Origin of the sequence: Bradyrhizobium sp. CCGUVB1N3 (genome assembly GCF_024199925.1) — a bacterium.
Taxonomy (GTDB): Bacteria; Pseudomonadota; Alphaproteobacteria; order Rhizobiales; family Xanthobacteraceae; genus Bradyrhizobium.
In genome coordinates, this window is sequence record NZ_JANADR010000001.1 from 5114937 (window position 1) to 5172607 (window position 57671).

Sequence of the window (57671 nt, forward strand, 5' to 3'; positions counted from 1 at the left end):
TGCCGCGTGCAGCGTTTCCGCCAGATCCTCCAGGAAGGCCGAGACGTCGGCGCCGGCTGCGGCGAAAGCGCTGACGTCCCCGCCCCCGCAAAAAAGCTTGCCGCGCCCGGTCAGAACAACGCACCGGATGTCATCGTCCTCGTCGCAACGTTTGGCGGCCTCCAGAAGAGCTCGAGCCAGAGCGGGATCGATCGTGTTACCGTGGTCCGGGCGCGACAGGGTCACGGTCGCGATCTGCTCGGTGCAGGAGAACTCGATAGGGGCGCTCATGGGAGGTTCTCCAGCGCGCGAACAGCCAACGCAGCCAGTTCTGGAAAGGTCTTGCCGCGCTCGATAGCCTGCGTCGAGGAGGCCGTGCCGCGCAGCGCGCGACCAGCAATGCCATGCATGATCGCCGCGAGCCGGAAGAAATTGAAAGCAACGTAGAAGTGCCAGTCCGGAATCGTTTCGCGTCCGGTCGCTCGGCAATACCTCTTGATATATTCCGCTTCGCTCGGAATGTTGAGGGCCGCCAGATCGGCTCCGCCAAGACCGGCGACGATATGAGGAGGCATCCGATACATCATCGCGTGATAGGCGAAGTCCGCCAGCGGATGTCCGATGGTCGAAAGCTCCCAATCGAGTACGGCGATAATTCGCGGCTCTCGGGGATGAAAGATGAGATTGTCGCAGCGAAAGTCGCCATGGACGATTGCGACCTCCTCACCTTGGGGAATGCGTTCCGGGAGCGCTTTGACGAGGCGGTCCATGTTGGCGTCGCGCCCGGCCTCAGGATCTTCCTGATACTGCCGTGACCAGCGACCCAGCTGCCGCGCGAAGTAGCTGCCCGGCCTTCCGTAGTCGCCCAGACCAATCGAAACCGGCTTAATGGAGTGCAGCTGCGCGATGACGTCGCACATGGCATAGAAGTAGGAAGGACGATCTTCGCGGCTCACCTCGGGAAAAGTTGCATCCCAGAAGATGCGGCCTTCGACGAGCTGCATCACATAGAATTCGCTCCCGATGACAGACTTGTCGGCGCAATATCCGTAAATGCGCGCCACCGGAAACCCAACTTGCGACAGCGCGCTTTGTACGCGAGCCTCGCGATCGACTGCGTGCGCGCCGGATACCAGCAAACCCGGCGGTTTCCGCCGCAGGACGTAGACACCGTCCGCTGACTGAAGACGGTAGGTCGGGTTCGACTGACCTCCCCTGAATTTCGAGGCGTTGAGAGGTCCTCTAAATCCATCGACGTTGGCCGTCATCCATCGCGACAAGGCGTCCTCGTCGAGACGATAACCCTCGGAGGGCTCAGTCAGTCCGGAATTCGCCGCTTCGTCGAGAGCGCTCACGGGTTTGCCTTCTGCCAGTCGCGCTTGATCTTCTTTGCAAGCGACCATTTGTGCACCTCGGTGGGGCCGTCATAGATTCGAAATGCGCGAACCTCACGGAAGACCTGCTCGACGATGGTTTCGTTGGTGACGCCAGATCCACCCATCACCTGCACGCAGCGATCGGCCACCCGCATGAGCGCCTCGCTGACCGCGACTTTCGCCATCGAGCTCTCGTTCGTACCGAGCGATCCCATATCGAGAACGCTCGCACACCAGGCGATCATCAACTCGGCCTGTTTGAGATCGATGAGGTTGTCGGCAAGCATGAAGCCAACTCCCTCGTGATCAATCAGCGTCTTCCCGAAGGCTTGTCGGCGGTTCGCGTATCTTGTCGCGATTTCGTTGGCGCGAATGCAAGCGCCCAGCCAGCGCATGCAGTGCGACAACCTGGCCGGCGACAGGCGGATCTGTGCATACTTAAAGCCCTCGCCCGGGTGTCCGAGCATCTGATCGGCGGGGACGCGCAAATTTCGGATGGTCACGACAGCATGGCCACCCGGCATCGAGCTGTCGATCGTGTTCGGTACATGATCGATGGTGATCGCCGGATCGGGCAGATCGACGAGGAACATGCATGCGCCCTCCTCGGCCTTTGCCATCACGATGCCGACCTTGGCTCCGCGTGCCCCCGTGATGAAGGCCTTGCGTCCATTCACGACCCACTGGTTGCCGTCCGGACGACAGGTCGTCGTCATCATGGATGGGTCTGATCCCGCTCCCCCCTCCTCAGCTGGCTCGGTCATGAAGAATGCAGACCGCGCGCGCCCCTCGACGAGCGGTTTTAGAAACCGCTCCTTGATCTCGGGCGAGCCGATTTTGCCCAGAAGGTACATATTGCCTTCATCGGGGGCCGCCGTGTTGCATGCGAGCGGTCCAAGCGGCGATAGGCCTGTCTTGGCCAGGACTATCGCCGTCTCGCTCTGCGAGAGATGTGAACCGTCGGGCAGTATGTGCGGCGTCAATACGCCTGCCGCCCGCGCCAGTTCACGCAACTCCGTGACCAGTTCGTCCTTTGGGCAATCATGATGATCACGGCGAGGATCGCGCTCGTACGGAACCACGATATCCCGAACGAAGCGCTCGACGCGATCGGCGATCTCCTGAGTACGCTGCGCGCCGATCCCGCTCATTTCGGTGCCATCCGGATTGCGCCGTCGAGGCGGATCGTTTCGCCGTTGAGCATTGGATTGGCGATGATGGACTCGACCATTTGAGCAAATTCGGAGGGATGACCGAGCCGGCTCGGAAATGGAACCTGCTTGCCGAGCGACTTCTGCGCCTCTTCAGGCAGCGACATCAGCAGCGGGGTCAGGAAGATGCCGGGCGCGATCGTCATGACCCGGATGCCGTAGCGCGCGAATTCACGCGCAAGAGGCAGGGTCATGCCGACGATGCCGCCCTTGGATGCCGAATAGGCGGCTTGGCCGATCTGGCCATCGAATGCGGCAACGCTGGCGGTGTTGATGATGACGCCTCGTTCCTCGTCGGCAAGCTCAGCCGCATGAAGACGCGCGGCGAACTTCGACAGGACATTGAAGCTGCCGATCAGATTGATGTTGATCGTTCTGGCGAAGTCACGCAGCGGCAGCGCCTTGCCGTCTCGGCCGATAGCCTTGCCGGGCGGGCCGAGGCCGGCGCAGTTGACCAGGATGCGCGCTTTGCCGTCCAAGCGCTCCGCGGATTCGAGCGCCTGCTCGACGCCATCCTCATCGGTCACGTCGACTTTAACGAAGTGCCCACCGATAGCCTTGGCGTGCGCCTCTCCCAACTCGGAGTTGAGATCCAAGATCGTCACTTTGGCGCCGGCCGCCGCTAAACGCTCGGCCGCGGCGCCCCCGAGACCGGATGCGCCGCCGGTGACGATCGCGGCTGTTCCCTTGATGTGCATGCTTATCTTTCCTGTCTTCGAGGTTCAAACTTCGATTGCCATCGCGGTCGCTTCGCCGCCGCCGATGCAAAGGCTGGCCACGCCTCGCTTGAGACCGCGCGCCTTGAGCGCAGCGAGCAAGGTGACAATGATGCGCGCGCCGCTCGCGCCGATGGGATGGCCGAGGGCGGTCGCACCGCCATTGACGTTGAGTTTCTCAGCCGGAATATCGAGTTCGCGTGCGGCGATCATCGCTACCACGGCAAACGCCTCATTGATCTCGTAGAGATCGACGTCGGCGGCCGACCACCCGGCCTTGGCGAGCACCTTCTGGATTGCGGGCACCGGGGCGGTCGTGAACAGAGCCGGCGCGTGGGCGTGAGCAGCGTGCCCCCGGATCGTCGCGGCGATCGGGAGCCCCAATCTCTCGGCGATGCTTCGGCGGGTCATTACCAGGGCGGCAGCTCCATCGGAAATGGACGACGCGTTGGCAGGAGTGATCGTGCCGTCAGGAGCAAACGCCGGCTTCAGGAAAGGAATCTTCTCCGGCTTCGCCTTTCCGGGCTGCTCGTCGGTATCAGCGACCGATCCAGTTTTGGCTGCCGCCGGCAGGGCCACTATCTCATCAGCGAATGCTCCGCCTGAAATTGCGGCCTTGGCCCGGTCCAGGGACCGGAGCGCATATTCGTCCTGCGCAACGCGACTGAACTGAAACTCGCGCGCAGCATCTTCCGCGAAGACGCCCATGGCCTTGCCTGGAGTGTACGCATCCTCCAGTCCGTCCATCATCATCGTGTCGATGATACGGTCATGCCCGATGCGCGCGCCGCCGCGATGCTTGGGTAGCGCATACGGCGCGTTCGTCATGCTCTCCATGCCGCCCGCGACGACAACGTTCGCGGAGCCCACCGCAATCGCGTCGTGAGCCAGGATCGCGGCTTGCATCCCGGAACCGCACATTTTGTTGACGGTCGTTGCCTGAGCGCTGAGAGGCAACCCCGCCCCGAGCGCAACTTGTCGAGCGGGAGCCTGACCAAGAGCGGCCGGCAATACGCAGCCCATGACCACTTGGTCTACGTTTTCCGTCGCGACGACGGCCCGTTCGACCGCCGCCTTCACTGCTGCAGCACCCAGCTCGGTGGCCTTGAAGCGAGCGAGCGACCCCTGGAACGACCCGATGGGCGTACGTGCGTAGCTCGCGATGACAACTGGATCGGACATAGACGCTCCTCGATGCATTTCGTTGCCGGTCACGTTGCTGCCGCGGTTTTCGCAAGATCGCGCGCAATGACCATTCGCTGAATGTCTGATGTGCCTTCGTAGATCTGGCAAACGCGCACATCGCGGTAGATCTTGGCGACCGCATAATCTTCCAGATAGCCGTAGCCGCCGAATGTCTGTAGCGCGCCGGAAACCACCTCCTCGGCTGTTTCGGAGGCTACGAGCTTGGCCATCGACGCTTCCTTGAGACAGGGTAGAGCGGCGTCCTTCATCGCGGCCGCATGCAGCACGAGCTGATGAGCGGCCTCAAGTCTTGCGGCAAGGTCCGCAAGACGAAATCCGACGGCCTGATGCGAGATGATTGGGGCTCCAAAACTCTTGCGCTCGCCCGAGTACCTCACCGCCGCGTCAAGAGCGGCGCGCGCCATTCCCACACATTGAGCCGCAATGCCGATGCGGCCGACTTCAAGATTGGAGAGCGCTATGGAGTAGCCCGCGCCCTCCGGCCCGAGCCGCAACCCTTCTTCGACGAAAACGTCATCGAACCGAAGGGCACAAGTGTCGGACGCCGCCTGCCCCAACTTGCGTTCGACCCTCTCGACGCTGTACCCGGGACTATCAGTAGGGACCAGAAAGGCCGAGATCCCGCGTTTGCCCGCTGCAGGATTGGTTACAGCGAATACGATCGCGAGGCCGGCAGTTCGTCCCGACGAAATGAACTGCTTCGCTCCGTTTAGCTTGTAGCCATCGCCCGCGCGAACGGCGCGCGTCCTCAACGCGGAAGCATCCGAGCCCGCCTCCGCCTCTGTTAGTGCGAATGCGCCGATCATTCGCCCAGAGATCAGCAAGGGTAGAAATTTCGCTTGCTGCGTCGGCGTACCGTCCTTCAACAAGCCTGATACGATCAGACTGTTCTGAATGCTCAATATCGTAGACAGCGCGCCATCAGCCGCTGCGATCTCGATGAGTGAGGCCGCATAGGCCACGTAGTCCGCACCAGCTCCGCCGACAGCATCGGGAGCCGTCATTCCCATCAGACCAAGACTCGCGAGCTCTTCAAATAGCTCCGGCGGGTACCCATTGGCTTCTTCGTACTCGCGGGCGCGGGGAGCAATCCGCTCCTGAGCAAACTTGCGCACCTCGTCGCGGATGGCGGCTTGAGTTTCGTTCAGGATCATGACGAAGCTCCCGCCGAATATCCGCCAATGACGGGTAGACGGCGAACGAGTGCGACCGCGCCATGAACGAGGGAGCGAAGCAACGAAATAGCTGATTTCATTGAGTTTTGCGCCGATTTAATCGGCTCCTCCCCTGTCGAAATCCCGCGCTTCTGCATCGGCGGATAAAAGTGATATTGACGTCATATTACCGATCATCCGTCCCGTCAAGGCTTCGCGCGGATGCTGCGAGCCAAACGCGTGGCACTTTGGGATGATGACCGCTCGATCGCGCGCTTATGGCCCTGGGCGGCATTCACGACGATGCGCAACGCACCTGCTTGGCCGCCGCACGCAGTCGCATCGATGGCCGATCGCGGCCCAACCGAATAGTCGATGCGGCAATTTAAGACGGCATGATGCTAGAGCGAGCAAGCAAGACAGACCAATTGAACCCACGCACAGCAGCGAGCTGGCGACTGGATCAATCGATGGCGATAGGCTGCCGGCTGCGGATACAATCCGAAATTTCGGTGAGGCCGCCTCAATCGCGCATGGCTCTCGTGCACGGTTCGATTGTCAGGCGGTAGGCAACTAACTTGCTACCGTCGAAAACTTCCAGGGAGGAATCGCAGACCGGACAGCGGTACTCGCCTATTTCGCCCGGCCGTGACGATAATTCGAGACGTCGAAAACCAGCGCCGCACTCAGGACAAACGACGTCGCTCTTTTTCATGTCACACCGGCCTCATGCTGCGAGATGATATTTCTCTAACCGCCGATGCAGCCAAGCGGAGCGACTTCCGCCTTGCTACCGGAAACCAGCGTTCGTGGACGCACGCCCTAGTTTGGAGCAGGCGAATCTTCTTTGACCGCGCCAAACACACCTCGGTACCAGATCTTCGCGCAGTGCGATCCTATGTGCTCGACCTCGGCGTCACTTGGATCTTCCGAGGCGAGATCAAGCTTCATATAGGAAACCTGCTCCATCGTAGCGCCGAGCACTTCGGCAGCCATTTCAGGATCGAGTTCGCGACCTAGTTCGCCTAGCCCTTGAAGCCGTGTCAGCCAGGTGGAGGTACGCCTAACGAAGCGGCTACGTTCCGTGACATAGAGAGACAGAAATGTCGCCTTCTCGCCGCGAGCGGCCGCCTCCCGCATGACACGCAATAACTTACGATGCCGGGCATAGATCTTGAGATAAGCGATGGTATTCTCAACGAACTCTGCTTCGGTTGCCTTCAACGAGCGGCCAATCCTGCGTTTGCTTGCGACGTAGATCTCGTCGACCAGCGGCTTCAACACGGCCAGCAGAATTTCGTCCTTGTTTCGAAAGTGCCGATAGAAGTTGCCGTAAGACGTGCGGGCAATCTTGACAATGTCCTCGACCCGGGTGGCCTCATACCCCTTGCGCGCGAATACACGCGCCGAGGCGTTGAGCAGCCGCTCACGCATCGCGGCCCCCTTCGCTGTCGCGGGGGCCAGCGGCTCTAAAGCAGAATCATCGGTCTCCAGCATTTGCCATCCATAGCATCGCGATCCCTTGACCACTAGCCCGCAATCAGTAATGTGACATCAATATCAGTTCTTGTTCAAGCTCAAACTTCAAGCAAATCAAGGGTAGGAAGAGCAAAAGGCGCTGCCTGACTTGCCGCCGTAGCCAGTGAAACGCCTTGCAAGCGCAGGCCGACCATAGGCGGTCAGCATCACGAACCCGCCAGCAAATTCCGCTCGATATCAACTCCGCGTCTTCCTCGGAAGGGCGGCATCCAGGGAGTGATCATGTATCCGGGGACCCATGCACTTACAAATCCGGACCGCCCTGCCCTCATCATGACAGCGACCGGTGAGGTCGTGACCTATGCCGAATTGGAGAACCGGTCACGGCGAGTTGCAAATTGGCTCTTCGACGCGGGCCTGCGGCCTGGCGATGTGGTCGGCGTACTCTCCGACAATAGCTCTTGGATTTTCGACATCTATTGGGCCACTCAGCGTTCGGGTCTGTATCTGATGCCGATAAACTATCGGTTGAGCTCTGATGAAGTCGACTACATGCTCGCCAACTCCGGCGCTGCCGCGTTGTTCGTGGGTCGCGGTGGTGTCGAGACGGCCTCAAGACTTGGTACGCACAGCCAGCTCAAGCGTCGCATCAGTCTCGAAGGGGATCTGCCTGGTTACGAGCCATACCAGCATCTACTGAAAACCGCGCGCGCCACCATGCCATCCTTCCAACCTCGTGGCGCCGACATGCTGTATTCCTCCGGCACAACCGGCAGACCCAAAGGCGTAAAGCATGCGCTGCCGGAGCGGCAGGTTTCCGATCCAGGCGATACGATGGTGCAGATGTTCTCGTCGAACTTCGGTTTCGACGAGAGGACCATCTACTTGTCTCCTGCGCCGCTCTATCATGCCGCGCCGCTGCGAACCTGCGCGACCGTCCAAGCGCTCGGGGGCACTGCGTTGGTCATGGACAAGTTCGACGCCGAAGCGGCTTTGGCCATCATCCAACGCTACAAGGTGACCCACAGTCAGTGGGTCCCGACCATGTTCGTCAGGATGCTCAAACTGCCCGAGTCAGTGCGGGGTCGGTATGACATCAGCAGTTTGCAGGTTGCCATTCACGCCGCCGCTCCGTGTCCCGTTGAAGTCAAGCGAGAGATGATGACGTGGTGGGGTCCGGTATTGTGGGAGTACTACTCCGCCACCGAAATGAACGGGATGACCGTGATTGGGCCCGAGGAGTGGCTCAGAAAGCCCGGCTCCGTCGGTCGCGCCGTACTGGGGAAAATTCATATCTGCGACGAGGAAGGCAACGAAGTCCCAATGGGTCAGACGGGTGCCATCTATTTCGAACGCGACGGGATGCCGTTTGTCTACCACGACGAGCCCGAGAAGACACAAGCCGCGCAACATCCTGCACATCCGTATTGGACGACGGTCGGCGATATCGGACACGTCGATGCCGACGGCTATCTGTTCTTGACCGACCGCAAGGCATTCATGATCATCTCCGGTGGGGTCAACATCTACCCTCAAGAGATCGAGAACGTCCTCGTCATTCATCCTGCGATCGCGGACGTAGCCGTTATCGGTATTCCCGATCCTGAAATGGGCGAACAGGTCAAAGCAATAGTGCAACTCATGCCCGGCATCGAAGGCAACGACGACTTGGCGCAAGAAGTCATCGCCTTCGTGAAGGCACGGGTTGCCAGCTACAAGGCGCCCAAGAGCGTCGACTTCGTGCCCGAAGTCCCGCGATCGCAGACGGGCAAGCTCATGAAGCAGGAGCTGCGCAAGAGGTATTGGCCCGAGAAATCCGCCTAGCGACCGCAGTCAAACAATAAGAATGACGATGTCTAAGCGGGAGCCGAGCGTCAGAGTCGTAAGCGGCACGCGACAGCCGACAGACAATTCAGACGCATCAATTCATAGGCAGCACCGATATGATCAGCGAGTACATGCAAGATGGCATCCTGATAGCGACCATCGACATGCCTGGTCGCTCGATGAATGTCTCCTCGAACGCGTTGATGTATGAATTCGAGGTCGTAATCGACCGGGCGAATAGGGATCGCGACGTCCGGGGACTTATAGTGACGTCCGGCAAGAGTTCCTTCCTCGCTGGTGCCGATCTGGAGATGGCTCGCGCGTACACGAAATTGGGCCTCACCGCGGATCGTGACGAGCTTCAGGCCGTTTGCGGCCGGTTGGGCCGACTATTTCTGCGCCTAGAGACTTTGCCTAAACCCACGATCGCCGCTCTGAATGGCCTCGCTCTCGGTGGTGGCCTTGAGGTTGCAATGGCCTGCCGTTGGCGGATCGTAGCCGACGACCCCCGGGTGCAACTTGGGCTGCCGGAAATAAAGTTGGGCTTGATGCCGGGCGGAGGCGGAACGCAACGCCTCCCCCGCCTAATCGGTATCGAACGTGGTTTAGAGTTGCTCTTGAATGGAAGCTCCGTCGGGCCTGACGAGGCAAAGCTGTTAGGGCTGGTCGATCAAATCGTCGCCAAGGATAATCTGATCGATATCGCCGTCGCTTTCACAGAACAAGCGTCTCGACGGCAGCTGCCATCCAAGTTTGCTCCGAGACTGCAGCCCGGACCGTTCAATCTGGAGGATGCTGATATCGTTCGCCAAATCACGCGGCATTACGGCCACGGCGACGACGTCACTGCAGACTATCCAGCCTATGACGCTATTGTGCGGAGTGTTGTGGAGGCGCGCGATCTGACGGTGGAAGAAGGAACGCGCGTCGAATTGAGCCATGTTGTCGAACTCATCCAAGACCCAGTGGCCGGCAACATGGTCTCGACCTTGTTTCTGTCACGTCAACGTGCGAGCAAATTGCTGGCAGGTGCTGCGACGATCACCCGCTTCGCCGTCGAGGGGACTGACGCCGGTGCGCAAGCGCTTTGCGCGGATCTTCGCGCCTCGGGAGCCTCCGTTGTCGACCTTTGTCAATCTCAGCCGTCAGACGTACGCATCGTGTCTGGCTCCTATCGCACGGAGAACGAGGCCGATCTCAAAATCCTGAACGCAGCGCAAGATCGGCGCGAACATTTCATTGGCGTCCACTCCGCGAGTTCGTCCGAGTACGGGCGCGCCCTTGAGATCATAGCAACGCCCGGAGATGATCGCATCGGCAAGGCGCTTGCTCTGGCTAAACAATTGCGAGCGACGCCCTATATCCATGACGGCGAGCGCTCGCTGTTGGCGATCCTCGCCCTGATAAAGGATCGGGGCATCACGGAAAACTTCCCGCGCTTACTCATCCTAGCTGCGCAGGCGCTTGCAGCGAACCGACGAGAGGCGCGCAACGAGGTCGGGGATGCCTCTTTGGCAGATGTTGCCTGTGTGGTGGGCGGCGTGTTCCCCGCCTATTCCGGAGGGCCATTGACTTGGTGGTCGTCGGAGGGGCCTCTTGCTCCAGATATCTTGCGTTCAGTGGATGGGTTCTTGAGCGGCGGATGGCTCCCTGAAGAGTGAACGGCTCCTCAGCTCCTGATCTAGTGGCCTGTCGTCGTATAGCGTCGCCCCCCGTCGTCGGGCATCTAGGCCCTAGCTGCTATGATCGACGTCTCGCTCGCTCAGATGCTCGACGTACGGGCGGCAGGTCGCGCGTTCCGTGGCTTGGCATGCGATCGGCCTCGTCCGTCTCAGTATCTTCGGTGGCCGACTCTGCCCTTCGCAGGATTAGGTCTGGCTTTTGCCAACGCGTTGCGTTGGAGACACAATTCTTCGATTTTCGTCAGCATTCTTTCCACAATTGCCTCCGCCGCGTCGACGCGTATCCCAGCGAGTCGGAGACGGGCGATCTCTCTGCGATGACGCCCAACCTGAAGGCGCGTGCGATCTATCTCGTGACGTATCGATTCAAGAGTCGGCATGATGAGTATTTCTTATGCTCAGAACCAATAGATCGAAGCGCAACCTCAATGTAGTGGCGGTTTTGGAGCCAGGCCGCTATGCTGCCTCGCTATGCCCCAGGCGCGCATTGAGCTTGCGGATCAGTTCCTCGGCCGCGTCCGCGATCACGGTACCCGGCGGGAAGATCGCTTCGGCGCCCGCCGCATAAAGCGCGTCATAGTCTTGCGGCGGCACCACGCCGCCGACGATGATCATGATGTCGTCGCGGCCCTGCTTCTTCAACGCGGCCTTCAGCTCCGGCACCGCGGTGAGATGGGCGGCAGCGAGCGAGGAGACGCCGAGAATGTGAACGTCGTTCTCGACGGCCTGTCGTGCGGCTTCGTCGGCGGTCGCAAACAGCGGCCCGATATCGACGTCGAAGCCGATATCGGCAAACGCGGACGCAATTACTTTCTGGCCGCGGTCGTGGCCATCCTGGCCGATCTTGGCGATGAGGATGCGCGGGCGGCGGCCTTCGGCCTCCTCGAACGCGTCGATCAGCGCCTGAACCTTCTCGACCTGGTTGCCCATGCTGGATGCTTCCCGCTTGTAGACGCCGGTGATGGATTTGATCTCGGCGCGGTGCCGGCCGAACACCTTTTCCATCGCGTCCGAAATTTCGCCGACGGTGGCCTTCGCGCGCGCCGCGTCGATCGCGAGCGCGAGCAGATTGCCATTGCCTTCGCCGGCCGAACGCGTCAGTGCGGCGAGTGCGGCATCGACCTCCGTCTGGTTGCGCTCGGACTTCAGCCGCGTCAGCTTGTCGATCTGAAGCCGGCGGACATTGGTGTTGTCGACCTTGAGGATGTCGATGGCGGCTTCATCCGTCGGCTTGTACTTGTTGACGCCGATCACCGCCTGCTTGCCGGCATCGATGCGCGCCTGGGTCTTGGCCGAGGCCTCCTCAATGCGCAGCTTGGGCACGCCGGCTTCGATCGCCTTGGCCATGCCGCCGAGCTCCTCGACCTCCTGGATGTGGCTCCAGGCCTTCGCGGCGAGATCGCGCGTGAGCCGCTCGACATAATACGAGCCGCCCCAGGGGTCGATGATGCGGGTGGTGCCGCTCTCCTGCTGCAGGAAGAGCTGGGTGTTGCGGGCAATGCGCGCCGAGAAATCGGTCGGCAGTGCCAGCGCCTCGTCGAGCGCGTTGGTGTGCAGCGACTGGGTATGGCCTTGCGTCGCGGCCATCGCCTCCACCGTCGTGCGCATCACATTGTTGAACACGTCCTGCGCGGTCAGCGACCAGCCGGAAGTCTGGCTATGCGTGCGAAGCGACAGCGAGCGCGGGTCTTTCGGGTTGAACGGCTTCAAGAGCTCCGCCCAGAGCAGCCGCGCGGCGCGCAGCTTGGCGACTTCCATGAAGAAGTTCATGCCGATCGCCCAGAAGAACGACAGGCGCGGCGCGAAGCGGTCGACATCCAGGCCTGCGGCGAGACCGGCGCGAAGATATTCGACGCCGTCGGCGAGCGTATAGGCCAGCTCGAGGTCCTGCGTCGCGCCGGCCTCCTGCATGTGATAGCCGGAGATCGAGATCGAGTTGTATTTCGGCATTTTTTGCGAGGTGTACGCAAAAATGTCCGAGATGATCCGCATCGAGGGCGCAGGCGGATAGATGTAGGTGTTGCGCACCATGAACTCTTTCAGAATGTCGTTCTGAATGGTGCCCGACAGCTTTTCCGGCGGAACGCCCTGTTCCTCGGCGGCCGCGACGTACAGTGCGAGGATCGGCAGCACGGCGCCGTTCATGGTCATGGACACGCTCATCTGGTCGAGCGGAATCCCTGCAAACAGCGTGCGCATGTCGTAGATGGAATCGATGGCCACGCCGGCCATGCCGACATCGCCGCCGACGCGCGGATGATCCGAGTCATAGCCACGATGGGTGGCGAGGTCGAAGGCGACCGAGAGGCCCTTCTGTCCGGCCGCGAGATTGCGGCGGTAGAACGCGTTGGAATCCTCCGCCGTGGAGAAGCCGGCATATTGCCTGACCGTCCAGGGCTGGTTGACATACATGGTCGGATAGGGGCCGCGCAGGAACGGTGCGATGCCCGGATAGGTGTCGAGGAAATCGAGCCCTGCAAGATCGGCTTCGCTGTAAGCACTCTTCACCGGAATGCCCTCGGGCGTTAGCCACGGCTCGGCGCGACCCGCGGATGCGGGGCTTGCGACCTTCTCGAACGCAACATCACCGAAATTGGGAATACGGGTCATCGTTTCGTCCATATCGCCGTTGAGCGCACGAGGCGCAGAATCTTGCCTTATACCTGTTCTGTCCGCTGATAGACGCCCTGCAGTGTTGCGAGCGCATCAGTGCCGGCAAAGATGAAGCCGGCGACGCCGGCCGCACGCAGTGCCGTCTCCGCTTCGGCTGGGCGGCCTGCCAGATAGGTGTGTCGGCTGCCGGCCACTTGTAACGCCTTAGCTGCGGCTTCCGCCTGGTCGGCATAGACCTTGTCACTGGAACAGAGGCAGGCAATCGTGGCGCCCGACACCTTGAACGCAGCCGCAAGCTCAGCCGGATCGGTAAAGCCGTTACTGTCGACAGCCATAATGCCGCCGGCCTCGAAGAAGCTCTTGGCAAAGGTGGCGCGCGCCGTGAAATCGGCGGGCGTGCCGAGATTGGCGAGGAACACGCTCGGCCGTGCGCCGTGCGCTTTGAGGGCCGCATCCGATTTGTCGCGCAGCGCCTCAAACGGTTGCGCGAGCCGGATCGGCGGCAGTGCATCGAACTTGTATTTCTGCTCGCCGTAAGGCGGAAGCGCGACCGGCGTTGCCTTCAGCACCGCCGTTTCGCTCTCATGCAGGTTCGGAAACTCGCTGGCGCCGGTCAGCACGTCACGACGCTTGGCGATGTTGGCGTCGCGCGCCTTTCGCGCAGCCGCCACCTTGCTCTGGAACAGGCCCTGCTGAAGCGCGGCGAAGGCGCCGCCGGCTTTCTCGCTCTCCTGGAACAGCGCCCAGGCTGCGTCGCAGAGCTGCGCCGTCAGTGTCTCGATGCCGCCTGCGCCGGCCGCGGGATCGCTGACCCTGGCGAGATTGCTTTCTTCCAGCAGCAGGAGTTGCGTGTTACGCGCCACGCGCCGCGCGAACGGATCGGGCAGGCCGAGCGCCAGCGTATGCGGCAGCACGGTGATCGCGTTGGCACCGGCAAGTCCCGCCGCGAAGGTCGCGATGGTCGCGCGCAGCATGTTCACGTAAGGGTCGCGCTGCGTCAGCATACGCCAGGCCGTATCGGCGGCGATGAACAGCGGCTTCGGCGTCAGCCCGCACGCCGTTTCGATGCGCGCCCAGAGCAGCCGCAGTGCGCGGAATTTCGCCATGGTCAGGAATTGGTCGGCGTCGGCGGAAAGCCGCGCATAGACCATGCCCTGCGCAGCTTCCAGCGGAACGCCGGAGCTTTCGATCGCGCGCAGATAAGCGACGCCGCAGGCCAGCACGAAGGCAAGCTCCTGCACCTCGGAGCCGCCGGCATCGTGGATCACGCGTCCGTCGGCGGATGCGAACGGCCCCTTGAAGCCGAGCGCCGCGAGGCCCTTGATGGCGCCAGTGACGGCGGGAACGATCTCGTCCCATGTGAAGGGGCTGTGGCCCCACACGGCACCGGCCGCGAGCGGATCGAGCCCGAAGCGGATGTTGCAGGCCGCAGGTGAGAGGCCGTTGCTCTTCACATATTCCGCGACATGGGTCGCGGCCATCCGCGATTGCGGTCCGATCTGAAGTTCGATGCCGATGCCAGCATCGAGATGGACGTCCTTCAAGACCTTGGCAACGGCTTCAGCCGAAGGTTCCAGACCAAAGCCGTGGGCACCGGCGCCGCCGGCGAACACCAGCGCGAGCCCCGTCGCGCCGTTCTCCAGATCCTGCAAGGCCTGCGCATTTGCGGCCGCCGCGTCGGGATGGTCGATCCGTTGCATGATCTGCCACGGCGCCGCCGCGGCCCGTCCGACCACGGGCGAAACGCCCTTGGCGCGCGGATAAAGCGGTTCGATCTTGAGGCCGTCATAGGTCTTGCCGACCAGCTTCTCGAACGGCGCGCCCTTCAGCACGCCGTCGACCAGCTTGCGCCAGTCCTCGACGGTCGCCTTGGGAAAATCCGCCGCCAGCGGCAGGTCATCCGGCGTCACGGTCTGGGCCCCCTTTCACATCGGCGCAAAATTCCGGCTCGGGTCTGCACGGCATAGACAATCCCCCTACGAAAATTGACCTACTGGCAATTCTTCCAGGAGCCCATGATCGCCGCGAGCGACAGTTCTTCTGGGTCGCGGGCCATTGAGGGTGTCCTCGAGAACCGCGGCGCCGGAGCAGGCTGTAGAATTCCATGGCGCAAAAGAAAGACCTCCCGCGAAACCATGTGCTCGTGGCGCGAGGCTTCCGTCATCGTCAAGACCGGAGCGAAGCAAATGTCGGTCCCTTCCATGATCTTGCACCACTCCTCGCGCGTCTTGCTCTTGAAAACTGCCGCAAGTCTTTGCTTCAGCTTTGGCCAGGCTGCGGCATCCATCTGAGCATCGAAGTCAGGATCAAGCAGGCCTGCATGCTGTCGCAACAGCGCGTAGAATTGCGGCTCGATGGATCCAATCGAAACAAAATTGCCGCAAGCGCATTCGAAGACACCATAGAAATGCGCCCCTCCGTCCAGCATGTTTTGCTCGCGGCCTTCCACCCAGTCCCCAGTAGCGCTCATGTCGAAGAACATGGTCATCAACGAGGCTGCTCCGTCGCACATTGCGGCGTCCACGACTTGTCCCCGCCCCGACGTCTTCGCTTCCATCAGCGCCGCAAGAACTCCGACGATGAGATAGAGGGCACCTCCGCCGAAATCACCGACCAGATTGAGTGGCGGGATCGGCCTTTCGCGTGTACCGATTGCGGCGAGCGCGCCCGTGATCGAAATGTAGTTGATGTCGTGACCCGCTGCGTTCGCGAGGGGACCATGTTGACCCCAACCGGTCATCCGCCCGTACACAATTCGAGGATTGCGGTTGAGAATAACGTCGGGACCTAGCCCGAGGCGCTCCATCACGCCCGGACGGAAGCCCTCGATCAGGACGTCCGCCGTACCGAGAAGCTCGATGACATCGCCTTTGCTCTTGTCATCCTTCAGGTCGACATCGACCCACTTGCGACCACGCGCCGCAATTCCCTTCAAATTCCTGGCAGCACCGACACGGTCAAGGGTCACAACCTCGGCGCCCATGTCTGCCAGCATCATGCAAGCGAAGGGGCCGGGACCGATGCCGGCGAATTCTACGATACGAACGCCGGCAAGAGGGCCGTTTGCTCCGACCGTCTGCGAGCCCGAAGCAGCTACCATGTGGGATCTCCCATCTGATTTTCTTGATCGTCGGTTGCTCGTTTAGAGAATGCGCTATCCGAACTCCAGGATCAGCGCGTCCACCGCGAGCGTCGCGCCGGCGCTGGCGTGAATCTTCTTCACGGTGCCGTCCTGCTCGGCGCGCAGCACGTTCTGCATCTTCATGGCTTCGACCACCGCGAGCGTCTCGCCGGCCTTGACCTCCTGCCCCTCGGTCACCGCGATCGAGACGATGAGGCCGGGCATCGGACACAGCAGCTTCTTGCCGGTGTCGGCGGCCGTGGTCACCGGCATCAGCTTCGCCGACGCGGCTTCCGCTTCGGTCCAGACGTAGACCGGCACCTCGACGCCCTGATGCGCGAGGCGGATGCCGTTGGCGATCGGGCGCGTCTGCACCGCGACGAACTGTCCATCGATCGTGCCCTGCCAGACCGGATCACCCGGCTTCCATGCGGACTGCAGCAGATGCGCATTGCCGGCGTTGCCTTCGGCATCGACGAAACGAACGGCGATCGCCTCACGCTCGCGGGCGATCTCGAGCAGGATCTCTTGACGGTCGAGCCAGACCGCGCGGCGGCGCTCACGCTGCACGACGCGGCCACCCATCTGGCCGGAGATCTGCCGCTTGCGCTCACCCAGTACGTGATCGATGGCAGCGCCGATCGCGGCGATGCGCCGGGCGACCTCGCCGTCGGGCACGCGCACCGCAAAGCCCTTGGGGAATTCTTCGGCGATGAAGCCGGTGGACAGGTTGCCTTCGCGCCAGCGCGGATGATGCATCAGCGCCGACAGGAACGGGATGTTGTGCCTGATGCCGTCGACATAGAACGAGTCGAGCGCGGTCGCCTGCGCCTCGATCGCCGCGGCGCGCGAGGGCGCGTGCGTAACGAGCTTGGCGATCATCGGATCGTAATGGATCGAGATCTCGCCGCCCTCCTGCACGCCGGTGTCGTTGCGCACCGTGATGCCGTCCTTGCTCACCTCGGCCGGCGGACGATATTTCACCAGGCGCCCGATCGAGGGCAGGAAGTTGCGGAACGGGTCTTCGGCATAGAGACGCGATTCCACGGCCCAGCCGGTCAGCGTGACGTCCTTCTGCGCCAGCGCGAGCTTCTCGCCGGCGGCCACGCGGATCATCTGCTCGACGAGATCGACGCCGGTGACGAGCTCGGTGACGGGATGCTCGACCTGCAGGCGCGTGTTCATCTCCAGGAAGTAGAAGCTCTTGTCTTGCCCTGCGACGAATTCGACGGTGCCGGCGGAATCGTAATTCACGGCCTTGGCCAGCGCGACGGCCTGCTCGCCCATCTTGCGGCGGGTGGCCTCGTCGAGCAGCGGCGACGGCGCCTCCTCGATGACCTTCTGGTTGCGGCGCTGGATCGAGCACTCGCGTTCGCCGAGATAGATCACGTTGCCGTGCTTGTCGCCCAGCACCTGGATCTCGATGTGGCGGGGATCGACGATGAACTTTTCGACAAAGACGCGGTCGTCGCCGAACGAGGCCTTGGCCTCGGCCTTGGCGAGATTGAAACCTTCCGCGACCTCGGCCTTGGAATGCGCGATGCGCATGCCCTTGCCGCCGCCGCCGGCGGAGGCCTTGATCATGACGGGGTAGCCGATCTCATCGGCGATCTTCACCGCGTGCTTGTCGTCCTCGATGACGCCGAGATGGCCCGGCACGGTCGAGACCTTGGCCTTGGCGGCCGCCTTCTTGGATTCGATCTTGTCGCCCATCGCCGCGATCGCGCCCGGGTTCGGGCCGATGAAGACGATGCCGGCGGCTTCCAGCGCGCGCGGGAACGCCTCGCGCTCGGACAGGAAGCCGTAGCCGGGATGCACGGCCTCGGCGCCGGTCTTGCGGCAGGCCTCGACGATCTTCTCGATCACCAGATAGCTTTCGGCCGCCGCGGGCGGCCCGATCAGCACGGCCTCGTCGGCCATCTCGACATGGAGGGCGTCGCGGTCGGCCTCGGAATAGACCGCAACCGTCTCAATTCCCATCTTGCGAGCGGTCTTGATGACCCGGCAAGCGATTTCGCCGCGATTGGCGATCAGGATTTTTTTGAACACAGCTATCTCACAACGGCAGATTGTCGTGCTTCTTCGCAGGCATTTCCGTCTTCTTGTCCTTCAGCATCGCCAGCGCCCGGGCGATGCGCTTGCGGGTCGAGTGCGGCATGATGACGTCGTCGATGTAGCCGCGCTCGGCCGCGATGAAAGGCGACAGGAAGCGGTCTTCGTATTCCTTGTTGCGCGCGGCGATCTTGTCGGGGTCGCCGATGTCGCTGCGGAAGATGATCTCGACCGCACCCTTGGCGCCCATGACAGCGATCTGGGCGGTCGGCCAGGCGTAGTTCATGTCGGCGCCGATCTCCTTGGAGGCCATGACGTCGAAAGCGCCGCCATAGGCCTTGCGGGTGATGATGGTGACCAGCGGCACGGTGCACTGTGAGTAGGCGAACAACAGCTTTGCGCCGTGCTTGATCAGGCCGCCATATTCCTGCGCGGTACCCGGCAGGAAGCCCGGCACGTCCACGAAGGTGACGATCGGGATGTTGAAGGCGTCGCAGAAGCGGACGAAGCGCGCGGCCTTGCGCGATGCGTCGCTGTCGAGCACGCCGGCCAGCACCATCGGCTGGTTGGCGACGAAGCCGACGGTGCGGCCGGCGATGCGGCCAAAGCCCGTGACGATGTTCTTGGCGAACATGTCGGCGATCTCGAAGAAATCGCCCTCGTCCACGACCTTCAGGATCAGCTCCTTCATGTCGTAGGGCTTGTTCGGATTGTCGGGGATCAGCGTGTCCAAGGACATGTCGACGCGGCCGATGTCGTCGAAGCTCGGCCATTCCGGCACGCCGTCGGTGTTGTTGGACGGCAGGAAGTCGATCAGGCGCCGCATCTGCAGCAGCGTCTCGACGTCGTTCTCGAAGGCGCCGTCCGCGATCGAGGAGCGCGTGGCGTGCACCGAGGCGCCGCCGAGCTCTTCGGCCGTGACGACCTCGTTGGTGACGGTCTTCACCACGTCCGGGCCGGTGACGAACATGTAGCTGGTGTTCTTCACCATGAAGATGAAGTCGGTCATCGCAGGCGAATAGACGTCGCCGCCGGCGCAGGGGCCCATGATGACGGAGATCTGCGGGATCACGCCGGAGGCCAGCACGTTGCGGCGGAACACGTAGGAATAACCGGCGAGCGCGGCAACGCCCTCCTGGATGCGGGCGCCACCCGCGTCATAGAGGCCGATGATGGGCGCCCTCGCCTTCATCGCCATGTCCTGCAGCTTTGTGATCTTCAGCGCATGGGTCTCGGACAGCGAGCCGCCGAACACGGTGAAGTCCTTGGCAAAGACAAAAGTCTTGCGGCCGTTGACGGTGCCCCAGCCGGTGACGACGCCGTCGCCGGGGATCTTGTTCTTCTCCATGCCGAACTCGGTGGAGCGATGCTCGACGAACATGTCGAACTCCTCGAACGATCCCTTGTCGAGCAAGAGCTCGATGCGCTCGCGCGCGGTCAGCTTGCCGCGGGCGTGCTGGGCCTCGATGCGCTTCTCCCCGCCGCCGAGCTTGGCGCCGGCGCGACGAGCCTCGAGCATTTCGATCACTTCAAGCATCGGCTTGGCCTCGCCCGTTGTTCGTCCAACCTCGTGAGAAGTGGAATGCGAGGGCGACTGCAGTCACTTTCAGCAAGTCAGCGATGATGAATGGAAAGAAGCCGAGCCGAAGCAGTGGTGCATCGAACCCGATGACGATCCCAAGCCATAGGAGACCCGAAACATAAATAGTTGCCAGGAAGACCCCGGCGCTCGCTACGATCGACAGGAATGAGCCATTCCGATCACGCTCAGCGAGGTAACCAGCCAACAGCGCTGCCGGGAGACAAGCGAGCAGGTAGCCACCCGTCGGTCCCAGAATGTAGGCGAGACCGATGCCCTTTTCGGGAGAGCCGGCAAAGACAGGAAGCCCTGCAATGCCCTCGAAAAGATAGGCGAGTACGGCAAGACTGCCTCGGATCGGACCGAGGTTAGGCTGATGCCGAAGACCACGAAGGTCTGCATGGTCATTGGCACCGGAAAGAACGGGACCTGAACCTTCGCTGAGACGGCAATGAGCAGCGAAGCGCTTACGATCATCGCCAAGTCGAAGCTAATGCGGCGCGGTGCGCTGCGGAGCACGCCAGGATTGTAAATGATCATCATGAGCTCGATTGGAGAACGGAGCGGTCTCCGTACGAGGCAAAGCGCCTCCGCGAAAGGCTTGAAGAGGCACAGCTGCACATGATACAAATTTGCAAAACGCAAATTGCGAAGCTGCAAAAAAATGTCGACTGGCAAGCTCTATATCGGACGAAGGGTTCGCGAGGTCCGCGAAGCGGCGAAGCTTACCCAGACAGCGTTCGCGGAAAGATTAGGTATTTCAGTCAGTTATATAAATCAGATCGAGAACAACCAGCGATCGGTCTCGGCATCGGTTTTGGTTCTTCTGGCCGAGCGATTTGGGATAGACCTGAGTTCCATATCGACGAACGACGGCGATCGGCTCATCGCAATACTATCGGAAGCATTGGCCGATCCCGTCTTCTCCCCCCACTCCCCCAGCCTCCAGGAGCTGAAGCTCGTCGTTCAGAACGCACCTAGCTTTGCGCAGGCGCTGCTCAGTTGCCATCAGGCCTACCGGCGCAATAGCGAACAACTCGCAAGCCTGGATGACCACATCGGCGGCTGGAGCACCGAACCGACCCCCTATGAGGAGGTTCGCGACTTCTTTCACTTCACCGACAACTATGTTCACGATCTCGACGTCTCAGCCGAGAGTCTGGCGCTTGAGCTCGACATCGCCAACAGCGACGCAAACGCAGCGCTCGCGAAGCACTTGGAGAACCAACACGGCGTGCTGATCCGGAGAACGGATCCTGGCGATAGCTTCTTGAGGCGCTTCGACCCTACATCACGAATCCTCTTCTTGAGCCCATATCTGCCTGCCGCGACACGCAGCTTTCAAATGGCGCTTCAGATCGCTGCGCTTGAGCAGGAAGACCAGATCGAAAAAATTGCGAAACGTGCCGAGTTTCGCACTGCTGACGCGCGCGAGGTGTGCAAGGCTGGCCTGCGGAATTATTATGCGGGAGCGCTGATCCTGCCGTATCAGCCATTCCTCACAACTGCGAAAGAGTTGCGCCATGACCTTGACCTGATCGCTGCCCGCTTCGGTGCGAGCATGGAGCAGGTTGCCCACCGGCTCTCCACGCTACAACGGCCGGGTCACAAGGGCGTGCCGGTTTTTTTCGCGCGTGTCGACCGCGCCGGAAATATCACAAAGCGCCATAGCGCGGCGAAATTGCAGTTCGCGCGCTACGGCGCAGCGTGCCCACTATGGAATGTGCATCAGGCGTTCGAGTCACCGAGCCGCATCATTCGGCAGCTCGCCGAAACACCGGACGGCGTGCGCTTTCTCTGCATTGCGACCGAACTCGCTAAGGGCCACGGTGGGTTCGGAACACTGCGGCCGCGCTACGCGATCGCCCTTGGATGTGAAATCTCCTACGCACGAGATTTCGTGTATGCCGATGGACTCGATCTGACGAGCAAAGGCGCTTACGATCCGATCGGAATCTCTTGCCGCATCTGCGAACGTGCGGATTGCGCGCAGCGCGCGGTTCCTCCATTGAAAAGCAGGTTGACCGTCCACCGCAATCGGCGAAACGTTTTGCCATATGAGATTTCCTAGGTCCCGAGTACCGGCCGCTGACCTCTGCGTGAGACTCGAAGCGAGACCTAGAGGCGTCAATTCGGGTTGGCGTTTGACAGGCCTGCGAGAACGTTGGGAACGGAGCGAACTTTCTCGCGCGTAGGACAATCCTGACCGCCCGGATCACGCCGGACACACCCGCTTGCCGCGGCCATGCTGGGCCTCGATGCGCTTCTCGCCGCCGCCGAGCTTGGCTCCGGCGCGCCGAACTTCGAGCTTGTCGATTGCGGCAATCATCAGCCGCACCTTCACGTTAGGAGCGAGTTGAGAACACACATACGGGGAGCGTGGGCTTGACCAAAAGTCCAACTTTAGTAACATGACGTCAGTGTCATAATTTTTACTGCTGTAAAATATCGGCAATTAATTGATATTGCTTGATAAATTTACAGACAGAAGAAGCTTTGATGCCGAAATCAACGGTGACAATGGCGCCGCTTTGAGAGAGCTGCGGGACGTCTAGGCGTCCAAACGATCAAGCAAGAACGAGACAGGAGGAACGCTGAATATGCGTGGTTTGATATTTTTTGCCGTCGCCGCTGGCATCACAATCGGTTCGCAGGAAGCATTGGCCCAGAAGCAGTACGGCCCGGGCGCGAGCGACACCGAGATCAAGATTGGAAATATCCTGCCCTACAGCGGGCCCGCTTCCGCCTACGCCATCGTGGGAAAGATCGCTTCTGCCTACGTGACGATGATTAACGAAAAGGGCGGAATCCACGGACGGAAGATCAATTGGATCTCGTATGACGACGCCTACAGCCCGCCGAAAACGGTCGAGCAGGCCCGCAAGCTGGTTGAAAGCGACGAAGTCCTATTCCTCTACCAGACGCTCGGTGTTCCGCCGAATCTTGCCATCATGAAGTACATGAACCAGAAGAAGGTGCCGCAGCTCATGCTCGCCACCGGGGGCACGAGGTTCGGCGAGGATCCGAAAGCGTTTCCGTGGACGATGCCCTTCAATGCATCCTATCAATCGGAAGGTCGGATCTATGCAAAATGGGTTCTGAAGGAACATCCCGCCGCGAAGGTGGCCGTCCTCGTTGCCAACGACGAGTACGGCAAGGACATTTACAAAGGCGTCAAGGATGGGCTCGGCGACAAGACCTCGATGATCGTCGCTGAGGCGACCTACGACTTTAGCGACCCCACGATCGATTCGCAGATCGTCAAGCTGAAGGCGTCAGGAGCAGATTTGCTTCTGAATCTGAGCCAACCCAAGTTTGCCGCGATGGCGATCCGGAAGATGGGCGAGCTGGATTGGAAGCCTGTCCATATCCTCAACAACGTTTCGAGCTCAGTAGGAGCGGTGATCAAACCGGCCGGCTTCAGCTACGCGCAAGGCATCATCAGCGCAGGTTATTACAAAGACCCGACGGACCCGCGTTGGAAAGGGGACCCTGGCATTCAGGAATGCGAACGCTTCTTGCAGAAGTACGCACCTGATGCAGACCGCAATAGCAGCCTCGTCACCTACTCCTATGCAGCTCTTCAAACACTCCAATATATTCTCGAGCAGGCGGGGGACAATCTGACCCGGGAGAACATCATGAAGGTCTCAGAAAGCCTGAATGGTTTCGCACCCTCGACTTTGCTCCCCGGAATCACTCTCAACACGTCGCCTACCGATCATTTCCCGATCGAACAGATGCAGTTGATGAAATTTGAAGGAGACAATTGGGTCACTTTTGGTCCGATCATCGAAGGCAAGTTGTCCAACTAGGAGCACCCGAGCCGCACGGATTTAGAAGTCCGTGCGGCTTCCGTTCTCAGACGGCTACAATGTGCGATCGAAGGAGGGAAGGTGGACTCGTCGAAGCAACTGGCACGGTTTCAGGATCGCCTAGCCTTACCGTTGATCGCAGCTCCGATGTTTCTCGTCTCGGGCATCGAACTCGTCGTGGCCGCGAGCCGAAACGGGGTAATAGGATCATTCCCGACGGTGAATTGCCGCAGCGCCGACGAGCTCGATCATTGGCTAACTACGATCAACGAACGCCTGCACCGCTACGACTCCGAAACCGAGAGACGCCATGCGCCAGTCTGTCCGAACCTGATCGTACACAAATCCAATGCCCGCCTGTCAGAGGATCTGCAGGTTGTCCTTAAACACAAGGCAGAGATGGTCATCACCTCGGTCGGATCCCCGACCCCCGTGCTTCGACCGCTTCAGGAGTCCGGCGTCATGGTTCTTGCTGACGTGGCGTCCATTCGGCACGCAGAACGAGCAGTAGAGGCAGGCGTCGACGGTCTCGTGCTGTTGACGGCAGGGGCTGGCGGCCAGACCGGCTGGCTCAATCCATTCGCGTTCGTCCGTGCGGTCCGCACGTTTTTCGACGGTGTGATCGTGCTCGCTGGCGGCATTAGCGACGGTGTCGCTCTGCGAGCGGCGCAGGCACTCGGCTGTGATCTCGCTTACATGGGAACGAAGTGCATCGCGACTCGCGAGAGCATGGCTGATCAGAGACACAAGCAGATGCTCGTAGAGAGTTCTGCGGACGATGTCCTTCTGACTACCGCGTTCACGGGATTGCAGACCAACATGCTGAGGCCGTCGATCGAGGCAGCGGGCCTCGAACCGGACAACCTGCCGCCGCACGGTTCGATCGAAATCGGTCACGACATCGACATCGCCGCGCGGGAAGCTCGACCCAAGAGGTGGCGGGACATCTGGAGCGGCGGGCATTCAACTTCCGGAGTCAGAAATATCCTGTCCGTTGATGATTTGATCGCGCAGACCATCACGGAATTCCGCAGCGCCGTCCAGGCGCGATGATCCGCGCCCCTAAGACTTCGCCCAGCTTCCTTGGATGAGCAGGGCCAGAAAAGAAACAACCAAGACGAGGTGGAAACATGTCACTCCACGCTTTCCCTGCGGTTTGCGAGCAAACCCTGCGGGCGCTCGCACGCTACCCCTCCCGAACAGCCTTTAGCTGGCCGGAGGGGACCCTAAGCTATCGAGGCGCTTTCGACCTGATTGGACGCATGCAGAGCGTCTTTATGCAGATGAATCTGCCTCCAGGATCGCGCGTCGCACTCCTGACCGCCAACCGGGCAGACATGTGGTGCGCGAGCGTCGCGGCGCAGCTCGCCAGGTTCGGCATCACTTGGCTGCACCCGCTCGGCTCCCTTCAAGATCAACTCTTTCAGCTTGAGGACTCAGAGTCCGCGATGCTGATAGTCGACGCGGCTGCGTTCCACGATCGAGGCGGCGAGCTCGCGGCGAGCGCTGCCGGGCTGAAAGCAGTGTTTACCCTAGGTCGCGCTCAATACGGTACCGATCTGCTGAAGACCATCGAAGCCGTCGGACACGTAACCCCGCGCAGCTTCGCCGAACCCGACGACATCGCAATTCTCAACTATACGGGCGGGACCACAGGGAGATCGAAGGGAGCGCTTCGATACCACCGCCAATATGGCGGATTCGCCGGCGCAATCCTGGCCGACTTCGAGATTCCGGAGGCAGCTCGGTATCTTGCCGTCGCCCCGATCAGCCATGTCGCAGGAACCAAGGTGCTTCCGACCTTGATGACTGGCGGAACCATTCACATGCTGAAGGGCTTCGATCCGGAAGCGGTGCTCCACACAATACAGCGCGAGCGCATCAATTTCACACTCTTCGTACCGACAATGATTTACATGCTACTCGATCATCCGTCGCTCTCAAGGACCGACCTCTCGTCACTCGAACTAGTCTTGTACGGTGCATCGGCGATGTCGACGAGCCGCTTGGTCGAGGGGATCGAGCGAATCGGACAGGTATTCTCTCAGCTCTACGGCCAGACAGAGTGCTATCCGGTTTCGGTGCTGCGCAAAGCCGACCACGATCCGAAGACGCCCGAATTGTTCCTTTCTTGCGGCTTCCCGATATCGGTATGCGACGTAAAAATTCTCGACGACGACGATCAAGAAGTGGAAACGGGCGAAGCCGGCGAGATCTGCGTTCGTGCACCGCACGTGATGGCGGAATACTGGAAGCAGCCCGACATCACAGCCGAAACGTTGAAGAACGGCTGGCTGCATACCGGCGACATCGCCCGTAAGGACGAGCGTGGCTACATGTTCATCCTTGATCGCAAGAAGGACATGATCGTTTCCGGTGGCTTCAACATCTTCCCGCGCGAGATTGAAGACGTTTTGTCGGAGCATTCCGAAGTCGCGATGGTCGCAGTGGTGGGCATTCCCGACGAAAAGTGGGGAGAGGCCGTCACCGCCATCATCGTTCCGCGCGAAGGCTCGAACCCTAATCCGGACGAGTTGATCAACTTGGTCAAATCACGCAAAGGCTCTGCTCATGCGCCGAAACAAGTCCAGTTTGTCCAACACTTGCCGATGACCGGGGTCGGAAAGGTCGACAAGAAGGTTCTACGAGCGAACTTCTGGACAGGACACGACCGCATGGTCGGATAGGTCACCCACAGCATCAGGGCTTCAGCAGTGTACGTTTGACGCGTTGGCCCGCGATCGACTGCTGGGAGACGCCAGCGACCGATGGTCTCCCTGATCGCGGATAGGACCCCCTTCTCGTCTCCGAAGCCGAGTGGACTGAAGCGGTACGGCGCGCCGGCCACTGCGAATTCTGTACCGGTCTCAACGTTGCGCCGCAGGGGAGGAAACTCGCCCCGCGGCTTCAACGCTTCTCCAGAGATATGATTCAAAGCCAGACCTAGCTAGAGGCCTCAATTCGGGTTGGCGCCAGAGGCGTGCGAGAACGTCCGGGGGCGGCGCGGACTTTCTCGCGCGTGGGCCACTCTTGGGCCGTCGGGATCATGCCGGGTGCGGCGGCACACGACTAAACAGCGGGCGGCTTTTTTTGGACAGATGCTCCGAAGGCTGGCGTCAAGGATGCGATCCTTGCGCTTTTCGGCGAGCAAGAAAAGCCCGACTTCCTTTCGGAGGCCGGGGCTTTGGATGGCTGGCTATCGCAAGCATCGTTGGTTGCGGGGAGGCGCAACACCCGATTATTGCGATTGATTGAACAAGAGATTCCGAAGCTTTTTGCATGAGTAGACTCTGACTGCGGCCTCCTATTGAGAACTGCCCGTTATCAATGGCTTACTGGTCGCGCCGGTATTTTCAGGCCGCAGATGGATAGTCGTAGCACGATCATGGTGCGGAGGCTGAAGAGCAGAGCGTGCGTGGGCACGCGCGACCTCAGCCCTCCGGCTGGAGCAGTCCAAGAGTATCGTGCAGGGTTGGGCCGTCGTACTTGGTGCGGAACAGGCCACGACGTTGCAGTTCCGGCACGAGGCCGTGGACCAGCGGTTTCTGATCATCCGTCGCCATCACAAGGTGTCCACTTATTTTGGCGGACACCTCATGCATTAGCTAGAGCACTCAAAAGCAAGGATGCGGAGAAATTCGCGCTTACCCAGCAAGGACGGTACCGCTCGATCAATCACTGGGCTTGTGCGGACATAAACTGATGCCAAGATGCAGTAGACGAGGAACAACAACATATTCCCGTCGGGAGGCGATCTTGCGCTGATAGCCCACGTCTACAAGTGTCGCGACGCAGCGCGGGACGACATACTTCTAGCGCGGTGCCGGCAACCACCTGATAAAAAGAGGTCATCGCCGGAAGTCTCCAAGACCCGCGGGTCTCGTTCAAGCGTCGTTAGATGTAGGAGGAGCCGCCTTCCGTCATTTAGCGAATTTTTCAGGTCGTGGAATCCGTAGCCAGTTTTCATGTTGCTCCACGGTTGCCAAAACCACCTCGATCGCGGCTTTTACGGAACCCCTATGGTCCTCAAGGCGACATGCTGCCGACGTCCACCAATGGATTGGATCATTCTGGAGCGAGCGCCACACGAGCTCTTTGGTGCCTCCATCGCCACGGCGCTTTAGGAAGCGTGGCGTCGTAAACGTAACCGCTTGTTCCGTTCGGAGGAGAGCCGCGGTCATTCTAACGCCATGGAGAATCTTTGACGGAGAGTATCCTCCTTCAGCGCACAGTCTGAGCAACTCATCATAAAGGCCCGGAGCGTAATGTCGCGCGAACTGCACCAAGGGATATGGGCTAAGATCATCTAGGAAAATCCTTGGCTGGGAACAAAGTGGATGCGTGGCATCCATCACAATCCCAAGGGATTGAGCAAGTGGGGGGGATACCCAAAACCCCCTATCATCGAAGGGAAGCCGAAGGACGCCGATGTCGATGTCGCCTGCTCTCAGGAGGCTCTCCTGATCGGCAGTGCAGGCTTCCACAGGCTCAGCTTCAATCCGGAGTTGCTCAAGTCGGCGAACCAATTCTTCTATCACCACCCGAGACGTTTCTGGCGGGAGAGCAATTCGCACTCGGTGCCTGCGACTTGGGGATTGAGACCGAGCTGCTCGTACGGCCGCGTCAAACGCCAGAATGGCGTCGCGAGCGTAAGGAACAAGTGCCTCGCCCGCTTGTGTTAGCTCGACTTTCTTGCTCGTCCGATCAAATAGTTTGACGCCAATTTCCTCCTCCATGTCAGCAATGCGCTTGGACAGCGGAGGCTGGCTCATATGCAGTGCTCGTGCAGCCTTTGCGAAGCTCAGCGCCTCGGCCACTGCGAGAAAGTATCTGAAATGCCGGACATCCATTCCCTGCGATCCTCAAGCCCTGCGATCGATCGCTTTCGACCATGCCTGAGTATACCAGATCTGGACAGCCGTCACTCGCCGCCGTGCCAGCCATTCAATCGAGATAGGGCATGCCCGGCGTGAACGATGATAGGGGTGATGCGGGCGCTCGCTTCCTCGATGGACCATCGGGCTGTTGGGCAAGACACAGCCAAAGCGGCACAAGCGGTGCCATCCACATTAAGGATCGGCGCAGCGATAGACAGCCCACCCAGGAACAGTGGCGGCTCGATAAGCGAAAAGCCACGTACGCGAACTTCTTCCAGTCTCCTGAGCAGCTCGTCATTGGACGCCCATCGCGAACCGGTGCGCGAACGGATCTTCTCGACAATTTTCAGCTGCGCGATTTCGGGCATGTCTGCCACGAGAACCCATCCGGACGCAGACCCCTCGATAGGATACCGTGCACCGACAGGCACGGAGGCGCTAATAACTTGCGAACTCGGGACACTGGAAACGACGACAATCTCGGATCGATCCAAACGAGCGAGGGTCACCGTCTCATCGAACCGCTCGGCAATGTCGCGCAAAAACGGCTGAGCGAGTTCAATTAGGTTATCTGCTGCGATATATCGCGAACCTAAGCTGAGGCTCTTAGGCGCCAGACTCAGTTGCTTGGTCTCCTCTTCACGCTGCAGATAACCGAGCTCACTTAGCGTGTAGACAATCCGCTGGATTGCGCTGCGCCCCAACCCTGTTTTGAGGCTCAGCTGCGCTATATTCATCGCGGGGCTGCGCGCCCCGAAGGCCTCGAGGACGATGAAGCACTTCTCGATAGCTTCGACAAAGAGGCGGTCGTCTCGATAGTCCGTGAAACTACCGCTCGCTGAATTCTGCGAAGCCATGGTCTCACGCATCGTGGGTGCGGTCGAGCAAGATCGTATCGGAAGGGCTCCAGGTAACCCAGACGTGGTCTCCTGATGCGAGCGTGGCGAGCGGTTTGTGGCTCGACAACAACTTGACGCTCAAGGCGATATTACCGGCCGCGCGGAGCCGGACACGACTAACACCACCGATAAACTCAACGCCCTCCACGGTGCAAGCCAGCTTGTTATCGGCTGCGGTCTGGCCAGGGGTTGCCGCGATTGAGATGCTCTCAGGACGCATCATCGCAAACGCTTGCTCGCCCGGCTTGAGAGTACAAGGCTGAGTGCTCCGAACCGAACCTGCTCCTTCGTCGAGTTCAACTTCAATGGTGGAACCTGATGAGGTTACTTTACCCGGAAGAACGTTCGACTCGCCCAGGAATTCCGCAACAAACTTGCTGGTCGGCTGATAATAGAGTTCGCGAGCTGCTGAAAGCTGGGCAATCGAGCCGTTGTTCATGACGCAGATCCGATCGGAGAGCGCCATAGCTTCGTCCTGATCGTGCGTGACATACAGTGCGGTGATGCCAAGCTGCCTATGAAGTCGCTTGATCTCAAACTGCATGGCTTCACGCAAGCCCTTGTCCAGAGCACCAAGCGGTTCGTCCATCAAAATGACCGGCGGATCATAGACGAGGCAGCGAGCGATCGACACGCGCTGCTGCTGCCCGCCAGACAGTTGACTAGGTTTCCGATCAGTCAGTTGGTCGAGTCGGACAGTGGCCAGCACGGCCCGCACACGGTCAGCGATCTCATTCTTGGCCACACCCCGCACTTTCAACGGAAAGGCGACATTGTCGAAAACGGTCATATGCGGGATTAGCGCGTAATGCTGGAAGACCATGCCGAGGTTGCGTTCGCGTGACGGCAGGTGCGTGATGTCACGGCCGTCCAGCAGCACTCGCCCTGTTGAAGGCATTGCGGCGCCGGCAACGATGTTGAGGAGCGTGGTCTTACCGGATCCTGAGGGCCCAAGTAGGCTGACAAACTCTCCCTTTCGGATAACGAGATCGGTAGCCGCTAAGGCAGTCATATCACCATATTGCTTGCTAACTCCATCAACCCGGAGTCGGACAGCTTCGGAATTCGCGGTGGCGTTCACGGATGAGCCCCTAGTGTGTTGGGTTTCGCTGGAGGAGCGCTGCGCCGAGGCATGCTGCTGCCGATACAATGGTCAGGAGAGTAGCAACCGCAGCCAGAACCGGTGACACTTCCCAATGAATTGCCGTGAACATCTTGACGGGTAAGGTGGTGGCCGAGGTGCCGCTCAAGAACCACGAGAGCACGACCTCATCGAAGGACATCAAGAATGCGAACAGAAAACTCACCAAGATGGTTGGCCGAAGTTGCGGAATAACGACATATCGCAGCACTTGCGACCGGTTGGCGCCCAAAACCTGCACAGCCAGTTCGATCCGCGCATCAAGCGCCTTCAATCCGGAACTAGCTGTTACGACTACGAAAGGCAGGACATAGGCCGTGTGGGCGAGGATGATGCCTGTCTTCGTTCCCGACAGGCCGGCTCGCCCTAGATAGAGATAGACGCCCAGGGCGAGGACGATACTTGGGACAAGCAGCGGACTCATCAATATCAGCTGCACCGCCGAGCGGCCTCTTATCCATGCCCTTGCGAGCCCATATGCTGCGGGCACGCCAACAAGAAGAGCGATCAAGGAGCTGACAAGCGCAACTTCAATGCTCGTCCAGAGCGATGTCATCCAGATTTCATCAGCGAAGAACCGCCGAAAGAGTCCTAGTGACCAAGTTGCCGGGGGAAACTGTACCTCGGCGCTGTCGCCGAACGCGATCGGGATAACGATCAGAGTAGGTAGCAGCAGGAAGATGTAGACCGCCCACGCCAGGCAAGAGCCAATTCGGCGCCAAAGGGTCGTAGCCAGATCAGAGACCATTGTATCCCCCTTAGAGAAGACTCTCGCCGCGTTTCGCCCGGAGCAGTGCGGTAATGAGCAAGCCAGAGAGACAGAGCAGGATGATCGAGATGGCAGACGCGGTTGGCCAGTCCAGAACTTCCCGGGTGTAAAAATCGATGAGGTTGGCGATCATCATATCCTGTCGCCCCCCCAGCAGGGCAGGGGTTACGAAAAAGCCCAGAGACAGCGTCAAGCTCATAAGCGTACCCGCCAGTAGACCAGGTAGGCTGGCGGGCAAGATCGCATTCCAGAAAATTCGAACTGGACCCGCACCCATGACCGCCATGGCGCGCTCAATGCTCTGATTGCGTCCCAAAAGGCTCGCTAGAACCGGCAAGATGACAAACGGAACAAGGTAGTGGGTAAGGCCAATCATCACGCCCACTCGGTTGAATAGCATGGTGACGCCCGCCTCACTGCCGAAGATAGCTCGCAGCGTGCGATTGATCACGCCCTGGTCCCCAAGGAGGACGATAAAGGCGAAGCTCTTCACCAGGATGCTGGTCCAGAACGGAAGCATCACAAGTGCCATTAACAGGGCCCGTCTACGAGGAGGTTGGAGCGCCAGGTGGAACGCCGCAGGATAGGCAATCAGCACCGTCAAGGCGGTCGCCTGCAGGCTTATCGTAAGAGTGTTGCCTAAGACGCGCTGGAAAAGCGGCTCGCCGACAAGTGCGACGTAGTGCTGGGCCGACGGCGGGGTATCTAAGCTAAACGAGAGCGTGAATATCAGCGGAACAAGGAAGACACCCGCGAGAAGCAGCAGCGCGGGGGCCAAGTAGGCCCAGCCTTCTAGTGGCCGCAATGTGAAAGATGACATGCTTTTGAACCGTCTGCCTGGTGAGCGGAGTAATCCGCCCACCAAATTTCAGTAGGGTGACTTTCAGTTGCTCAAATCAAAAGCCACTGCTTGAACCGAGCCTGCAGCTTGTCAAAATTCTCTCCCCACCACTCATCGTTCAGTATTGCAGAATTCGGGCCTTCCAGATTTGGGACCCACTTGCGGGAAGCTTCGCTCATGAGGGGCACCGCCTTTTGATTGTTTGGCAGGAGACCGAGTTCGTCTGCAAAAGCCGCCTGTCGATCAGGACGCAAAATGAACGCGATGAACTGCATCGCTTCAGGTTTGTTGGGGCTCGCTTTGGGCACCGTCAGATAACTCACGCCCAGCAGCACTTGCTGCAGGGCGAAATCGATGGAAGCGCCCGATTCCTGCGCAACTTTGGCCCGATTCGAGTAGGTGTAGGAATAGTCGACCTCGCCGTTCTGGATCAACGAGATCGTTTGGGGCGTCTGCTCAACCCACTTCGTGACAATCGGCTTGATCGTGTCGAGCTTTCGGAACGCTCGCTCGACATCCAGGGGGTAGAGATCCTTCGGCGCTACGCCGTCGGCGATCAATGCGATTTCGAGCATCTCGGAAACTCGCGTCCGGAGCGCTCGCTTTCCGGGGAAAGCCTTCGCATCGAAAAATTCCTTGAAATTCGTGGGGTGCTTGCCTTCCGGGTGTGTTTTCGGGTCGAACGCGATGCCCCCCGCGAAGAAGTACATGCCGACGCGGTGTTCTGAGGCCGGAAGCTTGAGGTTGTCAGACTTGATGACGTCGCGGTCGAGAGGGGCCCAGAATCCCTGTTTCGTCCCGGCCAATGCTACTGCCCCAGACGCATCGAACACATCCCATTCAGAGCGGCCCATGATGGATTGGGCCTTGAGCTTCGCTAGGTCCGGGCCATCCGCAACTGCGACATTGATGCCGGTTTCTTTGGTAAAGGGCGCGATCCAGTGCTTCTTCATCGCCTCAACCAGCGAGCCGCCCCAGCTCACGACCGTGATCGATTTGGATTGAGCCAGGGCACTACCGGTAATGGCAGGAGCGACTATCCCACCAATGCCGATGGCGCTGGCACCAGCGAGAATTTGTCGTCGATTCATACCGAGCTTGGTCTTAGTCATCGCATTCCCCTCTTCTTTCTGGTTATGACACAAGTGGTGGGTGACTACCGTAAGCGCGTGGCGCTTCCTTCGATTTTCCAGACTTCGGTACGGCTCTCGCTTGAAGCAGCGCCGTTCACCGCGACCCTGAAATCGACCTTGTCGGACAGCACCGCGATGATTGCGGGAAAGAGCTCACCGATTGCGTCGTGGATCTCGTCCGGAAATCCGTCCTGTAACGGCGCAAACTGCCGGCGTTCGATAAAGAACGAGCCATCTTTGCTGCGGCTCTGATGTTCGATGCCCAAGTCGCTCAAGATGTCCGAAAGAAGCCTGGCCATAGCGGGTGCATCTTTTTCAGCGCAGCCGAACCGGCTGGCGATTTCGCGAGCGTACTGCGTTCCGATGCCCCTTGCAGCTTGCGCTACAAGGTAGGCGGCATAAGGCACGCCATACGATCGCACCAAGACCCCGACAGGTCCGGCGGTATAACCCTCAGCGTAGCGGCGCCTCGCCTTAGCCAGCCGTTCAAGAGGCCATTCTGCTTCGTCCAGTCGGGGCGCGATCGCCGGATCGAAACCCGGACTACGGTCCACCGTCTCGAACTTCAGAGCCTCATCGTATGTAATATCGTGATCGTATTCGATGAAGTAGCCTTCATCGTAAGGGGCGCCATGCTGGTAAAGCTTGGTGCATACATACCCCAGACGCGGACAACCGAGCCAGGTACCGTTGTTCTGGTGCCAAGCACGGAACGCCCCAATCTGCGTCGAGGCCGGGATGGCGAGCAGCCCCGAGCCGGGGTACGCCCACGCCGGCGCGAGATAGCGGATCCAAGCTTTCTTCGGGCCTTCTTCGGCGTACTCCATATCAACCGCGCCGACTGCGCAATTCGACAGGTAGTGATACTTGGCAGCGGCGATCGCGGGCGGATCCTTGTCGATGCCGAGCTTCTTAAGACCAGCGATGAAGTGCTTGGCACCGTGTGAGCGCATGAAATTGAACTTGAGGTCAGCAACGCCTGACTCGCCCTTTTCCCTCATGGTGACCAGTTGCAATCCGGCGTACATGCGGGACCAGAGATAGGTGCTAAATTCGACGCTCGACAGTTCGGTAGGCATGATTGGGTAATCTCCAATGGGGGACCGTTCGGGCAACGCTTGGAAACGCCGTCCGGGGGAACTTCGCTCGGGGTATTCGTGGCTCGGCGCCTCGCGGCGCGGGTTGTGTCCAGCTTCAGCTATCAGCCTTCGGCCAATTTCTTTCGGTAACGGCGGCATTCGAAAAAGCGCTCGATCTCCTTTTGCGGCGCACCGACGTTGAACGCCTGCTCATAGGCTTCCATGGCCATGGCGATCGCCTTTCGATAGCGATCTTCGTCAAGCAAAGTATTGGCGCGTTTTGACAGGCTGTAAGCGACTTGAGGCTGCTTGGACAGCCGCTCCGCTGCTCTCAAAGCAGCGCTAAGCACGCCTTCTTGCGGGACTATCTCATGAACGAATCCGAGGCTGCGGGCTTCTTCGGCGTTCATCAAGCGGCCTTGCAGAGAGAGCTCAATAGCGCGCCGCCCCACTCGCTCCCACATCAGCCACGTCCCGAATATACTCGGCAGGCCGGAATTGATTTCCGTCTGGCCCATCGTCACGCCGGCGTGCGTAACGACGAAATCGCAGAACTGGGTGACCTGGAAACCGGAACCGGCTGCGACGCCATTCACCGCAGCGATAAATGGCTTTGGAAATTGTCTGACGGCATCGTAACAGCGGGTCAGGCGTCCAAGCCACGACCCGATTTCCGACCCATCTTTGAATGCTTGTAGCTCCCAAAGATCTTGACCTGAACAGAATGCCTTGTCGCCTGCGCCGGTCAGGATCGCCGCCCTGATGCCTGGATCGCCCCCCGCTGCCGTAAGATGGCCTGCCAGTTGATCTCGAACGTCAGACGTCCACGCGTTGTATCGATTGAGGCGGTTGATCTTCAGGATCAAGACCCCCTCGCGAACCTCGCTCAAGAGCTCGTCGGAGTTTGGCTGGTTTTGGGGAGCTTCCAACATGACCCGGCTCCCTCAGACGTTCCGGACAGGCTTAAACCCGGCCTTCTCGGCGTCCCAAGCCGCGTTCAAATCAACGACGATATCGTTCTTTTTTATGCGCTGAGTCGGGCCCCGCGGGAACTCATCGACGATCTGAATGTAGCGGGGAATTTGGTAGTACGCGAGGCGCTCGCTGCAGAACTGCGCGATAGTCAGCGGGTCCGCCTCAGCCCCGTCCTTGGCCTTCACAACCGCCAAGATATCCTGCTCTCCCATGGGCGATGCTACGCCCAAAACCGCGGACTCTTCAACGTTCGGAGCGGCATTGAGCACCCGCTCAACCTCCCATGCCGAGACATTTTCTCCCCGCCGGCGCAAGGCATCCTTCTTACGGCCCTTGAAGTAGAAATTGCCATCTTGATCGGTGGAGGCTGTGTCACCCGTATAGACGCAGCCATCGGCTCGGAGCACCTCCGCCGTCTTCTCGGGATCGCCAAAATACCCCAGCATGGTAATACCGGGCATCTTAGGCTTCAGCACGATTTCGCCGACGACGCCTGGCCCAACACGGTCCCCGTGGTCATCAACCAACCAGCTGTCAAACTCTTCTACCGGTGTGCCAATGGAGCCGAGGACATCCCGCATGTTGATGTGGGTGAAATTCTGACCTTCGCTAAGGCCATAACCCTCGCGGACGATCAGCCCGAACCGTTCTTCGAACTGACGCCAGGTGTCTTTCGGGCAAGCGGCGCCCCAAGCAATAGACACGGTGTTGTTACGCTCGCTCTCAGTCACGAGCTGCGAGAGGAGGATATTGATCAGGCCGCCCAGATAGTGAAATTTTGTAGCCTTTGCATCGGCGATCTGGTCCCAGAGTTTGGAGGCACTTAACCGCTCGACCATATAGATGCTCAGACCATGATGAAGAGCCATCATGACGGTCATCCAAGCTGCCACATGGTAGAAGGGCTCCCACAGGAAGAAAACATCATCCCGGTTGGCTTCGGACAATACGCCTGCGTTTTTTGCGCCGATCCAATAAAATCGGTCCGACAACATTGCGCCTTTGGGCGCACCGGTCGTACCGGAGGTGTAGTTAATCGCAAGAAGATCGTCGAGCGATCGCGAAACGGGGGTCACCGCCGACCGGCTAGCGCGGAGGAGATCGTTGAGACTGTGTTCGGAATTTCGGTTATCGCCATCCTCGAACCAGATCAGGACGGGGGCTTTGGGGACCGTTGCGAAAGCCGCACGTACCGCATCCGTTTGAACGCGATTGGCCACAAAAGCGGATGGCTTTGCACTCGAAACCTGGAGCTCGATGCCTGCGCTCTTGAGGTGAACGCTGAACGGCACTGCCGCAGCACCAATCCAGGAGGTCGCCAGATAGAGGGCAATGTGCTCGACGGAAGTGGTCAGCATAAAGCCGACCCGATCGCCACGTTTCACACCAGCCTCTTGGAGCGCGCCCGCCATTTCCTGGACTTTGGCGAGCAGGCTGCGAAACGTCGTTTGCTGCCCCTTGAATTTGCAGAAGACGCGATCGCCTGAGTCTTGGGCACGCGCGAGGAGAAGCTGGGGGATCGTCTGCATCGAGCCTGTCTCTAGGTTCGCGGCGCTTCAGTTCGGCCGAGTTGAGCGATTGTGTAGCGATTGCCGTTGATCGACCAATACCAATTGCACCTCGATCGATATCGTTTTGGAATTGATAGCGCCGCACTTGGAATTTGGAACTGACGCGTCGCAGAAGCCGAACGCTTAGCCTCGGAAGGCGACCGACGACACATCAGCGCCTTAAGATTCTCAGCGAAATCGTAGGGAAGCCTGGACACCGATCCACCTGGGATGGTGGTGCTTTAGCTTAGCTCCAGACCTAGGTGCTGCACGAAAACAGATGTTTAACGGGGCGTCTCTTGCAGGATCCACTCAAGGAAAGCGCGAGATAGAGGTCTGCCGCCCCTCCGGAACGACCACGTACGTAGTAGCTTTTTCAGTTCGCCAGCCGGCGACCGGAGAAGAGTTCGGGAAGCTCAAGACAATCACCGCTACCGCCAGCGCTGCTGCCATAGACGCTGCGCGCAACGCATTCAAAGCCTGGCGACTGTACCGCCGTAGAAAGGCTCAGCGCCGCTTGATCAACGGTCAGGTGCAGTCTCCGCGAGCAGCCACTCCCGGAATGCGGCGAGCGGCGGGTACTTCGCCCGTTCGGAAGGCCAGACGAGGTAATATCGTTCGGGACTTTCCATAGGCAGGTTGATGGCTCGGACCAGCTTGCGGCTCGCGAGCTCATCCTGGATGAGGAAGGTCGGCAGCAGCGCCACGCCAAGACCGGCGATCGCCGCCTGGGCTGCGGTGGCAAACTGGTCGAACACCATCCCCTGAGTGGTCCTGCCGGGCGCATCGTGAATCAAGAACCACCGGTCCCAGGCATGAAAGCGCGTGGAGATGCTGAGCAGCGGCGCGTTTCGGAGATCGCCGGCAACACGGAAGTGGTATTGGCGCTTCAGGCCGGGACTGCAGGCCGGGATGACCTGTTCCGACCGCAACAGAGCCATCTCGGCGCCGGGCCATTCCGGCTGGCCGAAATGAATCGCAGCGTCGAGCGACTCGACCCGGAAATCGAAATAGGACAACCGCGTTGCCAGGTTGATGGTGATCCCGGGATTTGCTGCCAGGAACCTCGGCAGACGCGGCGCGAGCCAGCGGGTGCCGAACGTCGGCAGGATGGCGAGATTGAGGCTCCCGCCCCTCGGGTTCGCATGAAGATTGAACGAGGCGGTGCTGATCTTGTGGAGCGCTTCGCGAATCTCGCGCGCATAGGATTCGCCGACGGAGTTCAGTCGAACGGTCTGCCGCTCGCGGATGAAGAGCTCCACCTCGAGCTGCTCCTCCAGCATCTTGATCTGCCGGCTGACGGCGCTTTGGGTCAGCTGAAGCTCGCGCGCGGCCAGCGTCATGCTGCCGGTCCGCGCGGTGGCTTCGAACGCCGCCAGCACGGCGGTGGAGGGAAGAAAACGGCGAGGTGTCTGCGGATCCATTGCTATCATTCCAATTCAGAATGACCTTCTGAGCAAACATCGTTTGAATTGGCCGATCAAGCAAGGTCTAATCGCCGGATCATAACGAAATAGCATGAACTTGGGATCGGTCCGTCGATGACGGCCGATCCGCCGTCGACGGAGATGATGATGCCAGCGCTGCGCGCGGATGCGGACGAGATCCGTACTTTGTTTTCCCGCGCCATGTCGGACATGTACCGGGCCGAAGTGCCGCAATACGGCACCCTGGTGGAACTCGTCAACGACACCAATCGCGAGACCTTGCGGCAGCACCAGCAGCTGCGGGCGAGTCTCGCGCGCAGTGACGAGCTCGAGCGGTTGGGTGTCGAGCGTCACGGTGCCATCCGGCTCGGCCGCGCCGACGAATTGCGCGACATGCGCCGCGTCTTTGCGGTGATGGGGATGCATCCGGTCGGTTACTACGACCTGTCGATCGCCTGCGTGCCCGTCCATGCCACGGCCTTCCGGCCGATCGACGATGCCGCGCTTCGCCGCAACCCGTTCCGGGTCTTCACCTCGCTGCTGCGCCTCGACCTGATCGAGCATGAGAGCCTGCGCGCCGAGGCGGAGCAAATCCTAGGTCGGCGTCGCATCTTCACGCCGCGGGCGCTCGAACTGGTCGGCACCTTCGAGACGACGGGTCATCTGACCATCGCGCAGGCGGATGAGTTCGTTCGCGAAGCCCTGGAGACGTTCCGCTGGCACAGCGAGGCCACGGTCAGCCTGGAGGTTTACAGCAAGCTGCACGCGACCCATCGACTGATCGCCGACGTGGTGAGCTTTCGCGGCCCGCACATCAACCATCTGACGCCACGCACGCTGGATATCGATGCCGTCCAGGCCGCAATGCCACGGCGCGGCATCGCGCCGAAGGCGATCATCGAAGGTCCGCCGCGCCGCGACTGCCCGATCCTGCTGCGTCAGACCAGCTTCAAGGCGCTGGAGGAACCGATCCTGTTCCGGCAGGCCAATGAGACGATGGCAGCCGGGACACATACCGCCCGCTTCGGCGAGATCGAGCAGCGCGGCGTTGCGCTCACGCCCAAGGGTCGCGAGCTCTACGACCGATTGCTCGCCTCCGTGCGGCAGGCCGGTGCGGCCGGCGCATCCGCACGCGACTACGACAGCGAACTGGCCGAGCGCTTCAAGATGTTCCCGGACGATTGGTCGGAGCTTCGCGCGCAAGGGCTCGCCTTCTTCCGCTATTCGGCGACGTCGGCGGGCATTGAGGCATGCAAGCGGCATCCGCCGCCATCCAGCCTCGATGATTTGCTGGCTGCGGGTTTTCTGCGCTACGATCCGATCGTCTACGAGGATTTCCTCCCGGTCAGTGCGGCAGGAATTTTCCAGTCGAATCTCGGCACCGACCAGCAGCAAAACTACGCGGCGCGCTCCAACCGGGCTGCGTTCGAAGTCGCCCTCGGTGCTGGGGTTCACGATGAAATGAAGCTGTACGCGCAGGCGGAAAGGACCTCCCTGGAGCAGGCCGTGCGCCAGCTCGGGTCACCGCACCTTGCATGCCGGGCGATGGCCTGATTGAACCGCCCTTCAACTATCCAAGAGAAATCGCCATGACCATCACGACCCAGACCCCAGCACGCGCCGTCAAATCCCTGGCGGACGAGGCAGACGCGCTCCTCGCCGCACTCGGCGTCAAGCGGAGCCGCTACACCGGCGGCAAGCTGACGGCTCGATCGCCGATAACAGGCGAGATCACGGGCCATGTGAACGAGATCGGTGCCGCCGATGCACAGGCGGCGATCGACAAGGCGCACGCGGCCTTCCTCGAATGGCGGCTTGTCCCCGCTCCGAAGCGCGGCGAACTCGTCCGCCTGCTTGGCGAGGAATTGCGCGCCAACAAGCCGGCGCTCGGCAGGCTGGTATCGATCGAGGCCGGCAAGATCGCGTCCGAGGGCCTCGGCGAGGTCCAGGAGATGATCGATATCTGCGACTTCGCGGTGGGTCTGTCGCGCCAGCTCTATGGCCTGACCATCGCGACCGAGCGCAGCGAGCACCGGATGATGGAAAGCTGGCATCCGCTCGGCGTGACCGGGATCATCTCGGCGTTCAACTTCCCGGTCGCGGTGTGGTCCTGGAATGCTGCGCTGGCGCTGATCTGCGGCAACAGCATCGTCTGGAAGCCGTCGGAGAAAACGCCGCTGACGGCGCTTGCGACCGAAGCGCTGTTCGATCGCGCGCTCGCGCGTTTCAAGGCAGAAGGCGGCACGGCGCCGGACGGGCTGTCCGCGGTTCTGTTCGGCGGCTGCGAGATTGGTGAGATCCTCGTCGATCACGCCAAGGTGCCTCTGGTGTCGGCAACCGGCTCGACTGCGATGGGGCGCGTCGTCGGGCCGCGGCTGGCCAAACGCTTTGCGCGCGCGATCCTCGAACTCGGCGGCAACAACGCCGCAATCGTCGCGCCGACGGCCGACCTCGACCTGACCTTGCGCGGCGTCGCGTTCGCCGCCATGGGCACCGCTGGTCAGCGCTGCACGACGCTGCGGCGCCTGTTCGTCCACGACAGCGTCTACGACACGTTCCTGCCGCGCCTGAAGCGCGCCTATGAGTCTGTGACGATCGGCGATCCGCTCAAGGACGGCACCCTGGTCGGTCCGCTGATCGACGGCGCGGCCTACGCATCGATGCAGAAAGCGCTGGGCGAGGCGCGCACTGCGGGCGGCACAGTGTTCGGCGGCGAGCGGGTTCGCACTGACGGCGGCGATGAGGCCTATTATGTCCGCCCGGCGCTGGTCGAGATCGCGAGCCAGGTCGGTCCCGTCGAGCACGAGACCTTCGCGCCGATTCTCTACGTCATCAAGTATCGTGACTTCGATGCGGTGCTCGACCTGCACAACGCGGTCCCACAGGGTCTGTCGTCCTCGATCTTCACCAATGATCTGCGCGAAGCCGAAGCCTTCCTGTCGGTACGCGGTTCGGATTGCGGCATCGCCAACGTCAATATCGGCCCGTCCGGCGCCGAGATCGGCGGCGCCTTCGGTGGCGAGAAGGAAACCGGCGGCGGGCGCGAGTCGGGCTCGGACGCCTGGAAGGCCTACATGCGCCGCGCGACCAATACGGTCAATTTCGGCCGGACATTGCCGCTCGCCCAGGGCGTCAAGTTCGACGTGGCGTAAGAGGACACATGAACGCCCCACTCCACAGCCCCGCGTTGTTCCGCCCCTCCCACCGCCTTTCGTCGATCGGCGTGTCGGAGATCCTGAAGATCAGCGGGCTCGCTGCGGAGATGAAACGCCAAGGCCGGGACGTTATCATTCTCGGCGCAGGCGAGCCGGATTTCGACACACCGGATACGATCAAGGAGGCAGCCGAGCGCGCGATGCGCGCCGGCGCGACCAAATATACCGCGCTCGACGGCGCACCGGAGCTTAAGGCCGCCATTCGCGCGAAGTTCAAACGCGACAACGAACTCGACTTCGCTCAGGACGAGATCACGGTGTCGGCCGGCGCCAAGCAGGTGCTCTTCAACGCCATGATGGCGACGATCAACCCCGGCGATGAGGTCATCATCCCGACCCCGTTCTGGGTGACCTACGCCGACATCGTCGCAATCGCCGGCGGCACGCCGGTGCTGGTGCCGTGCTCCGAGGCCAATGGCTTTCGTCTCTCGGCCGACGATCTCGCGCGCGCCATCACGCCTCGCACGCGTTGGGTGATGCTGAACTCGCCGTCCAATCCATCCGGCGCGGCCTATTCGGAGGCCGCCTACCGGCCGATCCTCGACGTGCTGCTCGCAAATCCGCAGGTCTGGCTGATGGTCGACGATATCTACGAGCACATCGTCTATGACGGCTTTCGCTTCGCCACGCCAGCAGCCATCGAGCCAGCGCTGCGCAGCCGGACGCTGACCATCAACGGTGTTTCGAAGGCCTATGCGATGACCGGCTGGCGCATCGGCTATGGCGCCGGACCAAGTGCCCTGATCCGGGCCATGGCCGTCGTGCAGAGCCAGTCGACCTCCTGCCCGTCGTCGGTCAGTCAGGCCGCAGCCATCGAGGCGCTGAACGGGCCGCAGGATTTTGTCCGCGACTGCTGCCGGTCGTTCCAGGAGCGGCGCGATCTTGTCGTCGGCGCGCTGAACAGGATCGACGGGATCACCTGCCGCGTGCCCGAGGGCGCTTTCTACACATTTGCAAGCTGTGCCGGCCTGATCGGCAAAATCACTCCTGACGGGCAAACGCTGGAGAACGACAGGGACTTTGTCGAGTATCTGCTGCGCGGCGCCGGCGTTGCGGTGGTGCCTGGTTCTGCTTTCGGGCTTGCTCCCTATTTCAGGATTTCCTACGCAACGTCTTTAGCTGAGCTGGAGGAAGCATGCCGGCGCATTGCGCACGCAACCGCTAGACTTTCGCAAATGGCGCGCTCACCCTGGTCGGATCTCGCGACCAACGCGGATACACACTAGCCCCAAAACATATAGTCGTCTGTCGATCAGCTTACTTTATTTGGTGCCGCAGTCTGCGCGGACGCTGGTCCAGCAAGCGCGAATTGAAATTGTTGAACTAGCGATCAAATGCAGTGGTCCATTCGCATCGACGCCCAATCACCAAAACTCGCCATAGGGTTTCGACGTGCCAGTGGAATTTCGCGACCTACGTTGGGCGATCGCCGCGTCCCAGCATCGAAGTCTCCGTCAAGCGGCTGAGATGCTCAGGGTCAAGCAGTCGACGCTCAGTCGCTGCCTGCGCAATCTCGAGCACAAGGTCGGCAGCACGCTCTTCGAGCGCACCAACGGTGGCACACGACCAACCATTCAAGGCTTGGAATTTCTCGATGCCGCCCGACGCATCGTGGGTGAGACGGAAGCCATAACGGCGCGCCTCAAAACCCACTCGCGTGGCGAGAGCGGCCGATTGATCATTGGCATCCATGCTTCCCTCTCGGCCGGCAATCTCCGGGCCACCCTCCTGGAGCACCGGCATCGCTTCCCTGATGTCGATTCACATCTCGTCGACGGGACAAGAGACCAACTGATCTCCGATCTCATCAATTCCGCCATTGATATCGCCTTGGTAGCCGAGCCCAATCCGAGGTGGAGTGACAAGTCATTACTGGTCTGGAGCGAACGCGTCGTCGTCGCTCTTCCCGAACACCATCCGCTGACAGCCCGCAATGTGGTTCACTGGGGCGAACTGCGGCAGGAAACCCTGTTGTTGTCGCAGCACGGCCCAGGACCGGAATTCCACAAGCTGCTCATCAGCAAGTTGGGAGCGGCCGATCCTTGCCCGGTGCTTCGCCATGATGTGTCGCTCGACCGGCTCCTCACCTTGGTCGGCGCCGGCTGGGGGATGTTGCTGGCCCTGGAAGGTGCGACCGGCGCTACCTATCCGGGCGTCACCTTCCGCGAGGTGCATGATGCAGAGGGCCCGACACGGCTGAGCTTCCGCGCCTACTGGCGGCAGGCCAACAGCAATCCATCACTGCGGCCGTTCCTCGATCTGCTTCGTGAACGCTATCCGGATCTCTCAGCTGAGCCAGGTACAGACTGACCACCGTTTCGTCGGGCCTTCGCAAAGGCGCGGTCAGTCGCCATAAAGCGCTCGATCATCGGCGCGATCAGTTTGCCGGGCTCGGTCGGCATGGTCGCGCTTCCTCCCCGCGTCAGAATCTCGGCGTAGCTTTTGAGATCCCTGAAGACCGCCGCCGGCAGCTCGACGGTGAGCTTGACTGGTTTGTCGTCTTCGAGCGGCCTAAGTTTGAGTTTTGTCACGGTGTTGCTCCCTTGCGGTACGGCGCCAGCACCAGATCGCGCGTGACGATCACGCGGACCGGGAAACCCGGCCGGATGGAAAGCGTGGGCTGGATGTTGAGTTGGCGCTGGACGATCTGCTGGCCGGTCTGGCTGATGCTGTTGGAGGCACCGCTGCGGATCGCTTGAACGAGGTTGTTCTCGTTCTGGCTGGTGCCCGCCTCAGCTCCGACGCTAAGCATGGTCGAGAGGACGGCGGCCTTGAACAGCATACCCCAATGGTTGTCGACCTCGTCCTCAAGCCCGGCATAACCGCCGGTGTCGGCGCCGGGCTGGCGCTCCAGCACGATTGAGTTGCCGTCCGGCATGATGATGCGGGTCCAGACCAGGAGGATCCGACTCTGGCCGAACGCAACGGAGCTGTCATACTGACCGATCAGCTTGGCACCCTGGGGTACCAAAAGATATTTGCCGGACGGACTATCATAGACCGCCTCGGTCACCTGGGCGGTGATTTGGCCTGGCAGATCAGACCTGATGCCCGTGATGAGCGCCGCCGGAATCACGGCGCCCGCCTGCACGACATAAGGAGAAACTTTGGCCTCGAGCCGGTCGGGACTGACCGTGCGCTTGTCCGTCGAAGCGTTGAGAAAGGCCGTCTTGCGATCCTGCATGTTCTGGGCTGATCCCGCATCGACGGGTGGTGACGTGGCCGTGGCTGTCGCAGTTGTGGCCGAGATATTTGGGATGACTTGGCTGGCGGTCTGCGGTTGCTGAACAGTCTGGGCGAAGAGGCGGCTGACGCGGGCCGCCTCGATCTCCTGGGATCTGTGCTGCGCCTCCGGATCGGGCACCGTTCCCGGGACCACGGTATTCGCTGCCGCGCCTGCGTTGAGGATCGGCTTGCCGAGATCGCCGGGCAACGGCGGCCCGAGCGGCGGCACTTGGCGCGGCAGGCCGGTATAGTCCTTCGGCAGGGCGGCGAGGCCCTCAGGTGAAGGGCGGTTCTGGGTGTTGAGCAACTCCTGGCCGGCTTGCTGCTTACTGCGGGTCTGGAGGGCGTAGCCAAGCGCGCCCGCGACCGCCAGCGCAGACACCGCACCGAGGCCGATCAGCATCTTGCGCGAGAGGCGCGTTACAGGGGGCCGCTCGCCCCGAAGCCGAAGATCCGGAGGCGCGACGGGTGGGACATCGTTCTGGCGTTCGTCTTCGCTGCCTATCGCCATGCGCGTGGCCTTCCGTCGGTGCGGACGATGCGCACGCGCCGCTCACTGTCCTTGTCACCGAGGCGCAATTCGGCGGCGGCGAACAGGCGATCGACGATGTAGTAGTTGCGGTTCGCGCGGTAATTCACCAGTTCGGAGCCACCGGCCGGACCGATGACGAACAGCGGCGGCATTTCGCCTTGAACGATCCCGCTGGGAAATTCGATGTAGACCTTATTCCCGTCGTCGAAGGCGCGCAGTGGACGCCAGGCCGGATCATCGCCCTCGATCGCGTAGCGGAAGTTGATCGAGCCAAGATCGACGCCGGCGGCGATCGGCGCGGCTGCTTCTGCCGTCGCATTCCGCTGCCGAAGCGCGATCAGCTGGTCCTCGGGATACTGCCAGGAGACCGAGGCCATATAGGTCTTCTCCGTCGAGCGTAGCTCGAGCAGATAGGTCCGCCGGTCGGTGTTGATGACGAGATTGGTGATCAACTCCGGCCGCGTCGGCTTGATCAGGATGTGAATCTTCCTGGCTGCACCGGTCCCGCTCTCGGTATCGCCGATGATCCAGCGCACGGTGTCGCCGGCAGCGACCGGACCCGAGCCGACAAGTTGCTCGCCCTCCTGGAGGGCGACATCGGTGATCTGGCCGGGCGCCGTATAGACCTGGTAGAGGGCTCCGCCCGAGAAGGGATAGACCTGGACCGCATTGATGAAACCGTTGCGGACTGGCTGCACGCGCGCTGCGGCATTGGCCTGTTTGACGCGAACTTTGGGATCGGCGGCTTCGGGGATGCGTTTGCCGGCGACAAGCGGTTTCAGCTGCCCCGGCAACGGAAGGGGTTTGGGCAATTCCACGATCTTGACCGGTGGCGGTGGATCGCTGGTCAGCGTCGCCGGCTCCGCGCTATCGTAGTTGATGTCGGGCGGGATGAAATTGTGCGCGCAGCCGCCAAGCGCCGAGACGGACATCAGCAAAGCCGCCATCGCGGATTTACGGAAACACGTGTCGCTGGCTTTCCGGTTTTGATGAATGATGTAGAAAGTAGCCGGACCTCCGGCATTTGGAGAAAACGGCGGGGTCATTGTCCCAGCTCCTTCGACCAGTTGATGGCGTTGACGTAGATACCGAGTGGATTCTTGCGCAGCCGGTCGGCGTCGGTGGGCGGCTGAATGGCGATGGTAAGGATCGCGGTCCAACGTGTGGTGCCGGCGAGCGCGCCGTCCTGATAGCGGTGCTCCACCCAGGCCACGCGAAAACTGTCTGATGAGGCGCGGATGACGCTGGAGACGTCGATTGCGACCTGCTGCTTGCCGAGACTGGCGAAGGGATCATTGGCGCGGGCGTAATCGTTCAGCGCCACCGCGCCCGCCGTGGTCGTAAAATCGTACGCTTTCAGCCAGTTCTCCCGCACGATGATCGGATCGGCTGGAAGCGAGCGCACCATCGCGATGAAGTGCGCGAGGTACCAGGCAATTTGCGGATCGCGCGGCCGGTAGTCGGCCACAGCGGGCGCCACGGCTTGTGCTTCGCCGAGCTTGTCGACCTGCACAACCCAGGGAACGACGGTGCCGTGCGCGGACTGCCAGACGAGCCCGCCGGCAAGGCCGCAAGAAAGGATCAACGAACCGAAGGCCATTAGCCGCCAGTTCTTTGCCTGCACGCGCGCTGAGCCGATGCGGTCGTCCCACGCTTGCGCGGCGCGCTGATACGGGGTTTCCGGTTCGAGCGTGCGGCCGTAGCGGACCGACGATCGCCTGAAGATTGACATCGATTATTCTCCTCCCCTGAGGTCGACGGAGTGGCCGCCGCCATGGCTGTCGCCGGATTTGAGGGCTTGCGCGGCCGTCTGCGCGCCGTGAACGATCGTCCGATTGCGCTTGACGCGCTGGGCCCAGGCGGGCGGACCGCTCTCGCTCGCCGCTCCAGGGGTGGCTCCATCGTTTGCGGCCGCGCCACGCTCAATGGTCCCCATGGTCGAGGAACCACCCGTGTTTGCGACACCGGCGCGGGCGCCAGAAGTGAAGCTCTCCGCCATGGCCCCCGCTGCTTGCGCAGCGGCGCGTCTTGCGGGAGCGGTCGCCGCGCTGGCTGCAGCGCGGCCGGCGCCACCGAGACCGGAAGCGATGCCGCCAGCGCCGGACCCGCCGGCTGATGCGAGGCTGTAGGCAGAGGACATGCCGCCTGCCATCGCCGCACCACCGCGTGCGGCGGCCGCAGCACCGGAGGTCGCGGCCATTGCTCCCCTCCCCGCGAGCCCAAGCCCCGCGCCCGCCGCCATCGCCGTGCCGGCAACGGCAAGGCCGGTGCCGACGGCAGCACCCGCGCCAAGCTGCGGTGCCCCGGACACAAGACCGGTTGCGATGCCGGGACCGAAGATGCCAAGGCCGAGCATGGCGAGCGAGGCGAGCACGACCGAGAGCGCCTGCTCGATGGTCGGTTGGCCGCCGGCATAGGCTGACGTGAACTGGGAGAACAGCCCGGAGCCGATGCCGACGATGACGGCTAGCACCATCACCTTGATGCCGGAAGCGACGACGTTGCCCAGTACCTTCTCCGCAAGGAACGCAGTTTTGTTGAACAGGGCGAAGGGAATGAGGATAAAGCCGGCGAGTGTCGTCAGCTTGAACTCGATCAGGGTCACGAACAGCTGCACTGCCAGAATGAAGAAGGCGATCAGCACCAGCAGCCAGGAGACCATCAGCACGGCGATTTGGACGAAATTGGCGAAGAAACTGGTGAAGCCCATCATCTGGCTCGCGGCGTCGAGCAACGGCTGTCCGGCATCTAAGCCGACCTGCGCAAGTCGGCCCGGCCGCAGGAAGTCTGCGGTCGATATCGACGAGCCGCCGGCCTTCAGGCCAAGGCCGGCGAAGCTGTTGAAGATGACGCCGGAGAGATTGTTGAAGTTGGTGACAATGAAGGCGAAGAAGCCGACATAGAGCGTCTTCTTCACCAGCCGCTGAAGAATGTCTTCGTCGGCGCCCCAGGCCCAGAATACGCCGGCCAAGGTGATGTCGACGACGATCAGCGTCGAGGCGAGGTAGGTGACCTCGCCTTTGATCAGGCCGAAGCCGGAGTCGATATAGGTGGTGTAGGTATTGAGGAAGGTGTCGATGACGCCGACATTGTTCATCACTCACCTCCTTCCTTGGCATTCGCCGTCGGCGGAGTGGCCGGCGCGGCCTGTGGCAGCAACGGCCGCGCCGGCCTGCCGAAGAAGCGCGCGCGGTTCTCCTCCCAGACCGCTCGGCAGTGCGGATCTTCGGCATCCTCCGGCCCGAGCGCGCGGCAGCGGCGCAGCTCGGCCGAGAGATCATCTGATACGGAGACGGCGGGAGCGTCGGACATGGCCCGCGGCACTGGGCGCCGATGGATATAGGACAGCGTGGCCATGAAGACGGCCAACAGGGCAACCATCGCGATTGCGCGCCAAAAATCCGAGCGATCCATCTTCCGCGCCTTCAGTTGCCGCTGAACATGGTGACGTTGCCGGGCTGGTAGCCGCTGCGCGCCGCAAAGATCTTGTATTGCTGGGCGCCTTGCGACTCCGTCGCCGTCACGCGTGCCTGCTCAAGCGCATCCGCCCGCCCCTTCGCGGCGAGAACCGCGACCAGGTCTGAGAGCTGCTGAGATTGCAGGGCAAGGAGCTGGTTGCCGGCTTGAGCTGCCTGTAGGGCGCCACTGGCGGACTGGCTGGCTGACACCAGCGACGTCATCGCGCTGGAGTTGGTCGGGATATTGCCGACGACGCCGGCCTGCACCTTCAGCGAGTCCTCGAAGGCGCCTACCGAGTTCTGCCAACGGGTTTGAGCGGCGGCGAACAGCGTCGCGTTGGACCCCGTGGTCGGCGCCGCGCCGTAGCTGCCGGAATATGCCGTTTGAATCTGCTGGACGTTGAAAGAAATATTCTGCGCCTGGCTCAGCAGCGATTGCGTCCGCGCGATCGTCGACTGGAGCTGCGCCAGCGTCGACATCGGCAGGCTGGCGAGGTTCTTCGCTTGATTCACCAGGCTCTGGGACTGGTTGGTCAGCATCTGGATCTGATTGTTGATCTGCTGCAGCTCGCGCGCCGCCGTCAGCACATTCTGGCTGAAGTTGGAGGGGTCGTAGACGATCCACTGCGCGTTAGCCCGCGTCGTCACAAGCGGCGGAAGCGACAGGGCGAGCGAGAGAGCGGTCGCGGCCACTAGGCTTGCGCGCGGCGTCTTGCGGGTGGTCATGATTACACCTCCAGGTTTGTCAGGTCGGGAATGAGGTCGGCGGCCCATAGGAGCTCGTGATCCGCGAGCCAGGCCGGCGTAAAATTCTCGCGGCCGTACTCGGCGAGCAGCCGTTCGATGGCGGCATGGTCCGCCTTGGATGAGGCCGCGCAGAAAGCGAGCGCGATCGGTCCGAGACCCAGCTCAAATAGCCGATTGCCGCGCCGCGATTGGCAGTAGTAGTCTCGCTTGGGTGTCGCTCGTGCGATGATCTCGATCTGGCGATCATTGAGGCCGAAGCGCCGATAGATCGCCATGAGCTGGGGCTCGATGGCGCGCTCGTTCGGCAGGAAGATCCGCGTCGGGCAGCTCTCGACGATCGCGGGCGCGATGTTGCTGCCGTCGATGTCGGAAAGCGATTGCGTGGCAAAGACGACGGACGCATTCTTCTTCCGCAACGTCTTCAGCCATTCGCGCAGCTGCTGGGCGAAGGCCGGATCGTCGAGAACAAGCCAGCCCTCGTCGATGATGAGGAGTGTCGGCCGGCCGTCGAGCCGTCCTTCGATGCGATGGAAGAGGTAGGTGAGGACGGCGGGCGCAGCACCGGCGCCGATCAGACCCTCGGTCTCGAACGCCTGGACTGACGCGAGGCCAAGCCGCTCATCCTCGGCATCGAGCAGCCGGCCGGAGGGACCGCCGACGCAATAGGGTTGCAGCGCCTGCTTGAGCGCGGTCGATTGCAGCAGGACGGTCAGGCCGGTGATTGTGCGTTCCTCGACGGGCGAAGACGCGAGTGAGGTCAAGGCCGACCAGACATGCTCCTTCGCGGTCGGATCGATAGTGACGCCCTCCTTAGCGAGGATCGCGGTCACCCATTCGGCGGCCCAGGCGCGCTCCGCCGCATCACCGATGCGCGCAAGCGGTTGAAGCGAGACGGAATCCTCGGCGCTATTGGACAGGCTGCCGCCGAGGTCGTGCCAGTCGCCGCCCATGGCGAGTGCCGCGGTTCGGATCGAGCCGCCGAAATCGAAGGCAAATATCTGGCTCTTCCGATAGCGGCGGAACTGGATCGCCATCAGCGCCAACAGCACAGACTTGCCGGCGCCGGTGGGGCCAACGATCAGGCTGTGGCCGACGTCGCCGACATGGAGCGAGAAGCGGAATGGCGTCGAGCCTTCGGTCTTGCCAAACAACAGCGGCGGCGCCTTGAAATGCTCGTCGCGCGCCGGCCCCGCCCAAACAGCCGAAAGCGGAATCATGTGGGCCAGATTCAATGTCGAGAGCGGCGGCTGGCGAACGTTGGCATAGGCGTGCCCCGGCAGCGAGCCGAGCCAGGCCTCTAACGCATTCACCCCTTCCGGCATGCAGGTGAAGTCGCGACCCTGGATCACTTTCTCGACGAGGCGAAGTTTTTCGGTGGCGCGGCCAGGATCCTCATCCCAGACAGTGACGGTCGCGGTGACGTAGGCTTGGCCGACATCATCGGTGCCCAGCTCCTGCAAGGCGAGATCGGCATCAGTGGCCTTGTTGGCAGCGTCGCTATCGACCAGTGTCGAAGCCTCGTTCGTCATCACCTCCTTGACGATGGCAGCGATCGACTTCCGCTTGGCGAACCACTGCCGGCGGATCCTGGTCAAGAGCTTCACCGCCTCGGTCTTGTCGAGGAGGATCGCACGCGTCGACCAGCGGTAAGGAAAAGCAAGCCGGTTCAGCTCGTCAAGGATTCCGGGATGGGTCGCGGTCGGAAAACCGACCACCGTGAGCGTGCGAAGATGATGGCTGCCGAGGCGAGGCTCGAGGCCGCCGGCGAGCGGCTCGTCCGCGAGCAGCGCGTCGAGGTGCATCGGCGTCTCCGGGACGCGGATGCGCTGTTGCCGGGTCGAGATGGTCGAGTGCAGGTATGTGAGCGTGTCGCCGTCATCGAGCCAGCCCACCTCGGGCATGAACCCCTCGACCAATTGCAGGACGCGGTTGGTCCGATCGACGAAGCCGCGCAGCAGCTCGTAAGGGTCGACGCCGTTCTTTGCTCGCCCCTCATAGAGCCAGCCCTCGATGCGCGATGCATCCTCGGCCGGCGGGAGCCAGACAAAGGTCAGGAAATACCGGCTCTCGAAATGCGCGCCGGCCTCCTCGAACGCATCCCGCCGCTCGAGATCAACCAGCGCGGATGCCGCATCGGGAAAGGCACTATACGGATAGGTCTGCGCGGCGATGCGCTGGGCCTCGACGAAGATCGCCCAGCCTGAGCCGAGACGGCGCAATGCGTTGTTGAGGCGGGCTGTTACGCCGACCAGCTCCGCAGACGTCGCGCTGTCGAGATCAGGACCACGGAAGCGCGCCGTCCGCTGGAACGATCCGTCCTTGTTGAGAACGACGCCGCGTTCGACCAGAGCGGCCCAGGGCAGAAAGTCCGGAAGGCTGGCGGGTCGATTGCGATACTCAGTGAGGTTCAGCATGGCAGCCTCATGTGGCCAGATAAGGCGGATAGCGGAGGTGGCGCCTGACGACGTCCACGAATTGCGGGTCGCGCTTGGCCGCCCAGACGGCGGCGGCGTGGCCAACAGCCCAGAGCAGCGCGCCGGGAATCCAGAGACGCAGGCCGAGCGCAATGGCGGCCGCCAGCGTGCCGTTGGCGATCGCGACGCTGCGCGGCGCGCCGCCCATCAGGATTGGGTCCGTCAGCGCCCGATGGACCGGTGCAAAGAAGCCCGGCACCTCTGGATCGACGATTCCCACCATCAGACCAGTGCCCCGCCCGAGAAGGAGAAGAAGGTCAGGAAGAAGCTCGACGCAGCGAAGGCGATCGACAGGCCGAAGACGATCTGGATCAGTCGGCGGAAGCCGCCGGCGGTGTCGCCGAACGCAAGCGTCAGGCCTGTCACGGTGATGATGATGACCGAGATGATTTTGGCGACCGGACCCTGCACCGACTCCAGGATCTGATTGAGCGGCGTCTCCCACGGCATCGAGGAGCCGGAGGCGTAGGCCGCGGGCGCGAACGCGATTGACATGATGGCAATCGCGGCGACCTCGGTGAAGCGGCCGCGGACGTGACGGATTGCGGAAGGAAACTGGATCATGGGGGATCTCCGGGGAGCGAGGGGTCGCCGCCCGCCCCGGCGGATTGGACGCGGTAATCGCCGGTGGCGGGATCGAGCCCGGCGATGAGAGCGAGTTCAGCAAGGCGGCGTTCGCTGCCGCGACCGCGCAGCACCGCGACGAGATCGATTGTCTCGGCAATCAGCGCCTTCGGAACAGTGAGGACGGCTTCCTGGATGAGCTGTTCGAGGCGGCGAAGCGCGCCCAGCGCCGTGCCTGCGTGAATCGTTCCGATCCCGCCGGGATGGCCGGTGCCCCAGGCTTTGAGGAGCTCCAAAGCTTCGCTGCCCCGCACCTCTCCGACCGGAATGCGGTCGGGGCGCAAACGCAGCGAAGACCGGACCAGATCGGATAGCGACGCGACGCCGTCCTTGGTGCGCAGCGCGACCAGATTCGGCGCCCTGCACTGTAGCTCACGCGTATCCTCGATCAGCACCACGCGATCGGTGGTGCCGGCGATTTCGGCGAGCAGTGCGTTGGTGAGGGTGGTCTTACCGGTCGAGGTGCCGCCGGCGACCAGGATGTTCTTGCGCGAAGCGACCGCAGCACGCAGCGCCGCCGCCTGACCGGCGGTCATGGTGCCGGCGGCGACGTAGTCATCCAGCGTGAACACCGCTACCGCAGGCTTGCGGATCGCAAAGGCCGGCGCCGAAACGACAGGGGGAAGAAGTCCCTCGAACCTCTCTCCCGTCTCGGGAAGCTCGGCCGAAACGCGGGGTTTGTTGGCATGGACCTCAGCGCCGACATGGTGCGCAACCAGACGCACGATCCGTTCACCGTCGGCCGCGGGCATCGTCTGTCCGCTGTCCTCTAGTCCGCCTGATAGCCGATCGATCCAGAGCCGACCGTCGGGATTGAGCATCACCTCGACGATCGAAGGGTCTTCGAGGAACGTCGCGATCGCCGGGCCAAGCGCGGTGCGCAGCATGCGCGCGCCACGCGAGAACGCTTCCGAATGGAGTGAGGTGCCCGCCACGATTGTCCCCGTCGAGCGCCAACCGCAGTATGTGATTGGCGACGGGGATGAGTAGAGAGGGCAGGAAATGGGTCAGTTCAACAAGTATTCAGCCGTCGTAGGAGCAAGGCGTAGAGCAACGAAAAAATACTTGCTACGTCGAAATGCAGATCGCCCCCTCACGACAAATTCTGCGACAGCTTCGTCAGTCATGCTGCGCGGCGCAGTTCTCCGCCCTCGGCCCGCCAAACGCTAGGACTAGACGTCTACCTGGTATTCCGGCGCAATCAGTGCGGCTAACGCATTAGCTGTCGCTGCTGATAGCGTCCAGCCAAGATGGCCGTGACCAGTGTTGTAAAACACGCGCGTATCGCGACCTCGCATGACGCGCGGCAGCATGTCAGGCATCATAGGACGAAGGCCCGCCCAAGGAACAGCATTTCTGGTACTCATACCGGGGAAGTGCGTACGACACCATTTGATCAGTGGCTCAATCCGCGCTGCTCGGATATCCTTGTTGATGCCGTCGAACTCGGCGGTCCCGGCCACTCGAAACCGCGTTGAGCCGAGCCGGCTGGTGACGATCTTGGCGTGGTCGTCGAGCAGGCTTGTCCACGGGGCCGCTTCCTGATCTGAGTTCTCGGGAAGGTGCACGGTGATTGAATATCCCTTCACTGGATAGACATCGACGCGATCACCCAGACTGGCGGCAAGGCGGCGCGATCCTACACCGCCGCAAACGACCACGCGATCGAACTCGTCGACACAAGCATTTGTGCCTTCTCCGGCTTCTGTCGATCTCCAATTCACGCCAAGGTGCTTGCCCTTACCCAGGGCGATCGACAGCACCTCAGCCGAAAAGTTCATTGTCGCTCCGAGACGTTCACAGGCACAAGCTAGACCGGTCGTGAACTTATGGATGTCGCCGGTGAAGTCGGACTCAGTATAGAAGCCGCCATAGAATGAGCCTTTGAGTGCGGGCTCAATCGACCTGATTTCCTCTGGGGTTACCGCGCGGCGTTCGAGCCCTCCTTTGGCGAGCAATGCGGTAACCTGAGCCGCGGCGGCGAATTCTGCCTTGGTGTGATAGAAGTGCAGGATGCCGCGGTCTTCGCAGTCGAAATCGATGTTTTCCTCTTGCGCCATCCGCCTCAGGTGAGCGCGTGACTCGATCGCCAACCGCGCTGTCGTGACGGTATTCACTTCGTATTTTGGGATAGAGACAACGAACTGCGCCATCCAGGAGAATTTGTGCCAGGATGGCTTCGGATTGACCAGAAGTGGCGCACCCGGGGTGAATATCCACTTGATACCCTTGAGCACCGTGGCCCAACTATTCCAGACCTCAGCGTTCGAGGCCGAGAGCTGACCACCGTTGGCGAAGGATGTCTCCATCGCTGCATAGGGATGCCGGTCAAAGACGGTGACTTCGCATCCTCGTTTAAGCAAGGTGTAGGCTGTGGTGATGCCAGTGATGCCCGCGCCAATGACGGCAACGCGACAACGGTCAGAGACAGTCATAGGTGCTCCTGCCCGCGCAGTGCGCGGGTCATCTACACCCCCTCTGTCATTGGCCTGAGAGTTTCGTCGCGAGCACGACCATCCGGCCTGCGACTTTCACCATCGGCGCAGGACTGTCGCCCTGCTTTTCAGAGTCTAAGAACGTTCTGCGGTTGCTTTGCCTGAGAGTTTCCGGGGTCGTTGCTCCGTCGGCGCCGCTTCGACCGAAGCCGAAGCGATCTCTCCCCCATTGACGGCAACAATCTAAGTCGGTATACCCGGTATGTCAATTGTCGCCGGTAGCTTCGGGCTCAAGGGCTGGACCAGCGAGCAGCACGAATCATCGAGGTTCGCGAAATGGCCGTGGAAAGATCTCTCGCGAATGCCCAGGTCTCGCTGGGCCCCGATCGAAGTTCATTTGCACTTTTTCCACCTAAACTGCAGGGCGTAAGGTCCTTCGATGGGAAATATCAGTACCCGTTGGAGATAGCATTCGATTACTCTCGCGTGGATCGAGCAGTGATCTCCGGCGACGCTGGCCCGGGCATGCTTCAATGGCGCAGCTTGCTTCCTCCCATTGTCGATGAGTTGAGCATGGGCGAGGGCAGCACCCCGCTGATCGAGATTCCAAGACGAACAAGTCAAGCCGATGCACGTGTGTTTCTGAAGGATGAAAGCAGAAATCCAACGTTCAGTCACAAAGACAGATTGAACCTATGTGTCGTCAGCGCAGCCAAGATTTCCGGCTCGCGCGGCATCATTGCGGCGTCCACAGGCAATCATGGCATCTCAACGGCTGCTTATGCGGCCAGAGCAGGATTGGCCTGTATCGTCCTTGTCCCTGAGAGATTCAGCAGAAGCTATTTTGCAGCGCTTAGCGCATACGGTGCGCATGCAGTTCCTGTGCGAGCCGACGCTAAATTCAGGATCTTGAGTCAATTCGTAACTGAGGTCGGCTTCCATCCGACCAGCAATTCGACGGAATTTCATACGGGTCACCCCTTCGGGCCGGAGGGATACAAGACAATCGCATATGAACTCTTCAACCAGTTGAAGAGGATGCCGGCGGCCCTTGTCGTCCCCACAGGTTATGCTGAGCTATTGTTTGGCCTGGTCAAAGGATTTCAGGAGCTGATCGAGCTCGGTATAGCAGCTGATTTGCCCCGGGCGTTCTCGGTTGAGCCTGAAGGGATGGCTCCATTGGCAAGAGCGCTGAAAACCGGGCAGCCCATGGCCACCGTCGCTCCCGTGGAGAGCCGCCTGACGTCCATTGCGTGCACTGTCAGCGGGTACCGCGGTGTCCGGGCAATTTCGGAATCCGGTGGCACAGCACTAACGGTCACCGATCAGCAGGCCTTGATGGCGCAGGCCAAGTATGCCCGCATCGGCCTTTGGCAAGAGCTTTCCAGTTCAGCTGCCTTGGCGGCTGTCGATTTGATCGCTCCAGGGTTCAGGGACAAAGATGTGGTGGTAATTGGCACATCAAGTGGGATGAAAGATCCAATCGATTATCACGTCGTCGATCGAGTTTGCACGAGCTTTGACGATTGCCTCTCCTATCTGCGAGATGAGTATTCCTTCGATGTCAGTCGGACAGGCGTGCGATAGCGAACTGGGTCAATCCTGATGCACGCAACTGGGACATTTGAGAGGCTCCAGCCATTGCGCACTGCTATCAAGATGACCGGCGTCAACAAATGGTACGGTGAATTCCAGGTCCTGCGCGACATCAACCTGGAAGTCGACCGCGGTGAAAAACTCGTCATCTGCGGGCCCTCAGGCTCGGGCAAATCGACGTTGATCCGCTGCATCAATAGGCTGGAGGAGCACCAGAAAGGCCAGATCATCGTCGAGGGCACGGAGCTCACCGGCGACGTCAAGAAAATCCATGAGATCCGTCGCGATGTCGGCATGGTATTCCAGCAGTTTAATCTGTTCCCACATCTCACGATCCTCCAGAACTGCATGCTTGCGCCGTTCTGGGCGAAGAAAGTGCCCAAGAAGGAAGCGGAAGAGATCGCGATGACCTATCTGCGCAAGGTCAGAATCCCCGAGCAGGCTAACAAGTATCCGGGTCAACTCTCGGGCGGGCAGCAGCAACGCGTTGCTATCGCGCGCGCTCTTTGTATGAAGCCGAAGGTCATGCTCTTTGACGAGCCCACCTCAGCGCTTGATCCGGAGATGGTGAATGAAGTGCTCGAAACCATGGTCAGTCTTGCCAACGAAGGAATGACCATGATCTGCGTCACGCACGAAATGAACTTCGCGCGCCAGGTTGCCGATCGCGTCATCTTCATGGACGGCGGCCAGATCGTCGAGATAGCGACGCCCGACGAGTTCTTCAGCAGACCCCAGCACGAACGCACAAAGCTCTTCCTCAGTCAGATCTTGCGCTGAGGAAGCAGTTGCGCACCAGACGAGAGAGCGGGGTCCAACTGCGCAATCCCATTCGCATCTCTGCGTACCGCACTGTGCGAGCTG

Annotated in this window: 48 protein-coding genes and 1 riboswitch (1 of these 49 only partly in view); of the genes, 12 read left to right on the forward strand and 36 right to left on the reverse strand. The window is 61.1% G+C overall.

The genetic code is table 11. The features are described from left to right. From NLM33_RS24445 to NLM33_RS24480, 7 genes are all read right to left on the reverse strand, one after another. Positions 1-270: the beginning of an enoyl-CoA hydratase/isomerase family protein gene (locus NLM33_RS24445; RefSeq protein WP_254099547.1), read on the reverse strand. It extends 507 nt beyond the left edge of the window; 270 of the gene's 777 nt are visible here — the first part of the coding sequence; its start codon is at positions 268-270; its stop codon lies off the left edge, out of view. Then, positions 267-1382, reverse strand: coding sequence for a phosphotransferase family protein (locus NLM33_RS24450; RefSeq protein ID WP_371929986.1), 1116 nt, complete (start codon positions 1380-1382; stop codon positions 267-269). Before NLM33_RS24450 ends, NLM33_RS24445 begins: the two co-directional genes overlap by 4 nt. Beyond that, entirely contained in the window at positions 1331-2506 is a 1176-nt protein-coding gene (locus NLM33_RS24455) for an acyl-CoA dehydrogenase family protein (protein WP_254099549.1), read from the reverse strand. Before NLM33_RS24455 ends, NLM33_RS24450 begins: the two co-directional genes overlap by 52 nt. After that, positions 2503-3264 (reverse strand): SDR family NAD(P)-dependent oxidoreductase, encoded by a 762-nt coding sequence (locus NLM33_RS24460; protein ID WP_254099551.1) that lies wholly within the window; start codon positions 3262-3264, stop codon positions 2503-2505. The genes NLM33_RS24455 and NLM33_RS24460 overlap by 4 nt, the downstream gene beginning before the upstream one ends. A 24-nt stretch (positions 3265-3288) precedes the next feature. Next, positions 3289-4464 (reverse strand): acetyl-CoA C-acyltransferase, encoded by a 1176-nt coding sequence (locus tag NLM33_RS24465; RefSeq protein WP_254099553.1) that lies wholly within the window; start codon positions 4462-4464, stop codon positions 3289-3291. 29 nt (positions 4465-4493) lie between these two features. Then, entirely contained in the window at positions 4494-5642 is a 1149-nt protein-coding gene (locus tag NLM33_RS24470) for an acyl-CoA dehydrogenase family protein (protein WP_254099562.1), read from the reverse strand. Positions 5643-6464: 822 nt separating this feature from the next. Continuing rightward, positions 6465-7139, reverse strand: coding sequence for a TetR/AcrR family transcriptional regulator (locus tag NLM33_RS24480; RefSeq protein ID WP_254099566.1), 675 nt, complete (start codon positions 7137-7139; stop codon positions 6465-6467). 264 nt (positions 7140-7403) lie between these two features. Between NLM33_RS24480 and NLM33_RS24485 the strand changes: the two genes are divergently transcribed. Then, entirely contained in the window at positions 7404-8945 is a 1542-nt protein-coding gene (locus NLM33_RS24485) for an acyl-CoA synthetase (protein ID WP_254099568.1), read from the forward strand. A gap of 119 nt (positions 8946-9064) precedes the next feature. Beyond that, positions 9065-10609, forward strand: coding sequence for an enoyl-CoA hydratase-related protein (locus NLM33_RS24490; RefSeq protein WP_254099570.1), 1545 nt, complete (start codon positions 9065-9067; stop codon positions 10607-10609). A 477-nt stretch (positions 10610-11086) separates the two neighbouring features. Here the strand turns inward: NLM33_RS24490 and scpA are convergent, their stop codons facing one another. From scpA to NLM33_RS49700, 6 genes are all read right to left on the reverse strand, one after another. Continuing rightward, on the reverse strand, positions 11087-13240 hold the full coding sequence (gene scpA / locus NLM33_RS24495; protein WP_254099579.1) for a methylmalonyl-CoA mutase: 2154 nt from the start codon (positions 13238-13240) through the stop codon (positions 11087-11089). Between the two features lie 47 nt (positions 13241-13287). Further along, entirely contained in the window at positions 13288-15153 is a 1866-nt protein-coding gene (locus NLM33_RS24500) for a methylmalonyl-CoA mutase family protein (RefSeq protein WP_254099581.1), read from the reverse strand. Between the two features lie 80 nt (positions 15154-15233). After that, positions 15234-16343 carry a CaiB/BaiF CoA-transferase family protein gene (locus NLM33_RS24505; protein ID WP_254099583.1) on the reverse strand — a complete coding sequence of 370 codons (1110 nt, stop codon included), beginning with the start codon at positions 16341-16343 and terminating at the stop codon, positions 15234-15236. 54 nt (positions 16344-16397) lie between these two features. After that, positions 16398-18413 (reverse strand): acetyl/propionyl/methylcrotonyl-CoA carboxylase subunit alpha, encoded by a 2016-nt coding sequence (locus tag NLM33_RS24510; protein WP_254099585.1) that lies wholly within the window; start codon positions 18411-18413, stop codon positions 16398-16400. A 7-nt stretch (positions 18414-18420) separates the two neighbouring features. Then, positions 18421-19953, reverse strand: coding sequence for an acyl-CoA carboxylase subunit beta (locus NLM33_RS24515; RefSeq protein WP_254099587.1), 1533 nt, complete (start codon positions 19951-19953; stop codon positions 18421-18423). After that, positions 19946-20353, reverse strand: coding sequence for a biotin transporter BioY (locus NLM33_RS49700; RefSeq protein WP_371930132.1), 408 nt, complete (start codon positions 20351-20353; stop codon positions 19946-19948). Before NLM33_RS49700 ends, NLM33_RS24515 begins: the two co-directional genes overlap by 8 nt. A gap of 306 nt (positions 20354-20659) precedes the next feature. Here NLM33_RS49700 and NLM33_RS24520 point away from each other — a divergent pair, with 306 nt between their 5' ends. The 4 genes from NLM33_RS24520 (at position 20660) to NLM33_RS24535 (ending at position 26497) form a co-directional block, all read left to right on the forward strand. Beyond that, positions 20660-22066 carry a short-chain fatty acyl-CoA regulator family protein gene (locus tag NLM33_RS24520; RefSeq protein WP_254099591.1) on the forward strand — a complete coding sequence of 469 codons (1407 nt, stop codon included), beginning with the start codon at positions 20660-20662 and terminating at the stop codon, positions 22064-22066. 529 nt (positions 22067-22595) lie between these two features. Next, on the forward strand, positions 22596-23810 hold the full coding sequence (locus NLM33_RS24525; RefSeq protein ID WP_254099593.1) for an ABC transporter substrate-binding protein: 1215 nt from the start codon (positions 22596-22598) through the stop codon (positions 23808-23810). An 81-nt stretch (positions 23811-23891) separates the two neighbouring features. Continuing rightward, positions 23892-24863 (forward strand): nitronate monooxygenase family protein, encoded by a 972-nt coding sequence (locus NLM33_RS24530; protein ID WP_254099595.1) that lies wholly within the window; start codon positions 23892-23894, stop codon positions 24861-24863. Positions 24864-24940: 77 nt separating this feature from the next. Beyond that, positions 24941-26497, forward strand: coding sequence for an AMP-binding protein (locus tag NLM33_RS24535; protein WP_254099597.1), 1557 nt, complete (start codon positions 24941-24943; stop codon positions 26495-26497). A gap of 744 nt (positions 26498-27241) precedes the next feature. Here NLM33_RS24535 and NLM33_RS49305 read toward each other — a convergent pair. From NLM33_RS49305 to NLM33_RS24580, 11 genes are all read right to left on the reverse strand, one after another. Next, positions 27242-27373 (reverse strand): hypothetical protein, encoded by a 132-nt coding sequence (locus NLM33_RS49305; protein ID WP_256570625.1) that lies wholly within the window; start codon positions 27371-27373, stop codon positions 27242-27244. Between the two features lie 357 nt (positions 27374-27730). Beyond that, entirely contained in the window at positions 27731-28660 is a 930-nt protein-coding gene (locus tag NLM33_RS49705) for a LysR family transcriptional regulator (RefSeq protein ID WP_254128348.1), read from the reverse strand. Between the two features lie 71 nt (positions 28661-28731). Beyond that, entirely contained in the window at positions 28732-29544 is an 813-nt protein-coding gene (locus tag NLM33_RS24540; RefSeq protein ID WP_254099599.1) for an IclR family transcriptional regulator, read from the reverse strand. 4 nt (positions 29545-29548) lie between these two features. Next, positions 29549-30667, reverse strand: a complete 1119-nt coding sequence (locus tag NLM33_RS24545) for an ABC transporter ATP-binding protein (RefSeq protein ID WP_254099601.1) — start codon at positions 30665-30667, stop codon at positions 29549-29551. Positions 30668-30677: 10 nt separating this feature from the next. Next, complete coding sequence (locus tag NLM33_RS24550; RefSeq protein WP_254099603.1) at positions 30678-31475, reverse strand: ABC transporter permease; 798 nt, start codon at positions 31473-31475, stop codon at positions 30678-30680. Positions 31476-31485: 10 nt separating this feature from the next. After that, positions 31486-32274, reverse strand: coding sequence for an ABC transporter permease (locus NLM33_RS24555; RefSeq protein ID WP_254099605.1), 789 nt, complete (start codon positions 32272-32274; stop codon positions 31486-31488). A gap of 113 nt (positions 32275-32387) precedes the next feature. Then, positions 32388-33449, reverse strand: a complete 1062-nt coding sequence (locus NLM33_RS24560) for an ABC transporter substrate-binding protein (protein ID WP_254099607.1) — start codon at positions 33447-33449, stop codon at positions 32388-32390. A gap of 44 nt (positions 33450-33493) precedes the next feature. After that, positions 33494-34549, reverse strand: coding sequence for a hypothetical protein (locus NLM33_RS24565; protein WP_254099609.1), 1056 nt, complete (start codon positions 34547-34549; stop codon positions 33494-33496). A 122-nt stretch (positions 34550-34671) separates the two neighbouring features. Beyond that, positions 34672-35481, reverse strand: a complete 810-nt coding sequence (locus NLM33_RS24570) for an enoyl-CoA hydratase/isomerase family protein (RefSeq protein WP_254099611.1) — start codon at positions 35479-35481, stop codon at positions 34672-34674. Positions 35482-35493: 12 nt separating this feature from the next. Beyond that, on the reverse strand, positions 35494-37053 hold the full coding sequence (locus NLM33_RS24575; RefSeq protein WP_254099613.1) for an AMP-binding protein: 1560 nt from the start codon (positions 37051-37053) through the stop codon (positions 35494-35496). Between the two features lie 542 nt (positions 37054-37595). Continuing rightward, entirely contained in the window at positions 37596-38498 is a 903-nt protein-coding gene (locus NLM33_RS24580) for a LysR family transcriptional regulator (protein ID WP_254099615.1), read from the reverse strand. A gap of 150 nt (positions 38499-38648) precedes the next feature. Here NLM33_RS24580 and NLM33_RS24585 point away from each other — a divergent pair, with 150 nt between their 5' ends. From NLM33_RS24585 to NLM33_RS24600, 4 genes are all read left to right on the forward strand, one after another. Further along, positions 38649-40055 carry a VOC family protein gene (locus tag NLM33_RS24585; protein WP_371930133.1) on the forward strand — a complete coding sequence of 469 codons (1407 nt, stop codon included), beginning with the start codon at positions 38649-38651 and terminating at the stop codon, positions 40053-40055. A 35-nt stretch (positions 40056-40090) separates the two neighbouring features. Then, positions 40091-41653, forward strand: coding sequence for an aldehyde dehydrogenase family protein (locus NLM33_RS24590; RefSeq protein ID WP_254099619.1), 1563 nt, complete (start codon positions 40091-40093; stop codon positions 41651-41653). Positions 41654-41661: 8 nt separating this feature from the next. Next, the gene (locus NLM33_RS24595; RefSeq protein ID WP_254099621.1) at positions 41662-42942 is read left to right on the forward strand and encodes a pyridoxal phosphate-dependent aminotransferase; all 1281 of its coding nucleotides are present in this window, start codon (positions 41662-41664) and stop codon (positions 42940-42942) included. 172 nt (positions 42943-43114) lie between these two features. Then, a complete protein-coding gene (locus tag NLM33_RS24600; protein ID WP_254099623.1) occupies positions 43115-44026 on the forward strand; it encodes a LysR family transcriptional regulator in 912 nt (303 codons plus the stop codon). On the opposite strand, the gene NLM33_RS24605 is transcribed toward NLM33_RS24600, so the two are convergent. The 12 genes from NLM33_RS24605 to NLM33_RS24660 form a co-directional block, all read right to left on the reverse strand. Next, entirely contained in the window at positions 43990-44247 is a 258-nt protein-coding gene (locus NLM33_RS24605) for a DUF2274 domain-containing protein (protein WP_254099625.1), read from the reverse strand. The genes NLM33_RS24600 and NLM33_RS24605 overlap by 37 nt on opposite strands. Further along, positions 44244-45452, reverse strand: a complete 1209-nt coding sequence (locus NLM33_RS24610) for a TrbI/VirB10 family protein (protein WP_254099627.1) — start codon at positions 45450-45452, stop codon at positions 44244-44246. Before NLM33_RS24610 ends, NLM33_RS24605 begins: the two co-directional genes overlap by 4 nt. After that, the gene (gene trbG / locus NLM33_RS24615; protein WP_254099636.1) at positions 45443-46519 is read right to left on the reverse strand and encodes a P-type conjugative transfer protein TrbG; all 1077 of its coding nucleotides are present in this window, start codon (positions 46517-46519) and stop codon (positions 45443-45445) included. Before trbG ends, NLM33_RS24610 begins: the two co-directional genes overlap by 10 nt. Continuing rightward, positions 46516-47205, reverse strand: a complete 690-nt coding sequence (gene trbF, locus NLM33_RS24620) for a conjugal transfer protein TrbF (RefSeq protein ID WP_254099638.1) — start codon at positions 47203-47205, stop codon at positions 46516-46518. The genes trbG and trbF overlap by 4 nt, the downstream gene beginning before the upstream one ends. A gap of 3 nt (positions 47206-47208) precedes the next feature. Further along, on the reverse strand, positions 47209-48570 hold the full coding sequence (trbL, locus tag NLM33_RS24625) for a P-type conjugative transfer protein TrbL (protein WP_254099646.1): 1362 nt from the start codon (positions 48568-48570) through the stop codon (positions 47209-47211). Continuing rightward, the gene (trbK-alt, locus tag NLM33_RS24630; RefSeq protein WP_254099648.1) at positions 48570-48887 is read right to left on the reverse strand and encodes a putative entry exclusion protein TrbK-alt; all 318 of its coding nucleotides are present in this window, start codon (positions 48885-48887) and stop codon (positions 48570-48572) included. Before trbK-alt ends, trbL begins: the two co-directional genes overlap by 1 nt. An 11-nt stretch (positions 48888-48898) precedes the next feature. Next, positions 48899-49657: a P-type conjugative transfer protein TrbJ gene (trbJ, locus tag NLM33_RS24635; protein ID WP_254099655.1), complete on the reverse strand. Its 759-nt coding sequence runs from the start codon at positions 49655-49657 to the stop codon at positions 48899-48901. A 2-nt stretch (positions 49658-49659) separates the two neighbouring features. Next, positions 49660-52092 (reverse strand): conjugal transfer protein TrbE, encoded by a 2433-nt coding sequence (trbE, locus tag NLM33_RS24640; protein ID WP_254099657.1) that lies wholly within the window; start codon positions 52090-52092, stop codon positions 49660-49662. A gap of 7 nt (positions 52093-52099) precedes the next feature. Further along, positions 52100-52375 carry a VirB3 family type IV secretion system protein gene (locus NLM33_RS24645; protein WP_254099659.1) on the reverse strand — a complete coding sequence of 92 codons (276 nt, stop codon included), beginning with the start codon at positions 52373-52375 and terminating at the stop codon, positions 52100-52102. Continuing rightward, positions 52375-52716: a TrbC/VirB2 family protein gene (locus tag NLM33_RS24650; protein WP_254099661.1), complete on the reverse strand. Its 342-nt coding sequence runs from the start codon at positions 52714-52716 to the stop codon at positions 52375-52377. The genes NLM33_RS24645 and NLM33_RS24650 overlap by 1 nt, the downstream gene beginning before the upstream one ends. Beyond that, positions 52713-53711 (reverse strand): P-type conjugative transfer ATPase TrbB, encoded by a 999-nt coding sequence (trbB, locus tag NLM33_RS24655; protein ID WP_254099663.1) that lies wholly within the window; start codon positions 53709-53711, stop codon positions 52713-52715. The genes NLM33_RS24650 and trbB overlap by 4 nt, the downstream gene beginning before the upstream one ends. Before the next feature lie 237 nt (positions 53712-53948). Continuing rightward, on the reverse strand, positions 53949-55211 hold the full coding sequence (locus NLM33_RS24660; protein WP_254099665.1) for a D-amino acid dehydrogenase: 1263 nt from the start codon (positions 55209-55211) through the stop codon (positions 53949-53951). A gap of 139 nt (positions 55212-55350) precedes the next feature. Continuing rightward, a riboswitch (glycine riboswitch) is annotated at positions 55351-55448 on the reverse strand. Between the two features lie 99 nt (positions 55449-55547). Here NLM33_RS24660 and NLM33_RS24665 point away from each other — a divergent pair. Both NLM33_RS24665 and NLM33_RS24670 read left to right on the forward strand, forming a co-directional pair. After that, positions 55548-56798 carry a pyridoxal-phosphate dependent enzyme gene (locus NLM33_RS24665; protein WP_254099667.1) on the forward strand — a complete coding sequence of 417 codons (1251 nt, stop codon included), beginning with the start codon at positions 55548-55550 and terminating at the stop codon, positions 56796-56798. Positions 56799-56870: 72 nt separating this feature from the next. Further along, the gene (locus NLM33_RS24670; RefSeq protein WP_254105874.1) at positions 56871-57587 is read left to right on the forward strand and encodes an amino acid ABC transporter ATP-binding protein; all 717 of its coding nucleotides are present in this window, start codon (positions 56871-56873) and stop codon (positions 57585-57587) included. Positions 57588-57671 lie beyond the last annotated feature (84 nt).

Excerpts from the sequence above, each read along its gene's own strand:
- NLM33_RS24450 (WP_371929986.1), bottom strand. The coding sequence starts at position 1,382 with ATGGTCGCTTGCAAAGAAGATCAAGCGCGACTGGCAGAAGGCAAACCC.
- NLM33_RS24455 (WP_254099549.1), bottom strand. The coding sequence starts at position 2,506 with ATGAGCGGGATCGGCGCGCAGCGTACTCAGGAGATCGCCGATCGCGTC.
- NLM33_RS24460 (WP_254099551.1), bottom strand. The coding sequence starts at position 3,264 with ATGCACATCAAGGGAACAGCCGCGATCGTCACCGGCGGCGCATCCGGT.
- NLM33_RS24465 (WP_254099553.1), bottom strand. The coding sequence starts at position 4,464 with ATGTCCGATCCAGTTGTCATCGCGAGCTACGCACGTACGCCCATCGGG.
- NLM33_RS24470 (WP_254099562.1), bottom strand. The coding sequence starts at position 5,642 with ATGATCCTGAACGAAACTCAAGCCGCCATCCGCGACGAGGTGCGCAAG.
- NLM33_RS24480 (WP_254099566.1), bottom strand. The coding sequence starts at position 7,139 with ATGCTGGAGACCGATGATTCTGCTTTAGAGCCGCTGGCCCCCGCGACA.
- NLM33_RS24485 (WP_254099568.1), top strand. The coding sequence starts at position 7,404 with ATGTATCCGGGGACCCATGCACTTACAAATCCGGACCGCCCTGCCCTC.
- NLM33_RS24490 (WP_254099570.1), top strand. The coding sequence starts at position 9,065 with ATGATCAGCGAGTACATGCAAGATGGCATCCTGATAGCGACCATCGAC.
- scpA (WP_254099579.1), bottom strand. The coding sequence starts at position 13,240 with ATGACCCGTATTCCCAATTTCGGTGATGTTGCGTTCGAGAAGGTCGCA.
- NLM33_RS24505 (WP_254099583.1), bottom strand. The coding sequence starts at position 16,343 with ATGGTAGCTGCTTCGGGCTCGCAGACGGTCGGAGCAAACGGCCCTCTT.
- NLM33_RS24515 (WP_254099587.1), bottom strand. The coding sequence starts at position 19,953 with ATGCTTGAAGTGATCGAAATGCTCGAGGCTCGTCGCGCCGGCGCCAAG.
- NLM33_RS24520 (WP_254099591.1), top strand. The coding sequence starts at position 20,660 with ATGTCGACTGGCAAGCTCTATATCGGACGAAGGGTTCGCGAGGTCCGC.
- NLM33_RS24525 (WP_254099593.1), top strand. The coding sequence starts at position 22,596 with ATGCGTGGTTTGATATTTTTTGCCGTCGCCGCTGGCATCACAATCGGT.
- NLM33_RS24535 (WP_254099597.1), top strand. The coding sequence starts at position 24,941 with ATGTCACTCCACGCTTTCCCTGCGGTTTGCGAGCAAACCCTGCGGGCG.
- NLM33_RS49305 (WP_256570625.1), bottom strand. The coding sequence starts at position 27,373 with ATGGCGACGGATGATCAGAAACCGCTGGTCCACGGCCTCGTGCCGGAA.
- NLM33_RS49705 (WP_254128348.1), bottom strand. The coding sequence starts at position 28,660 with ATGGATGTCCGGCATTTCAGATACTTTCTCGCAGTGGCCGAGGCGCTG.
- NLM33_RS24540 (WP_254099599.1), bottom strand. The coding sequence starts at position 29,544 with ATGGCTTCGCAGAATTCAGCGAGCGGTAGTTTCACGGACTATCGAGAC.
- NLM33_RS24550 (WP_254099603.1), bottom strand. The coding sequence starts at position 31,475 with ATGGTCTCTGATCTGGCTACGACCCTTTGGCGCCGAATTGGCTCTTGC.
- NLM33_RS24560 (WP_254099607.1), bottom strand. The coding sequence starts at position 33,449 with ATGACTAAGACCAAGCTCGGTATGAATCGACGACAAATTCTCGCTGGT.
- NLM33_RS24565 (WP_254099609.1), bottom strand. The coding sequence starts at position 34,549 with ATGCCTACCGAACTGTCGAGCGTCGAATTTAGCACCTATCTCTGGTCC.
- NLM33_RS24570 (WP_254099611.1), bottom strand. The coding sequence starts at position 35,481 with ATGTTGGAAGCTCCCCAAAACCAGCCAAACTCCGACGAGCTCTTGAGC.
- NLM33_RS24575 (WP_254099613.1), bottom strand. The coding sequence starts at position 37,053 with ATGCAGACGATCCCCCAGCTTCTCCTCGCGCGTGCCCAAGACTCAGGC.
- NLM33_RS24580 (WP_254099615.1), bottom strand. The coding sequence starts at position 38,498 with ATGGATCCGCAGACACCTCGCCGTTTTCTTCCCTCCACCGCCGTGCTG.
- NLM33_RS24585 (WP_371930133.1), top strand. The coding sequence starts at position 38,649 with ATGCCAGCGCTGCGCGCGGATGCGGACGAGATCCGTACTTTGTTTTCC.
- NLM33_RS24590 (WP_254099619.1), top strand. The coding sequence starts at position 40,091 with ATGACCATCACGACCCAGACCCCAGCACGCGCCGTCAAATCCCTGGCG.
- NLM33_RS24595 (WP_254099621.1), top strand. The coding sequence starts at position 41,662 with ATGAACGCCCCACTCCACAGCCCCGCGTTGTTCCGCCCCTCCCACCGC.
- NLM33_RS24610 (WP_254099627.1), bottom strand. The coding sequence starts at position 45,452 with ATGGCGATAGGCAGCGAAGACGAACGCCAGAACGATGTCCCACCCGTC.
- trbG (WP_254099636.1), bottom strand. The coding sequence starts at position 46,519 with ATGACCCCGCCGTTTTCTCCAAATGCCGGAGGTCCGGCTACTTTCTAC.
- trbF (WP_254099638.1), bottom strand. The coding sequence starts at position 47,205 with ATGTCAATCTTCAGGCGATCGTCGGTCCGCTACGGCCGCACGCTCGAA.
- trbL (WP_254099646.1), bottom strand. The coding sequence starts at position 48,570 with ATGAACAATGTCGGCGTCATCGACACCTTCCTCAATACCTACACCACC.
- trbK-alt (WP_254099648.1), bottom strand. The coding sequence starts at position 48,887 with ATGGATCGCTCGGATTTTTGGCGCGCAATCGCGATGGTTGCCCTGTTG.
- trbJ (WP_254099655.1), bottom strand. The coding sequence starts at position 49,657 with ATGACCACCCGCAAGACGCCGCGCGCAAGCCTAGTGGCCGCGACCGCT.
- trbE (WP_254099657.1), bottom strand. The coding sequence starts at position 52,092 with ATGCTGAACCTCACTGAGTATCGCAATCGACCCGCCAGCCTTCCGGAC.
- NLM33_RS24645 (WP_254099659.1), bottom strand. The coding sequence starts at position 52,375 with ATGGTGGGAATCGTCGATCCAGAGGTGCCGGGCTTCTTTGCACCGGTC.
- NLM33_RS24650 (WP_254099661.1), bottom strand. The coding sequence starts at position 52,716 with ATGATCCAGTTTCCTTCCGCAATCCGTCACGTCCGCGGCCGCTTCACC.
- NLM33_RS24660 (WP_254099665.1), bottom strand. The coding sequence starts at position 55,211 with ATGACTGTCTCTGACCGTTGTCGCGTTGCCGTCATTGGCGCGGGCATC.
- NLM33_RS24665 (WP_254099667.1), top strand. The coding sequence starts at position 55,548 with ATGGCCGTGGAAAGATCTCTCGCGAATGCCCAGGTCTCGCTGGGCCCC.
- NLM33_RS24670 (WP_254105874.1), top strand. The coding sequence starts at position 56,871 with ATGACCGGCGTCAACAAATGGTACGGTGAATTCCAGGTCCTGCGCGAC.